This window comes from Pseudarthrobacter sp. MEB009 (assembly GCF_030208875.1).
GTDB lineage: Bacteria > Actinomycetota > Actinomycetes > Actinomycetales > Micrococcaceae > Arthrobacter.
Genome location: NZ_JARVTC010000006.1, coordinates 115344 through 172533 on the forward strand (window position 1 = coordinate 115344; position 57190 = coordinate 172533).

54 protein-coding genes and 2 riboswitches (2 of these 56 only partly in view) are annotated in these 57190 nt (G+C 66.1%); of the genes, 30 read left to right on the forward strand and 24 right to left on the reverse strand.

Going from position 1 to position 57190, the window contains the following annotated elements; translation table 11 throughout:
• A protein-coding gene (locus QRN07_RS05330; protein WP_050686322.1) for a COG4315 family predicted lipoprotein crosses the window boundary here: on the forward strand, window positions 1-217 show its final stretch. The gene continues 338 nt to the left of window position 1, outside the view; only the last 217 of its 555 coding nucleotides appear in the window; its start codon lies beyond the left edge, outside the window; it ends in the stop codon at window positions 215-217.
• A gap of 139 nt (window positions 218-356) precedes the next feature.
• Window positions 357-1766, forward strand: a complete 1410-nt coding sequence (locus QRN07_RS05335) for an aldehyde dehydrogenase family protein (RefSeq protein WP_285240549.1) — start codon at window positions 357-359, stop codon at window positions 1764-1766.
• A gap of 52 nt (window positions 1767-1818) precedes the next feature.
• Here the strand turns inward: QRN07_RS05335 and QRN07_RS05340 are convergent, their stop codons facing one another.
• The 5 genes from QRN07_RS05340 to QRN07_RS05360 form a co-directional block, all read right to left on the reverse strand.
• Window positions 1819-2244, reverse strand: coding sequence for a heat shock protein transcriptional repressor HspR (locus tag QRN07_RS05340; RefSeq protein ID WP_050686319.1), 426 nt, complete (start codon window positions 2242-2244; stop codon window positions 1819-1821).
• 11 nt (window positions 2245-2255) lie between these two features.
• Window positions 2256-3230, reverse strand: a complete 975-nt coding sequence (locus QRN07_RS05345) for a DnaJ C-terminal domain-containing protein (protein ID WP_197273582.1) — start codon at window positions 3228-3230, stop codon at window positions 2256-2258.
• A gap of 203 nt (window positions 3231-3433) precedes the next feature.
• A complete protein-coding gene (locus tag QRN07_RS05350; RefSeq protein WP_050686315.1) occupies window positions 3434-4102 on the reverse strand; it encodes a nucleotide exchange factor GrpE in 669 nt (222 codons plus the stop codon).
• Window positions 4103-4104: 2 nt separating this feature from the next.
• Window positions 4105-5970, reverse strand: coding sequence for a molecular chaperone DnaK (gene dnaK / locus QRN07_RS05355; RefSeq protein WP_050686313.1), 1866 nt, complete (start codon window positions 5968-5970; stop codon window positions 4105-4107).
• Between the two features lie 244 nt (window positions 5971-6214).
• On the reverse strand, window positions 6215-6538 hold the full coding sequence (locus tag QRN07_RS05360; RefSeq protein WP_050686311.1) for an ArsR/SmtB family transcription factor: 324 nt from the start codon (window positions 6536-6538) through the stop codon (window positions 6215-6217).
• A gap of 102 nt (window positions 6539-6640) precedes the next feature.
• On the opposite strand from QRN07_RS05360, the gene QRN07_RS05365 reads away from it, so the two are divergent.
• Window positions 6641-7915 carry an MFS transporter gene (locus QRN07_RS05365; protein ID WP_050686309.1) on the forward strand — a complete coding sequence of 425 codons (1275 nt, stop codon included), beginning with the start codon at window positions 6641-6643 and terminating at the stop codon, window positions 7913-7915.
• Window positions 7916-8014: 99 nt separating this feature from the next.
• Here the strand turns inward: QRN07_RS05365 and QRN07_RS05370 are convergent, their stop codons facing one another.
• The gene (locus tag QRN07_RS05370) at window positions 8015-10231 is read right to left on the reverse strand and encodes an MMPL family transporter (protein ID WP_056595663.1); all 2217 of its coding nucleotides are present in this window, start codon (window positions 10229-10231) and stop codon (window positions 8015-8017) included.
• A 167-nt stretch (window positions 10232-10398) separates the two neighbouring features.
• Here QRN07_RS05370 and QRN07_RS05375 point away from each other — a divergent pair, with 167 nt between their 5' ends.
• The 7 genes from QRN07_RS05375 (at window position 10399) to QRN07_RS05405 (ending at window position 16556) form a co-directional block, all read left to right on the forward strand.
• Complete coding sequence (locus QRN07_RS05375; RefSeq protein ID WP_050686418.1) at window positions 10399-10944, forward strand: MarR family winged helix-turn-helix transcriptional regulator; 546 nt, start codon at window positions 10399-10401, stop codon at window positions 10942-10944.
• Between the two features lie 65 nt (window positions 10945-11009).
• Complete coding sequence (locus tag QRN07_RS05380) at window positions 11010-11828, forward strand: methyltransferase domain-containing protein (RefSeq protein ID WP_056595666.1); 819 nt, start codon at window positions 11010-11012, stop codon at window positions 11826-11828.
• A 60-nt stretch (window positions 11829-11888) separates the two neighbouring features.
• Entirely contained in the window at window positions 11889-12512 is a 624-nt protein-coding gene (locus QRN07_RS05385) for a LysE family transporter (protein WP_050686305.1), read from the forward strand.
• 130 nt (window positions 12513-12642) lie between these two features.
• Entirely contained in the window at window positions 12643-13176 is a 534-nt protein-coding gene (locus QRN07_RS05390) for a low molecular weight protein-tyrosine-phosphatase (RefSeq protein WP_050686304.1), read from the forward strand.
• A 60-nt stretch (window positions 13177-13236) separates the two neighbouring features.
• Window positions 13237-14319, forward strand: coding sequence for a GTP-binding protein (locus QRN07_RS05395; RefSeq protein WP_285240550.1), 1083 nt, complete (start codon window positions 13237-13239; stop codon window positions 14317-14319).
• A gap of 55 nt (window positions 14320-14374) precedes the next feature.
• Window positions 14375-14497, forward strand: coding sequence for a type B 50S ribosomal protein L36 (gene ykgO / locus QRN07_RS05400; RefSeq protein ID WP_011693081.1), 123 nt, complete (start codon window positions 14375-14377; stop codon window positions 14495-14497).
• Window positions 14498-14513: 16 nt separating this feature from the next.
• Window positions 14514-16556, forward strand: a complete 2043-nt coding sequence (locus QRN07_RS05405; RefSeq protein WP_285240551.1) for a chorismate-binding protein — start codon at window positions 14514-14516, stop codon at window positions 16554-16556.
• A gap of 15 nt (window positions 16557-16571) precedes the next feature.
• Here QRN07_RS05405 and cls read toward each other — a convergent pair whose 3' ends face one another.
• Window positions 16572-18044: a cardiolipin synthase gene (cls, locus tag QRN07_RS05410; RefSeq protein ID WP_285240604.1), complete on the reverse strand. Its 1473-nt coding sequence runs from the start codon at window positions 18042-18044 to the stop codon at window positions 16572-16574.
• Window positions 18045-18140: 96 nt separating this feature from the next.
• Between cls and QRN07_RS05415 the strand changes: the two genes are divergently transcribed.
• Window positions 18141-19070 (forward strand): aminodeoxychorismate lyase, encoded by a 930-nt coding sequence (locus QRN07_RS05415; protein ID WP_285240552.1) that lies wholly within the window; start codon window positions 18141-18143, stop codon window positions 19068-19070.
• 12 nt (window positions 19071-19082) lie between these two features.
• On the opposite strand, the gene QRN07_RS05420 is transcribed toward QRN07_RS05415, so the two are convergent.
• Window positions 19083-19796 carry a TetR/AcrR family transcriptional regulator C-terminal domain-containing protein gene (locus QRN07_RS05420; RefSeq protein WP_050686299.1) on the reverse strand — a complete coding sequence of 238 codons (714 nt, stop codon included), beginning with the start codon at window positions 19794-19796 and terminating at the stop codon, window positions 19083-19085.
• A 227-nt stretch (window positions 19797-20023) separates the two neighbouring features.
• Between QRN07_RS05420 and QRN07_RS05425 the strand changes: the two genes are divergently transcribed.
• Complete coding sequence (locus QRN07_RS05425; RefSeq protein WP_285240553.1) at window positions 20024-20278, forward strand: hypothetical protein; 255 nt, start codon at window positions 20024-20026, stop codon at window positions 20276-20278.
• A gap of 21 nt (window positions 20279-20299) precedes the next feature.
• On the forward strand, window positions 20300-20896 hold the full coding sequence (locus QRN07_RS05430; protein WP_285240554.1) for a GNAT family N-acetyltransferase: 597 nt from the start codon (window positions 20300-20302) through the stop codon (window positions 20894-20896).
• On the opposite strand, the gene opgC is transcribed toward QRN07_RS05430, so the two are convergent.
• The gene (gene opgC / locus QRN07_RS05435) at window positions 20883-23270 is read right to left on the reverse strand and encodes an OpgC domain-containing protein (protein WP_285240605.1); all 2388 of its coding nucleotides are present in this window, start codon (window positions 23268-23270) and stop codon (window positions 20883-20885) included. The genes QRN07_RS05430 and opgC overlap by 14 nt on opposite strands.
• Window positions 23271-23517: 247 nt before the next feature.
• Window positions 23518-23632, forward strand: a riboswitch (SAM riboswitch).
• A gap of 13 nt (window positions 23633-23645) precedes the next feature.
• Between opgC and QRN07_RS05440 the strand changes: the two genes are divergently transcribed.
• The 3 genes from QRN07_RS05440 to QRN07_RS05450 are packed head-to-tail and all read left to right on the forward strand — an operon-like array spanning window position 23646 to window position 25519.
• Window positions 23646-23903, forward strand: coding sequence for a DUF1737 domain-containing protein (locus QRN07_RS05440; RefSeq protein WP_285240555.1), 258 nt, complete (start codon window positions 23646-23648; stop codon window positions 23901-23903).
• Complete coding sequence (locus QRN07_RS05445) at window positions 23900-24310, forward strand: rhodanese-like domain-containing protein (RefSeq protein ID WP_050686294.1); 411 nt, start codon at window positions 23900-23902, stop codon at window positions 24308-24310. Before QRN07_RS05440 ends, QRN07_RS05445 begins: the two co-directional genes overlap by 4 nt.
• On the forward strand, window positions 24311-25519 hold the full coding sequence (locus QRN07_RS05450; protein WP_050686293.1) for an O-succinylhomoserine sulfhydrylase: 1209 nt from the start codon (window positions 24311-24313) through the stop codon (window positions 25517-25519).
• Here the strand turns inward: QRN07_RS05450 and QRN07_RS05455 are convergent.
• Entirely contained in the window at window positions 25506-26432 is a 927-nt protein-coding gene (locus tag QRN07_RS05455; protein WP_285240556.1) for a LysR family transcriptional regulator ArgP, read from the reverse strand. The genes QRN07_RS05450 and QRN07_RS05455 overlap by 14 nt on opposite strands.
• Window positions 26433-26501: 69 nt before the next feature.
• On the opposite strand from QRN07_RS05455, the gene QRN07_RS05460 reads away from it, so the two are divergent.
• A complete protein-coding gene (locus tag QRN07_RS05460) occupies window positions 26502-27125 on the forward strand; it encodes a LysE/ArgO family amino acid transporter (RefSeq protein ID WP_285240557.1) in 624 nt (207 codons plus the stop codon).
• Window positions 27126-27133: 8 nt separating this feature from the next.
• Here the strand turns inward: QRN07_RS05460 and QRN07_RS05465 are convergent, their stop codons facing one another.
• A complete protein-coding gene (locus QRN07_RS05465) occupies window positions 27134-28306 on the reverse strand; it encodes a glutamate--cysteine ligase 2 (RefSeq protein ID WP_285240558.1) in 1173 nt (390 codons plus the stop codon).
• Between the two features lie 210 nt (window positions 28307-28516).
• Between QRN07_RS05465 and QRN07_RS05470 the strand changes: the two genes are divergently transcribed.
• Window positions 28517-29338: an endonuclease domain-containing protein gene (locus QRN07_RS05470; protein ID WP_285240559.1), complete on the forward strand. Its 822-nt coding sequence runs from the start codon at window positions 28517-28519 to the stop codon at window positions 29336-29338.
• A 96-nt stretch (window positions 29339-29434) separates the two neighbouring features.
• Here QRN07_RS05470 and QRN07_RS05475 read toward each other — a convergent pair whose 3' ends face one another.
• The 5 genes from QRN07_RS05475 to QRN07_RS05495 form a co-directional block, all read right to left on the reverse strand.
• The gene (locus tag QRN07_RS05475) at window positions 29435-30958 is read right to left on the reverse strand and encodes a UDP-N-acetylglucosamine 1-carboxyvinyltransferase (RefSeq protein WP_050686286.1); all 1524 of its coding nucleotides are present in this window, start codon (window positions 30956-30958) and stop codon (window positions 29435-29437) included.
• Window positions 30959-31064: 106 nt separating this feature from the next.
• Window positions 31065-32366, reverse strand: a complete 1302-nt coding sequence (locus QRN07_RS05480; protein WP_056595699.1) for an ABC transporter substrate-binding protein — start codon at window positions 32364-32366, stop codon at window positions 31065-31067.
• Between the two features lie 88 nt (window positions 32367-32454).
• A complete protein-coding gene (locus QRN07_RS05485) occupies window positions 32455-33255 on the reverse strand; it encodes an energy-coupling factor transporter transmembrane component T family protein (RefSeq protein WP_285240560.1) in 801 nt (266 codons plus the stop codon).
• Window positions 33252-34799, reverse strand: coding sequence for an ABC transporter ATP-binding protein (locus QRN07_RS05490; protein WP_285240561.1), 1548 nt, complete (start codon window positions 34797-34799; stop codon window positions 33252-33254). The genes QRN07_RS05485 and QRN07_RS05490 overlap by 4 nt, the downstream gene beginning before the upstream one ends.
• On the reverse strand, window positions 34799-35422 hold the full coding sequence (locus tag QRN07_RS05495) for an ECF transporter S component (RefSeq protein WP_050686280.1): 624 nt from the start codon (window positions 35420-35422) through the stop codon (window positions 34799-34801). Before QRN07_RS05495 ends, QRN07_RS05490 begins: the two co-directional genes overlap by 1 nt.
• A 68-nt stretch (window positions 35423-35490) precedes the next feature.
• A riboswitch (TPP riboswitch) is annotated at window positions 35491-35632 on the reverse strand.
• 72 nt (window positions 35633-35704) lie between these two features.
• On the opposite strand from QRN07_RS05495, the gene QRN07_RS05500 reads away from it, so the two are divergent.
• On the forward strand, window positions 35705-36247 hold the full coding sequence (locus tag QRN07_RS05500) for a heme-degrading domain-containing protein (protein WP_285240562.1): 543 nt from the start codon (window positions 35705-35707) through the stop codon (window positions 36245-36247).
• A 19-nt stretch (window positions 36248-36266) separates the two neighbouring features.
• Here QRN07_RS05500 and QRN07_RS05505 read toward each other — a convergent pair whose 3' ends face one another.
• A complete protein-coding gene (locus tag QRN07_RS05505) occupies window positions 36267-37076 on the reverse strand; it encodes a response regulator transcription factor (RefSeq protein ID WP_285240563.1) in 810 nt (269 codons plus the stop codon).
• 880 nt (window positions 37077-37956) lie between these two features.
• Here QRN07_RS05505 and QRN07_RS05510 point away from each other — a divergent pair.
• From QRN07_RS05510 to galE, 4 genes are all read left to right on the forward strand, one after another.
• Window positions 37957-39405: a hypothetical protein gene (locus QRN07_RS05510; RefSeq protein WP_285240564.1), complete on the forward strand. Its 1449-nt coding sequence runs from the start codon at window positions 37957-37959 to the stop codon at window positions 39403-39405.
• Window positions 39406-39481: 76 nt separating this feature from the next.
• On the forward strand, window positions 39482-41173 hold the full coding sequence (gene pelF / locus QRN07_RS05515; protein WP_285240565.1) for a GT4 family glycosyltransferase PelF: 1692 nt from the start codon (window positions 39482-39484) through the stop codon (window positions 41171-41173).
• The gene (locus tag QRN07_RS05520; RefSeq protein ID WP_285240566.1) at window positions 41170-42252 is read left to right on the forward strand and encodes a putative glycoside hydrolase; all 1083 of its coding nucleotides are present in this window, start codon (window positions 41170-41172) and stop codon (window positions 42250-42252) included. Before pelF ends, QRN07_RS05520 begins: the two co-directional genes overlap by 4 nt.
• Entirely contained in the window at window positions 42248-43276 is a 1029-nt protein-coding gene (gene galE / locus QRN07_RS05525) for a UDP-glucose 4-epimerase GalE (protein ID WP_285240606.1), read from the forward strand. The genes QRN07_RS05520 and galE overlap by 5 nt, the downstream gene beginning before the upstream one ends.
• A 22-nt stretch (window positions 43277-43298) precedes the next feature.
• Here galE and QRN07_RS05530 read toward each other — a convergent pair whose 3' ends face one another.
• Complete coding sequence (locus tag QRN07_RS05530; RefSeq protein ID WP_285240567.1) at window positions 43299-44753, reverse strand: DUF4832 domain-containing protein; 1455 nt, start codon at window positions 44751-44753, stop codon at window positions 43299-43301.
• A gap of 196 nt (window positions 44754-44949) precedes the next feature.
• Here QRN07_RS05530 and QRN07_RS05535 point away from each other — a divergent pair, with 196 nt between their 5' ends.
• The 6 genes from QRN07_RS05535 (at window position 44950) to QRN07_RS05560 (ending at window position 50380) form a co-directional block, all read left to right on the forward strand.
• A complete protein-coding gene (locus tag QRN07_RS05535) occupies window positions 44950-45396 on the forward strand; it encodes an Hpt domain-containing protein (RefSeq protein ID WP_285240568.1) in 447 nt (148 codons plus the stop codon).
• A gap of 29 nt (window positions 45397-45425) precedes the next feature.
• Window positions 45426-46316: a UTP--glucose-1-phosphate uridylyltransferase GalU gene (galU, locus tag QRN07_RS05540; protein WP_285240569.1), complete on the forward strand. Its 891-nt coding sequence runs from the start codon at window positions 45426-45428 to the stop codon at window positions 46314-46316.
• A gap of 171 nt (window positions 46317-46487) precedes the next feature.
• On the forward strand, window positions 46488-47546 hold the full coding sequence (locus QRN07_RS05545) for an iron-containing redox enzyme family protein (protein WP_285240570.1): 1059 nt from the start codon (window positions 46488-46490) through the stop codon (window positions 47544-47546).
• Window positions 47547-47578: 32 nt separating this feature from the next.
• Window positions 47579-47764 (forward strand): CDGSH iron-sulfur domain-containing protein, encoded by a 186-nt coding sequence (locus tag QRN07_RS05550; protein WP_432246065.1) that lies wholly within the window; start codon window positions 47579-47581, stop codon window positions 47762-47764.
• A 95-nt stretch (window positions 47765-47859) separates the two neighbouring features.
• Window positions 47860-50049: a hypothetical protein gene (locus QRN07_RS05555; RefSeq protein ID WP_285240571.1), complete on the forward strand. Its 2190-nt coding sequence runs from the start codon at window positions 47860-47862 to the stop codon at window positions 50047-50049.
• A gap of 70 nt (window positions 50050-50119) precedes the next feature.
• Entirely contained in the window at window positions 50120-50380 is a 261-nt protein-coding gene (locus tag QRN07_RS05560; RefSeq protein WP_056595725.1) for a DUF4235 domain-containing protein, read from the forward strand.
• 75 nt (window positions 50381-50455) lie between these two features.
• Here QRN07_RS05560 and mnhG read toward each other — a convergent pair whose 3' ends face one another.
• Genes mnhG through QRN07_RS05590 form a run of 6 tightly spaced genes read right to left on the reverse strand, consistent with a single transcriptional unit; the run spans window position 50456 to window position 56911 of the window.
• Complete coding sequence (gene mnhG / locus QRN07_RS05565; protein ID WP_285240572.1) at window positions 50456-50857, reverse strand: monovalent cation/H(+) antiporter subunit G; 402 nt, start codon at window positions 50855-50857, stop codon at window positions 50456-50458.
• Window positions 50847-51128, reverse strand: a complete 282-nt coding sequence (locus tag QRN07_RS05570) for an MrpF/PhaF family protein (RefSeq protein WP_050685258.1) — start codon at window positions 51126-51128, stop codon at window positions 50847-50849. Before QRN07_RS05570 ends, mnhG begins: the two co-directional genes overlap by 11 nt.
• Window positions 51125-51670 (reverse strand): Na+/H+ antiporter subunit E, encoded by a 546-nt coding sequence (locus QRN07_RS05575; RefSeq protein ID WP_285240573.1) that lies wholly within the window; start codon window positions 51668-51670, stop codon window positions 51125-51127. Before QRN07_RS05575 ends, QRN07_RS05570 begins: the two co-directional genes overlap by 4 nt.
• Entirely contained in the window at window positions 51667-53313 is a 1647-nt protein-coding gene (locus QRN07_RS05580) for a Na+/H+ antiporter subunit D (protein ID WP_050685260.1), read from the reverse strand. The genes QRN07_RS05575 and QRN07_RS05580 overlap by 4 nt, the downstream gene beginning before the upstream one ends.
• On the reverse strand, window positions 53310-53897 hold the full coding sequence (locus QRN07_RS05585) for a Na(+)/H(+) antiporter subunit C (RefSeq protein WP_050685261.1): 588 nt from the start codon (window positions 53895-53897) through the stop codon (window positions 53310-53312). The genes QRN07_RS05580 and QRN07_RS05585 overlap by 4 nt, the downstream gene beginning before the upstream one ends.
• Window positions 53894-56911 (reverse strand): Na+/H+ antiporter subunit A, encoded by a 3018-nt coding sequence (locus tag QRN07_RS05590; protein ID WP_056595731.1) that lies wholly within the window; start codon window positions 56909-56911, stop codon window positions 53894-53896. The genes QRN07_RS05585 and QRN07_RS05590 overlap by 4 nt, the downstream gene beginning before the upstream one ends.
• A 191-nt stretch (window positions 56912-57102) precedes the next feature.
• On the opposite strand from QRN07_RS05590, the gene QRN07_RS05595 reads away from it, so the two are divergent.
• Window positions 57103-57190: the start of an MFS transporter gene (locus tag QRN07_RS05595; RefSeq protein ID WP_056595734.1), read on the forward strand. It continues 1316 nt past the right edge of the window; 88 of the gene's 1404 nt are visible here — the first part of the coding sequence; the start codon lies at window positions 57103-57105; its stop codon lies beyond the right edge, outside the window.

A 57190-nucleotide genomic window follows, 5' to 3' on the forward strand; every position in this document is an offset into this window, starting at 1 on the left:
CACCGAAGAGACACCGGCCATGGACGGCGTAACGGGAACGCCGGGCACCATCACCACGCCGGACGGCAAAAAGCAGGTCACCATCAACGGCATGCCCGTCTACTACTTCGCCAAGGACAAGGCCGCGGGGGACATCCTGGGCCAGGGCGTCAACAGCGTCTGGTATCTCGTGGCCCCCTCCGGCGACATGGTCACGTCCGCAGCGGGCAAGTACTGACGGCGGCGCGCCAGGCTGTGCCCTCCATGTCAAGGGTCCTGCGTGAAAAGACAAAGGATCCTGCCGGGCAGCAACGACACTGGAAGCAAGCTGCCAGGCCACCCGGCCGGCGCCCTTCCTACTCGAGGTGGAGTACCCCGTGGAAACCTATGATGCGCTGCTTGCTTCCATCGCCCCCGGCCGCGGGCCCACCCGCACCATCCATGACCCGGCCACGGGGGCTGCCGTGGGAGAGGCGCCCGAGCACACCGTTGAACAGCTGGACGCCGCAGTGGCCGCAGCCCGCGCAGCGCAGCCGGCCTGGGCTGCCCTGGGCCACGACGCCCGGTCCGCGGCGCTCCTGAAAGCAGCCGACGCCGTCGAACGTTCCGCAGGTGAACTGGCCCGGCTGCTGTCCCGCGAACAAGGGAAACCGCTCAACGGACCCAATGCCAGGTTCGAGGTGGGCGCCTGCGCCGCGTGGCTGCGGACAGCAGCCGGAACCCCCCTGCCTGCCGAGACCCTGCTGGACGACGGCGAAACCCGCGCCGAGCTGCAGTACAGGCCCATCGGGGTGGTGGGCGCCATCGGCCCCTGGAACTGGCCCATGATGATCACCGTGTGGCAGATCGCCCCCGCCCTGCGGATGGGCAACGCCGTGGTGGTCAAGCCCTCCGAATACACACCCCTGAGTGTCCTGGCGCTGGTGAAAGTCATCAACGAGGAACTGCCCGAGGGCCTGGTCACCGTAGTCAGCGGCGGCCGCGAGGTGGGGGCGCGGCTGGCCGGACACCCCGATATCGGCAAGATCATGTTCACCGGCTCCACCGCCACCGGAAAAGCCATCATCCGGTCCTCGGCGGACACTGTCAAACGCCTCACGCTGGAACTGGGCGGCAACGACGCCGGCATTGTGCTGCCGGACGCCGACCCCAAGGCCATCGCCCAGGACCTTTTCTGGGGTGCCTTCATCAACACCGGCCAGACCTGCGCCGCGCTGAAGCGGCTGTACGTCCACGAGGACATTTACGACGCCGTCTGCGAGGAACTCACCGCCGTAGCCAAAGCCATGCCGATGGGCAACGGGCTGGATGAGGCGAACGTGCTGGGACCGCTGCAGAACAAGGCACAGTACACCATCGTCGCCGGCCTGGTGGAGGATGCCCGGGCCTCAGGGGCGCGGATCCTGCTGGGCGGCGACCCGGCAGCGGACCAGCCCGGCTATTTCTACCCCACCACGCTGGTGGCGGACATCGACAACAACAACCCGCTGGTGGCGGAGGAACAGTTCGGCCCCGCACTGCCGATCATCAAATACAGCACCGTGGACGAGGCAGTGGCCAAGGCAAACGCCCTGGACGTGGGCCTCGGCGCCTCCGTATGGTCCCGGGACCTGCAGGCGGCCCGGGCCGTCGCCGCCCGGATCCAGGCCGGCACGGTGTGGATCAACAGGCACGGCGCCGTGGACCCGCGCATCCCGTTCGGCGGCGCGAAGCAGTCCGGTTACGGGCTGGAGTTCGGGGTGGAGGGCCTCAAAGCCCTCGGCGTGCCGCAGGTCATCAACGGCTGAGCCGGTGTCCGCGGGCCCCGGCGTGCCGCGGGCCGGCTACGGGCCGGGCGGGCTACTGGCCGATGGCCCGCGGCCGCCACAGCACCATGGCCTGGGTCCGCGGCCTGGGCCGCTGCCCGCGGGCCAGGCTGACCACGTCACCGGCGGCGCCCGCGGCGAAGATGCGCGAGTCGAAGGACTGCGGCCGGCGGGCCAGCTCCCCTGCCAGTTCGGTCACCCGGTGCTGCAGTGCCGCTACCTGGTTCTCCAGCTCCAGAATACGTTTGATGCCCTCCAGGGAGACACCCTCCTGGGAGAGCCGCTGCACCTCCCGCAGCATGTTAATGTCCCGCTGCGAATAGCGCCGGGACTTGCCGGGGGCGCGGCTGGGCGAAACGATGCCCATCCGGTCGTACTGGCGCAGCGTTTGGGGGTGCATGTCCGCCAGTTCGGCCGCCACGGAGATCACAAAGATGGGCTGGTCAGCGCTGATGTCCATGGCACACGCTCCTAGAGCCGGGCCTTCGCGGCCAGGCCTTCCCGGACGTCAGCACCGGCGGTGGCTTCGGCAAACGCCTTGACGGCGGCCTCGGCTTCCTTGCTCAGGTTTTTGGGAACGGCGACGTCGATGGTCACCAGCAGGTCGCCGGCAGCCTTCGCCGTTGCCACACCTTTGCCCTTGACCCGCAGGGTACGGCCCGACGGCGTTCCCGCCGGCACGCGGACGCGCACCTTTTCGCCGTCAACAGTGGGTACTTCGATGTCGGCGCCCAGCGCGGCTTCGGGGAAGGTGACGGGGACGTGGATGCGGAGGTTGTCGCCGTCGCGGGTGTAGAAGTCGTGCGGCTTCACGGACACGGCCACCATAAGGTCGCCGTTGCCTGCCGCGCCGGGCTGGCCCTTGCCGCGGACGCGGATCTTTTGGCCGTCCTTGATGCCGGCGGGGACCCGCACGTCGATGACCTCGCCGTTCGGCTCCCGCAGGCCGATGGTGGTCCCCCGGATGGCGCCGGAGAAGGAAATGCTGGTGGTTGCGGTCCGGTCCGCGCCCTTGGCAGGCGGGCGCTGGAAACCTGCGCCGCCGCCGAAGCCGCCACCAAAAAGGTCAGCGAACTCGGGCGGAATGCCGCCGGATGACGGGTTGAACCCGCCCGCATGCCGGCCGGTGTTGCCGGTGAACAGGCCACCGAACATGTCCTCGAACCCGCCGTTGCCGCCGCCGGTCCCGCCGGGGGCGAAGCGTGCGCCGCCGCCCATGGCCCGGATGGCGTCATACTGCTGGCGCTCATCCGGATCCGACAGCACCGAGTAGGCCTCGGAGATGTCCTTGAACTTCTTCTCCGAAGCAGCGTCCCCCGAGTTCGTATCCGGGTGGTGCTGGCGGGCAAGTTTCCGGTACGCCTTCTTGATGTCGGCGTCGGAAGCGTCCTTGGCGATACCAAGGATCGCGTAAAAGTCCTTGTCCACCCAATCCTGGCTAGCCAATGGCGTTTCCTTTCTCGTACTTCTCAGTTGTACCGACGCTCTACGCGGTCACCTCACCTTAGGCGAGATTGCCGCTTAGGCGCCGGACGGATGAGGGGCCCGGGAGTGGCATCGGGCCTGCCGGAGCGTGGAGGCAAAGTCCGTGAGGACTTTGCCTCCAAGCGAAGGGGCGGGGCCCCTCATCCGTCCGGCGCCGAGGTGAGTCAGGCCGGAACTGCGACGATGACCTGTGCGGCCCGGAGGACGCGTTCGCCAGACTTGTAGCCTGAACGGAGCACCTGGCTGACGGTGTCAACCTCGATGTCTTCGCCGGGCTGCTGGATGAGGGCTTCGTGGATCGTGGGATCGAACTCCACGCCTGTCTCATCGATGCGGACCAGGCCGTAGGTCTTCAGCGCGTTCTCCAGCTTGGTGGCGATCGCGGCGAAGGGGCCGTCGGTCAGGTCACCGTGCTGGCGGGCGGCGTCGACGTCATCCAGGACCGGAAGCAGGGAGTTCAGGACGCCGATGACGGCCATTTCCCCTGCCACGGCGCGGTCGCGTTCAACGCGCTTGCGGTAGTTGACGTACTCGGCCTGCAGGCGGAGGAGGTCGTTCTTCAGCTCGGCCGCCTCAGCGGTGCCTGCGCCCTGGGCCACGGATTCCTCTGCCGGCACTTCAATGCCGTTGAGGATCTCCTCGGCCTGGGACAGGGCGTCGCCTTCTGAGTCCGCTGCTGCGGGCTCAGCGCCGCCGGCCTGTGCACCTTCGGGGTGCCGGGCCTCACCGGTTTCCGGATCAACCTTGCGGTTGTCCCGGATGACCGGCTCGGGTCCCTTGCCTTCGTGTCCCGCGGATGAGTTGTGCTCTTCCTCGTTACCGTGGTGCGGCATGGCTACTTCTTCGCTTCGTCTTCGTCGATGATCTCGGCGTCGACGATGTCCTCGTCGGCAGCCTTGTCACCGGCGGCACCGTCAGCGCCTTCAGCGCCGGGGGCGCCGTCAGCGGCACCGGGCTGGGCGTAGATGGCCTCGCCGAGCTTGCCCTGGGAAGCCTGCAGCTTCTCGAAGGCAGTCTTCACGGCTGCGTCGTCGGTGCCTTCGAGGGCCTTTTTGAGGTCGTCGACGTCGGCCTGGACCTCGGTCTTGACCTCTTCGGGCAGCTTATCGGCGTTGTCCGCGATCAGCTTGTCCACGGAGTAAGCCAGCTGCTCGGCAGTGTTGCGGGTGTCGGTGGCCTCGCGGCGCGCCTTGTCCTCTGCTGCGTGCTCCTCGGCGTCCTTGACCATGCGGTCAATGTCTTCCTTGGAGAGGCTGGAGCCGCCCGTGATGGTCATGGACTGTTCCTTGCCGGTGCCCTTGTCCTTGGCAGACACGTGGACGATGCCGTTGGCGTCGATGTCGAAGGTGACCTCGACCTGCGGGACGCCGCGCGGAGCCGGTGCGATGCCGGTCAGCTCGAACGTGCCCAGCGGCTTGTTGTCCCGGGTGAACTCACGCTCGCCCTGGAAGACCTGGATGGCCACGGACGGCTGGTTGTCGTCGGCCGTGGTGAAGGTCTCGGACCGCTTGGTGGGGATCGCGGTGTTGCGCTCGATCAGGTGCGTCATGACGCCGCCCTTGGTTTCGATGCCCAGCGACAGCGGGGTGACGTCGATGAGGAGGACGTCCTTGCGCTCACCCTTCAGCACACCGGCCTGGAGGGCTGCGCCAACGGCCACAACCTCATCCGGGTTGACGCCCTTATTGGGCTCCTTGCCGCCGGCCAGTTCCTTGACCAGTTCGGAGACGGCGGGCATACGGGTGGAGCCGCCCACCAGGACGATGTGGTCGATGTCGGAAAGCTTGATGCCGGCTTCCTTGATGACGTCGTGGAACGGCTTCTTGGTGCGCTCCAGCAGGTCCTTGGTGAGGTCCTGGAACTTGGCGCGGGTGAGCTGCTCGTCCAGGTGCACGGGGCCGTCTGCGGTGACCGAAAGGTACTGCAGGGAGACGTTGGTGCTGGAGGAGGAGGAGAGTTCCTTCTTGGCCTGCTCGGCAGCTTCGCGGAGGCGCTGGAGGGCGATCTTGTCCTTGGACAGGTCGATGCCCTTGACCTTGAGCTGGTTCAACAGGTAGTCAACAACGCGCTGGTCCCAGTCGTCGCCGCCGAGGCGGTTGTCGCCGGCCGTGGAGCGGACCTGGATGGTGGAGAAGTTGTCTTCGTCCTTGCCGACTTCGAGGAGGGAGACGTCGAACGTTCCGCCGCCGAGGTCGAAGACCAGGATGAGTTCGTCTTCCTTGCCCTTGTCCAGGCCGTACGCCAGGGCTGCTGCGGTGGGCTCGTTGACGATGCGCAGGACGTTCAGGCCCGCGATCTCGCCGGCTTCCTTGGTGGCCTGGCGCTCGGCGTCGTTGAAGTAGGCCGGGACGGTGATGACGGCGTCGGTGACCTTTTCGCCCAGGTAGGACTCGGCGTCGTTCTTCAGCTTCATCAGCGTGCGCGCGGAGATTTCCTGAGGGGTGTACTTCTTGTCATCGATGGCAACGGTCCAGTCGGTGCCCATGTGGCGCTTGACGGAGGCGATGGTGCGGTCGATGTTGTTGACGGCCTGGCGCTTGGCGATCTCGCCGACCAGGACTTCGCCGGACTTGGAGAATGCAACGACGGACGGCGTGGTGCGGCCACCCTCGGCGTTGGCAATAACGGTGGGCTCGCCACCTTCGAGAACGGAGACGACGGAGTTGGTTGTTCCGAGGTCGATACCTACTGCACGTGACATGTGTTGCTTCCTTCTTTCTTGGAAACTGGATGGCGCCCGATCATTGAGCGTTCTGCACTCAACTTTACTCATGGACGGAAAGTTGTCAATCGAAAGTTGAGTGAGGTGCACTCAACCTTGGCGAGGAAGGTGCCATTCGACGCCGGCAGGGGTCCGGAAATCCGCAGTTTCCAGGCAGCCGGAACGGACGACGGCGGCCCTTCCGTTCGCTATCGGAGAACGTTGCGCCGGGCTGCCCCGGCGGTCAACCGGCGGCGGGGGCGTCCAGGACGGCGGCCAAGAGGCCGGGAAAGCGGGCCTCCAGGTCCTCGGACCGCAGGGTCAAACGGCGGCCGCGGCCGTTGGCCTCGTTGCGGATGACGCCGGCCTCGCGGAGCACCTTCATCAGATGCGACTTGGTGGACTTGGGCATGTCCGGATTACTCAGCGAGCAGTCGGCCATGTCCAGCGGGCCGGAGCGGAGCTGGCGGACGATGTCCAGGCGATCGGGATCGCTCAGGGCAAACAGCACTCCCGGCAGCAGGAGGCCTGCCCGGTCGGGGTGCGGAAGGTTCGCCGTTGTCGCCACGGTTCGATATTAGTTGAACCTTCGCGGTGATGCCAGTACGCTGACACTTCGAGTCTTTTCGAACCAACGCTCCTTTGAGGGCAAACAGGAAGGTGGCCGGTTGTGAGTCCCGTCCCCGGAAACGGTCGTCCCCAGGCACGCAGGCGGCTGGGCTTCGGCCTGGTCGCCGCTGCCACGGCAGCCATGATGGCGGGCGCCAGTGCACCCTCGCCGTTCTACCCCACGCTCCAGGAGCAGCTGCACCTGCTGCCGGTTGCCACCACAGGCGTTTTCGCCGTGTATGCCGTTGCCCTGCTGGCCGCCCTGCTGGTGTTTGGGTCCATCTCGGACCACCTGGGCCGGCGCCCGGTCATCAGTGTTGCCTTCATCCTGCTGGCTGCCAGTGTCACCGCATTCCTCCTGGCGGATTCGCTGGCCATGCTGCTGGTGGCGAGGGTGCTGCAGGGCATCGCCAGCGGGGTGCTGCTGACCACCCTCTCGGCGGCCATTGCCGACCTGGAGCCGGAGGACAAACCCGGCGCCGGTGCAGCGTGGAACACGGTGGCGCCCCTGGGCGGCCTCGCCCTGGGCGCCCTCGCATCGGGTCTGCTCCTGGACCTGCTGGCCGAACCCCGTGCCCTGGTGTTCATTTCGCTGTCAGGCCTCTACGTTGTGTTTGCAGCCCTGGTCTGGGCAGTCCCGGAGACCTCGCCGCGTACATCCGGCTGGGCAGCCTCGCTCAGGCCGCACATCACCATTCCGGCCGCAGCCCGGGGCGCCTTTGTCAGCGGCACTCCCGCCGTCTTCGCCGGCTGGGCCACCGGCGGACTCTACCTCTCGCTGGGCGCCGCGATTGTGCACACCACCTTCGGGATCCAGGAACACGTGTGGCAGGGCATTGTTATCACCACCCTCGCCGGCACCGGCTCCATCGCAGCGGCCGTCCTGCACCATTTCCCCGCACGCACCATCACCATTTTCGGCACCACGGCTTTGGCGGCAGGCACTGCCCTGAGCATGGTTGCCCTGGGCTTGAACTCGTTTCCTATCTTCCTCGCCACCGTTGTGGTGGCCGGCGCGGGCTTCGGCACGGCCTTTATGGGCGTCATCCGTTCCATCAGCCCGCTGGTGGAGGACCACGAACGGGCCGGCACGTTCGCGTCCCTGTTTGTGGTGGCCTACACGGCGTTCGGCATTCCCGCCGTCCTGGCCGGCCTGCTGGCACCCGTCCTGTCACTGCCCACCACCACCTACCTCTACGGCGGGATCGTCACGATCCTGGCGGCGTTCGCGGCCATCAGCCGCGCACGCGCCGGCGATCCGGACCGGCAGGACAGCAGCGCCGACGGAACAGCCGGCCGGGCCGCCGTCACGGTTGGGGCCGACGCCGGCCGGTAAACGGGTCGCCTTCAGGCCAGCCCGGGCTCGCGCGGGAAACGACGCTGCCGCCACCGGTGACCGGTGGCGGCAGCAACTTTTGGAACGAAGCCCGGGAACTCAGCGGGCCGCCTCGGCGGCGGGCTCCTCCTCAGCGGAATGCTTCGGAATGTGCTGGGCCTGCTGGGCGGGGCCGGCGGGAAGGCCGCGGCCCAGCTTGCTGGGCCACCAGATCTTTGCGCCAAGGTCGTAGGCCAGGGCCGGGACCAGCAGCGAGCGCACCAGCACCGTGTCCAGCAGGACACCGAATGCCACGATGAAGGCAAGCTGCACCAGGAACATGATGGGAATGACACCCAGAGCCGCAAACGTTGCGGCCAGGACCACACCCGCGGATGTGATGACGCCGCCGGTGACGCCCAGGCCACGCAGGATTCCCGGACGGGTGCCGTGCTTGAGGGACTCCTCGCGGACCCGGCTCATCAGGAAGATGTTGTAGTCAACACCCAGGGCCACCAGGAACACAAAGCCGAACAGCGGCACGGTGGCGTCGGCTCCGGAGAACCCGAAGATGTTGTTGAAAACAAGCGCCGAAACGCCCATGGCCGCGGCGTAGGACAGCACCACCGAAAGCACCAGCAGGACCGGCGCCACCACGGATCGCAGCAGCAGCATCAGAATGAAGAGGATCACCACCAGGACCACGGGGATGATGATCACCAGGTCGCGCTGGGCGGTGGTGTTGGTGTCCAGTGCAGTGGCCGTGACACCACCCACCAGCGCACCCGGGTCCACGTCCCTGACATCGGTGCGGAGCTCCTTGACTGCTTCCTCTGCCTCCAGCGAGTCCGCCGCGGAGTTCAGCGTTGCGTTGATCAGCACCTTGCCGTCGCGGACGTCCGGGTCCGCGGGAGTCCCCGGGGCGCCGGTGATGGGCACACTGCCGGGAGCCAGCAGATAGGCCTCCCCTACGCCGTCGGCCGATTTTACGGTGTCGAGGACGTCCGCGGCCTTGCTTTCGTCCGCCACCACGACGGCGGGGCTGCCGCTGCCTGCGTCGAAGTGCCGAGCCAGCGCGTCCTGGCCGTCAACGGCATTGGATGCGGTGAGGATAACGTCCGTTTGCGGCACGCCGTTGGCCTTGAGCTGCAGCAGGCCACCTGCGGCCAGCACCAGCAGGAGCACCGAACCTACCCAGATGATGCGTGGCCGCCGGGAAACCAGGGAGCCTGTGGCGCGCCAGAGGCCCTTTTGGCCTTCCAATCCGGTCACAAGCTCCGGCTCGCGCTCTCCTGCGGGGACCAGCTTGGGGCGGAAGGGCCAGAAGGCGGCCCGGCCAAACAGCGCCATCAGCGCCGGCAGCAGGGTGAGCGCCGCAAAGAGCGAGCAGAGGATGCCGGCTGCGGCCACGGGACCCAGCGCCTTGTTGGAGTTCAGGTCCGAGAACAACAGGCACAGCAGGGCAATGATCACCGTGGCGCCGGAGGCGAGGATGGGCTCGAAGGATGCCTTCCAGGCCTTGAGGACTGCCGCCGTCCGGTTGGTGGTGTGGGTCAGCGCCTCACGGAACCGCGCCACAAACAGCAGCGCGTAGTCCGTGGCGGCGCCGATGACCAGGATGGACAGGATGCCCTGGCTTTGCCCGTTCAGCTGGATCCAACCGGCCTTTGCCATGCCGAAGACCAGCAGGATGGCGGCGCACAATGCGAAGACCGAGGTCAGCAGCACCACGATGGGCAGCAGCAGGGACCGGTAGACGATCAGGAGGATCACAAACACGGCGCCCAGGGCCACCAGCAGGAGGATGCCGTCAATTCCGGCGAAGGCGGCGGTGAGGTCCGCCGCCAGGCCTGCCGGGCCCGTGACGTAGGTCTGCATGCCGTCCGGGGCGGCTTCAGCCACGGTGTCCCGGAGCTCCTTCACTGCCTCCTTGAGCTCACCGGAGGAATCGATGGGTGCCACAAACTGCACCGCCCGGCCGTCTTCGGAGGGGATCGGGCCGATGACGGCGCTGCCCAGCTTGAGCTCAGCCAGCCGGGTCTTCAGTTCCGCCATTTCACCCAGCTGGGCCGGGGTCATGGGATCTGCGTTTTCGATCACGATGATGCCGGGGACCTCATCCGAGTCCCGGAATTTTGACTGCCACTCCTGGGCGGCGGTGGCCTCGGCGCTGGCGGGGAGGAAAGAGGCCTGGTCATTGGAGGAGACCTCATCCAGCCGGCCGAACGTGGGCCCGCCGACGCCGGCCACCGCGAGCCAGGTCAGCACCAGGAGGACGGGGACCAGCCAGCGAAGCCAGAACGGGACGCGTTCCGTTCCTGGGATGTGATTTTTCATGATGCCTTCCGGGCTTGGGCGTACTATTGATTCCAGAATAGACTATCTCCATGATGGAGATAAGTGCCAGTCAAGCTTTTCTGCACGTGAGCGGGGCTCCCGGCTTGGTGAAGTAATATCCGTCAGTATGGCTGGCGCAATCCGACACCGGAAAGGAGATGGTGGACATGGACGGCAACACTCCCTCCGCAGACCCTGCGCCACTGCCCGGCCCTGCCTCCGGCTCGGGCCAGGGCCAGGGCGGCGGACCGCACCCGCTGATCCGGCTCCTGCAGGAGTTCACCCTTGAAGCCAACCGGTACGTGGATGCTGCCGGCGGACGCCAGGACATGCACCGCACGGACCTGAACGCGCTGGCGGTGATCATGCGCCACACCGCGAAGGGCAATACCGTCACGCCCGGGCTGCTGCGGAAGGAGCTGCACCTGAGCTCACCGGCCACCACCGCCCTGATCGACCGGCTGGACCACTCCGGCCACGTGGTCCGGGAGCGGCACAGCGCGGACCGCCGGCAGGTTCAACTCAAAATGACCCCCAAGGCCTTCGAGGACGGCGGGGCCATCTTCGCGCCCCTGTCCCGCTTTATGAACGGCGCCATGGCAGGGTTTTCGCCAGCCGAACTGGACACCGTGACCCGGTTCATGACGGCCATGGTGGAGGCCACCATCTCGGCCCGGGAAGTGCATTCCGCCGACGCCCGCCGGCCTGGCTGAGCCGCGGACCCTTGCACCGGCACGTTTGCGGCACGGATCCCTGCCCCTGGGGGTAGCGTTTGGCTATGAGTGCGGAACAGCCCCAGGAAGATATCTACTCGCATGGCCACCACGAATCGGTGGTCCGCGCCCACGCCGCCAGGACGGCCGAGAATTCCGCGGCGTTTGTCCTGCCCCACCTTCCGCCGGGGACCACGCTGCTGGACGTGGGCTGCGGGCCGGGCAGCATCACCTGCGACTTCGCCGCCCTGGTGGCTCCGGGCGCAGTGACGGGGCTGGACCGCTCGCCGGACATCATCCGCCAGGCGCAGTCCCTGGCCGTGGAGCGCGGCGTGGAGAACGTGGATTTTGTGGCCGGTAATATCTACGACCTCGAGTTCGAGGATGGCGTGTTCGACGTCGTCCACGCGCACCAGGTCCTGCAGCACCTGACGGACCCGGTCGAAGCACTGCGGGAAATGCGCCGCGTGGCCAAGCCCGGCGGCATCGTCGCTGTGCGCGACGCCGACTTCCACGGCATGAGCTGGTACCCCGCCATCCCCGAACTGGACGAATGGATGGAGCTGTACCAGCGCATCGCCCGGCGCAACGGCGCCGAGCCCGATGCCGGCCGGCGCCTGGTCTCGTGGGCGCAGTCCGCCGGGTTCACCGACGTTGCACCCACCAGCAGCAACTGGCTGTACGCCACCGGGCAGCAGCGCCGGTGGCAGGCGCGGGTCTGGGGCGAACGCGTCCTGCATTCGGCCTTCGCTGAGCAGGCCCTGGAGTACGACTTCGCCAACCCCGCCGACCTGGCCCGGATCTCCGCCGGCTGGCACCGCTGGGGTTCCACCGACGACGGCTGGTTCCTGATCCCCAACGGCGAGGTCATCGCCCGGGCCTGATCCGGCCCCAAGCCCCCACCCGCCTCAGCAGCGGCGCCCTGGGGGCACTAGTATTGTCTGGTGCAATTCTCCCTTTGGCTGGCCCTGGCCGGCGCCGGCGTCCTGATCAGCTTCACGCCGGGAGCAGGCGCCATCAATACGATGAGCAATTCCCTGAGCGCCGGCTTTGTGCGATCAATCTGGGGCATCCTGGGACAGCAGCTGGCACTGGTGATCCACGTGGCGATTGTTGCGCTGGGAGTGGGGGTCCTGGTCTCCAGTTCGCCCGTCGCCTTCAACGTGATCCGCTACGCCGGTGCCGCATATCTGGTGTACCTGGGGATCCGGCAGTTCCTCAGCAAGCCGGACCCTGCAAAGCAGGAGGCGGCCGCGCTGCGCAACGAGCCGGCGTGGTCGATTTTCCGCCGCGGCCTCTGGGTCAACCTGTTGAACCCCAAGGCCATCGTCTTTTTCCTCGCGTTTATGCCCCAGTTCATCCGCACGGACGAACCCCTGCTTGTGCAGTACGCGGTCCTGACGGCCACCGTGGTGGTCATCGACATCCTGGTGATGTGGTTCTTCTTTGCGGCCGCCGCACGGTCTTTCCAGCGGTTCACCCAAACGCCGCGGGGCCAGTTGGTGCTGAGCAAGGTCTTTGGCACCCTGTTCATTGCCGTGGGAATCCTGCTGGCCCTGATCCACTGACCTTCGCGCCCGCACTGTCCGCGTTGCCCGCAACGACGGATATGACGGAAATTCACAGGAGTTTACAAGCCCGTAAACCTTTATGAACGCACCTCTGGCCAACTGGCGTGCCAGCGCGCATGCTAGAGCAATGAACTCACCGTCGAGCCCATACCGCGTCATCGCCGTCTGCACTGGCAATATCTGCCGGTCGCCCATGGCCCAGATCATGCTGGGCGCAGCGTTGGAACGCGAAGGGCTCGAGGGGCTGGTGGAGGTGGATTCCGCGGGAACCACCGGCTACGAAGCCGGCCGGCCCATCGACCCCCGCGCCGCCCGCCGCCTGGCGGATACCCAACTCAGCTCAGGCCAGCACGTTGCCCGCGCGTGGGACCAGGCATGGTTCCGCGAACGCGATCTCATCCTGGCGCTGGACATCGACCACTACGCCTGGCTGAGCGAGGCCGCCCCGGACGGTGATGCGTTGCGGAAGATCCGGATGCTCCGGAGCTTCGATCCCGCAATGGCGGGACACGACCTGCTGGACCAGGGCATCGAGGACCCCTGGTACGGCGGTCGCGCGGATTTTGATGCGGTGTGGCATCAGATCCACACAGCCCTTCCGGGACTCCTGAGGCACCTCAAAAACGCCGTGGCTAGGGACCCGCAGCTCAGCAACCACTGAGGGGACTCCCCTCCCCCTTCGTATTTGCAAATGAGAATGATTCTCATCTAAACTGTGGGCATGGACATTCTCGTCATCAGCTCTCTCGACGCCCTCTGCCGGCAGCAGGCATGCGAGGCCGCGGCAGCAGCACATCCCGGCAGCGTGGTGGTGGTCCAGGACCTGCTGGACGAGGGCCTGGTGATCCGCAGGACCGTCGACGCCGCAGGGCGCCAGGACCGCACGGAAACCATACTGGAACACAGTTGCCTCAGCTGCGCCGTGCGGCTGGACCTGGTACCCGCGGTGGAGGAACTGCTTGCCGCCAACGCACGGCCCATCATCATCGGGCTGCCCCCGGCCCTGCCGGCAGCGACTGCAATCGCCGCCCTTAACCGGGGCCTGGGCCAGCCTGCCCTGGTGGGGTCCGTCATTCTGGCCTGCGCTCCGGATGCCATGGAGGACCACCTCTGGGATGCCCACACGCTCTTCGAATCGGGCTTCACCCCCGCGCCGGGAGATGAACGCACACCCGGCGAGTTTATGGTGGGGGAACTGGACTTTGCCGACACCATCCTCCCTGCCCAGCCGGACATCATGCCCGCACATCCGGCCGGCCAGGAGCGCGGCCTGCACCTGGTCCAGGCGCTGGCGCCGCACGCACACATCGCGGCGGCCGGCGCGGACCTAAGGCATGGCCGGTTCCACTACGGGGCGTCCGCGGCCCGGTGCGAACCGGGCACCGCCCCGGCACAGGCCGGGCGGGCCCGGCCTGGCGCCGCGTCCCCGTTCACCACTGTCGTCCACCGCCTGGACAGGGAACTGCATCCGGGCAGGTTCCGCCTGGCCCTGGGAACCCTGGCGGCGGGCTGCTGCGTCCTCCGGGGCCAGTTCAACGTGGCATCGGCGCCGGGCTGCCGGATCACCCTCCAGGGCATCGGACCCCGGGTCTGGCTGGAAAACGCCGGCGCCTGGCCCTCGGACAGCCCCGGAGCGGCTGCGGGCGTCCCGGCCACAGCGCCGGACTCGTTCATCGCCGCGACAGGCGAGGACCTGGACCCCGCCGAAATCTCGCGGCTCCTGAAGGACTGCGAGCTCACCGACAGGGAACTGGCAGCAGGGCACCGCCTGCCGGACCCATTCGGGCTGACGCCGGCCACGTAAGGCGCCGGCAGCGTCGCCCCCAACGCCACCCACCCAACGGAACAAGGAGAACACCATGAAAGTACGGAATTCGCTGCGGGCTTTGAAGAAGATCCCGGGCGCCCAGATTGTCCGGCGCCGCGGCAGGACGTTTGTGATCAATAAAAAGAACCCCCGGATGAAAGCCCGCCAGGGTTAGCGGTACGCTTCAGTCCATGAGCCCAGCCCCCGTCATCATCGCCATCGACGGGCGCTCCGGCGCAGGGAAGACAACGCTGGCCGTGGAACTGGCGGCCAGGCTGCGGGCCCACCACAGGGTTTCCCTGTTCCACCTGGAGGACATATACCCAGGGTGGAACGGGCTCGCGGCGGGAATCGAACGGTACGTGGCCACAGTGCTCACTCCCCTGGCCCGCGGCGAGGCAGCAACGTGGACCAGCTGGGACTGGGAAAACCATTACGACGGCGGAACCCAGGTAACGCTTCCGGCGGAAATCGTGATTGTGGAAGGGGTAGGTGCGGCAGCTGCCGCTGCCCGGCCCTTCCTGAGCGCCGCCATCTGGGCGGAAGCACCTCCCGGGCTTCGCAAATCCCGCGCCATGGACCGCGATGGCGCCACGTATGAACCCTTCTGGGACCAGTGGGCTGCCCAGGAGGAAGAGTGGCTTGCCACGGACGATGCGCCGCACCAGGCGGGCATTCGGGTCAACAATTCCGCAGGCACGTCGGCCCCGGAGCACGTGCTGCAGCTCCTGCCCTACCTCCCAGCCCTTGCCCCGGTGCTGGCCCCCGAACTTTCGGCGCGGCGGGGCCTGCAGCTGCTCACGGAACGGCTTGAGGGCCTGCCGGACGCGCCCGCCCTTTTCCGCGCCCTGTATTCCGAATCACCCAACGCTGTTTGGCTCGACTCCTCGAATTCAGCCGCCGCTGTTCCGGAACGCAACCGCTTCAGCATCATGGCGGACGACGGCGGGACGTTCGGCCAATTCGTCACGCACCAATCCGGCACCAGCCTGATCAGCACCGGCTCAGCGGCAGCCACCGTACCCGGGCCGTTTTTCCGCTGGCTGCACACCGTGTGGGGGCGCCGGGCGGTACGGACACCGGACGGCTATCCGGCCCAGTTTGCCCTGGGCTGGCTGGGCTGCCTGGGCTTTGAGCTGAAACGCGAAACCGGCGGTTCAGACCTGTCCGCGGCCACCCCCGATGCTGCCCTGATTTTTGCCGGTCGCGCAGTGGTCATTGACCACGAAGAAGGCACGGTCTGGCTGCTGGCACTGGAGGCCCCGGACGCCCGGGACTGGCTGCACACGGCAAGGACCACCGTGGCTGCCGTGCCGGCGGCGGACGGCGGCAGCACCGCCGTCGGACGCCCCACTGCCGGCAGCCGCCCTGCGCCGTCCTTCCGGAGCCGCGATTCGGCTGCCGCATACCGGGGCAAGGTCGATGCCGCCAAGGACCAGATCGCGGACGGCAACTCCTACGAGGTCTGCCTGACCACGGCGCTGGAAGCCTCGGTGCCGGCCGGGACACTGGACCCGTGGTCCACCTACCTGGACCTGCGGCACCGCAACCCGGCACCGTTTGCCAGCTACCTGCGGTTCGGCGGCCTGACGGTGGCCAGCACCTCGCCCGAGCGTTTCCTGAAAATCGCGGCCGACGGCGGGATGCGCGCCGAACCGATCAAGGGCACCCGCCGCCGGGGTGCCGACGCCGCCGAGGACGGGGCGCTGCAGGCGGACCTGGCGTCCTCGCCCAAGGACCGGGCGGAAAACATCATGATTGTTGACCTCTTGCGGAACGACCTGAGCCACTTTGCCGTCCCCGGTTCCGTCACCGTCAGCCGACTGTGCGCCATCGAAAGCTACGCCACCGTCCACCAGATGGTGAGTACCATCGACGCCCGGCTGCTGCCCGGTTCCTCCCGCGCCGAAGCAGTGGCGGCCTGCTTTCCGGCCGGTTCCATGACGGGCGCCCCGAAAATCAGTACCATGGCCATCCTCGACCGGCTCGAGACCGGGCCCCGGGGGCTGTACTCCGGCGCCATCGGCTATTTTTCGCTCAACGGGGCCACTGACCTGGCCGTGACCATCCGGACCCTGGTGATCAGCGCCGGCCCCGGCGGCGCCATGGAACTGGGCCTGGGCATCGGCGGCGCTATCACGTCGGATTCCGATCCTGAGGACGAGTACCAGGAAATCCGGACCAAAGCCTACGGCGTCCTGTCCACGCTGGGCGCGCACTTTCCGGACCCCTAGGCGGACGGACCGCTGCTATTGGACTGTCGCCGTCAGCCTGGCCACGTTATCCACGTAGCGGGCGGCCAGCGGCCGGTTGAGCCAGTCGGCAAGCTTCAGCTCGTGGGAAATGCCGCGGTAGGTGTTTTCCACTGCCCGCATCTTGGTGACGATGTCGGCGCCCATCAGCATGACCGAGACTTCAAGGTTCAGCGAGAAGGACCTCATGTCCATGTTGCTGGAGCCCAGCACCGCCACTTCGTCGTCGATCGTGAAGTGCTTTGCGTGCAGGACAAAAGGCGCCTTGTACAGGTAGATGCGCACTCCTGCCTCCAGCAGCGCCTCATAGTAGGACCGCTGGGCATGATGGACCAGGAACTGGTCGCCCTTCTCGGAGACAAAAAGTTCCACCTCCACGCCCCGCTGCGCTGCGGTGGTGATGGCATAGAGCAGGGAATCGTCGGGAACAAAGTACGGACTGCAGATGGAAATCCGCTGCTGGGCCGAGTAGATAAGGGTGTTGAAGAGCCGCAGGTTGTTCTCGGTGATGAACCCGGGACCGCTGGGAACAACCTGTGCCGTGACGTTGCCCGGTGCGGTGTTGGCCGGCAACTGCAGCTGGTCCTCCAGCGACTCGTCCGTCTCGCTGAGCCAGTCCGTGGCGAAAACGACGTTCAGGGTGGTCACGATGGGGCCCTGCAGGCACGCCATCAGCTCCACCCACTCGCGTCCGGCCCGGCGGTGCCGCGCGTTGTTGTAGGAGGGCTCGATCAGGTTCTGCGACCCGGAGAAGGCGATTTCGCCGTCGATCACCATGATCTTGCGGTGGTTCCGGAGGTCCGGCCGGCGCCACTGGCCGTGGATGGGCAGCAACGGAAGCATCCGCTTCCATTGGATTTTGCCCGCCCTCAGCCGCTTCAGCAGGTTGCGGTAGCCGGGAACCCGGAGGGTGCCGATGTGGTCGAACAGGACCCTGACCTCGACGCCGCGCTCTGCGGCCTCCTCGAGGGCCGTGAGGAGGTCGTTGGTGATGTGGTCCGAACTCATGATGTAGAACTCGGCGTTGACGAACTTCCTCGCTTTCCGCACGGCTTCGGTCATGGCCAGGATCGAGTCCGGGTAGCCGGGGATAAGCTCCACGGAGTTGCCGTCCACCATGGGCAGCGAACCCAGCCTGTGGTTCAGTTCACCGGCGGACTTCACCCACTCGGGGCCGTGGTATTCGCTTTCGGCGGCTGCCAGGGAGGATATCCCGGACCGGACCCTGTCGTTGACCTGCTGCTGCTGTTCGCGGCGGCGGCTGGAGAGCCGGAAATTGCCGAACAGCAGGAATAGGACAATGCCGAGGAACGGCACAAAGAAGATGCCCAGCAGCCAGGCCATGGCGGTGGTGGGCCGCCTGTTGCCGGGAATGATGCCGATGGCCAGCACCCTGATCAAAAGGTCCGCCACGGCCAGGAGGGTCACCACCCACCCCGGAGCGGTACCGGCAAGCGAAAACGGCCACAACACGAGCAGACCCCCGGAGAATGAGCGCCCGGCGGACGGATTCCGGCCACGGCGTCAGCCCAGCTTATCCGGGCAACGCCGCACTAAGCTGGAGCCATGACCTCTCCTTCGCCCGTGGTTCTCGTTTTTCTCGACCCTGATGCTCCTGACGGCCGCCTGGCAGACGCGTCGCAGCCCCAGCTGATGGTCACCGATCAGGGCGCCACCCGCGGCGACGGGATCTTCGAGACCATGCTGGCCGTGGATGGCAAGGTCCGCAAGATCCAGGCCCACCTGGACCGGCTGGCCGGCTCCGCCGAAGCGCTGGACCTGGACGTGCCGGACGAGGACCAGTGGCGGCGCGCGATCGCGGCCGGGCTGGGCCAACATCACGTCCAGCATCCGCCGGCCGCGCCGGCAGCAGACGAACTGGCGGTCAAGCTGGTGGTGACCCGCGGTGTGGACGGGGCAGTGGCGCCCACCGCTTGGGTCCAGGTATCACCGGTAGGTGAGCTGGGCCGGCGGCAACGGGAAACCGGCATCGACGTGATCCTCCTGGACAGGGGTTACGACAGTGAAGTGGGGGAAAGGGCGCCCTGGCTGCTGTTGGGCGCCAAAACGCTCTCCTACGCCGTCAACATGGCCGCCCTGCGCCACGCGCACAAGCAGGGTGCCGACGACGTTATTTTCCACTCCTCCGATGGTCGCGTCCTGGAGGGACCCACGTCCACGGTGCTGTTGGCGCATGTGGAAAAGTCCGCGGACGGAACCACCGTCAAACGCCTGATCACACCTCAACTGGACAGCGGCATCCTGCCGGGCACCTCGCAGGGCGCCCTCTTTATCGCCGCGGAAGCCGCCGGCTGGGAGCTCGGCTACGGCCCGCTGGAGCCGCGCGACCTGTTGGATGCGGACGCGGTGTGGTTGATTTCCAGCGTGCGCCTGCTCGCCCCGGTCAACCGCATCGATGGCCAGGAAATCGGCACTCCTGCGCTGCGGAAGGAACTGTCGGACGAACTGAACCTGCTGTTTGCCGGCATCGAATAGGACCGGCGGGCCTTAAACGGGCGTCGGCGCCGCTTCCTGCTTCAACAGCTGGGACTCCAGGCCCGAGAGCAGGATGGTCAGGCCCTGGTCCAGTTCGGCGTACCCGTCGTAGTCAGCGAGGGCAGGGGCCAGCGCCCGGAGGCGGGGGAAGTCCTTGGCCGGGAGCCGGTGCAGGCCCAGCCGCAGGAGGGCCTCATTCTCCTCCGGATCCACCACAAACTCCTGGAGCTCATTGAGGATGTGGCCATACAGGAAGCCGTAATAGGCGCGGTACACGTGCAGCGCATCCGGTGGCTGGAACCCGGCCTCAATGAGAAGTGCCAGGATCTGTTCCAGGGGGCGAAGGGTCCCCAACGGCCGGAGACCCAGCGGGGTGGACAGAGGCCGCGTGACCAGGAGCGGGACCACGTTGGGATGCTCCAACGCAATGAGGCGCAAGCTGTGGGCGATCAGCCTCAGCTGGCCTTTCCAGTTCGGGTCATCGGCATGGACCGGCAGCTCGTTCAGCACCAGTTCCGATACCCCGTCAAGCAGTGCGGCCCGGTTTTCGGCGTAGCGGTAAAGGCTCATCGGGTCCCGCCCCAGCTCCTGTCCCAGGCGCCGCATGGTGAGCGATTCGAGGCCGTCGGCGTCCACCAGTTCAAGGGCCTTGGCGAGCACCACCTCTTTGCTCAGCCTTGCCTTGCGGGACCGGCCGCCTTCGGTGGTTGCGCTCGGGGAAGTCATGGATTCCGTTCCGGACCGGAGCTGTGCTGCCTCCCGGCAAATTGCCGGGCGCTTGCCCGATTCCTGGTCTACAGGTAAAGTCTACATTGTAGATGGAGCATTAGCGCCGCTCAGGGCCGCAACAACCGAAGTTGCCCGCATCAACCCTCCGGCGCCCCGTGCATGGCGCCGGTCATGGCTGCTGTAGCCGAACGGCGGCGCCACGCACTGAGCGAAGGGACGCCATCATGGCACATTCGCAGTTTGACCTTTTTCTCCACGAAGCCACCCACGTCGACCCAGTCAACGAAACCAGCCTCGACCGGGACCGCCTGTACGGGCTGTACACCAGCTGGTGCTTCATCAACCAGCAGGCACCAGGCCCCGAATCCAATTTCTGGACTGCCATGAAGGCCAGGGTGGGCTCTGGCCGGAACGGCCTGCGCATGAAGGGCCCCGCCGCGACGGACTACATCATGGCCAGCTACCCGGGCCTGGTCTAGGAGCACCCACTGGACGGTTCAATGACTGGGATTGCCCCCGGCGTCGGGATCCGGCTGATTGCTGCCACCGACGCCGGGGCAATGTCAGCTGCCTATCTCCGCAACCGGGGGCACCTCGCACCCTGGGAACCGGAACGGCTCGACCCGTTCTTCACTGCCTCCCACCAGTTGGACATCATCCACGCCAAACGGGCGCACCTGTCCGCGGGAACCGAGGTGCCGTGGGTCCTGGTCGACACCGACCAGCCGGGCTCAGAACTTCACGGGGACCGGATAGTCGGCGCCATCACCCTGACAGGGATCGTCCGGGGGCCGTTCCTGAGCGCCAATCTCGGGTACTGGGTGGACCGCGACCTCACCGGCCGGGGCATTGCCACGGCCGGTGTGCGTTACACGCTCGGTTATGCCGGCGCGGAACTGGGACTGCACCGCGTCCAGGCCGCCACGCTGGTCCACAATGCAGCATCCCGTCGCGTCCTGGACCGCACCGGATTCCAGGAGATCGGGCTGGCTCCCAACTACCTCAAGATCGCGGGCAAATGGCAGGACCACCTGCTGCATCAGGTAATTCTGCCCCAGGCGGTCAGCGGCCTGCGGACCGGGCCTACGTGGGAATGATCCGGTAAAGGAACCTGGTCCTGACCATGACCCACAGCAGCCCCAGGAGCACGGCGTAGGCCGCTGTATTCAGCAGGACGTTCTCCTGCAGCAGGGCCGGAATGTTGGCCACCACGGCAATCAGCACCACATGCATGATGAACACATACAGGGTTGCCTGGCCCAACGGAATCAGGAACCACCCCAGTGTCCGCTGCACCGGCTTCCAATACGCCGTCAGGAACGCGTAGGCCGCCACCACCAGGACCAGCACGTTCAGCAACCTGCCGGGTGCCAGGTAGGTGCGGCCGAAAAACAGGTCGTACATGATGCGGTAGGTGGCGTCCGGGATCACGGCGAGCCGGACGTCGAAGCCATTGGCCAGGTACGGGTTGCCCCAGGACAGGAACGCGAAGACAACGGCCAGGACGGTACAGGCAGCCACCACCCAAACCCGGGCCGAGAACCAGGCAATGATGCGGTGCCGGTGGTACCCCGCCACCAGCCCGATCACAAACAACACCTGCCACACCAGCAGGGGGAATGAATCCTCGAACTGCGAGGGGAGCAGCCGGAAACGGGTGGTTGCGCCGGCGGCGTAGGCAGCAATCGATGCACCCAGCACATACAGCCCTTTGCCCCGGCCCAGCGCGGCAAGGATCAGGGGGCTGGCGAGCAGCAGCACCACGTAGAGGCCCATCACGTTGAACTGCCACGGCCCGAACTGCAGCAGCAGGATCGCGGGCAGGATCCCCGGCGGTACGGGGAACTGCAGCAGGGAGCCCATGCCGGCGTAAAGGTCGTAGGTGCGGCCCGCACCGCCATGGCCGGCTCCACCCGTTCCCTGGTCCACGAACGTGGTCAGCACCTCGGAACGGAAAACCGGCAGCAGCGAAAGCAGGAAGACACCGATCAGCACCACAAGTGCCGTCACGTACAGCTTGCCTGCGCGGCGCGACGTCAACTCCAGCACGCGGCCGAAGTCGTCCTTGACGCGCGGCCCGTAGACCATGCCCACCACCAGGCCGGAGAACAGGACAAACAATTCGGCTCCCGAGACGAATCCCACCGCTTCCTGGGTAAACAGTTGGAAGAGGGATGTCATGCCCAGGTGGTTGACCACAACAAAGACGATCGCCATGCCGCGCAGCAGATCCACGCGGGAGTCGCGCTTGGACGGATCGGCATAGGCCCAGGAGGAAGCGTTGTTGATCCGTCCGGGAATCTGCCACAGCGCGGCAAGGAGGATCAGCAAAGCCGCTCCAACACTCCACGCGGCAACGCCGGACAACGTGTTGGGATGCGAATAACTGCCGTCCGTGGACACCTCCGTCACCGGCCCGGTCACCACAGGGGATTTTTTGAGCCGCTCCGAGGCAGCTGCAGCAATGTCCGGTTTCCCCGTCAGCAGCCAGTTAATGCTGGCGACCCCGGTGTCCCTGGTACTGGTCCGCTCATCCCACACAACGGCGGCGGTCCGGGCGAATTCCGCCGACGTCATGGTGCCCACTACCTGGTCCCACCAGTTCACTTTGATGTCGGCCTCTGCGGCACCTCCCGACGCCGGGCTGTAGAAGGCGGCGGTCTGGAGCAGGAACGGCTTGTCCTTGCCGGCTGCATACGTGCCGTAGAAGTCCTCACCGCCGGCCGATGTCAGCATTTCCCGCAACTCACCAGCGCGGGGCAGGGAGTTGACGGCGGCCCCGCCCGAGGTGTCGTCATGGTAGGCACTCAGGCCCACCCAATCAACGGAATCATCGCCCGGATAATACGGCCCGTAGGGGCTGTCGGCACCGTTCCAACTGCCGTCCCCGTTGCTGTCCAGCAGGCTGAACCCGTCGCTTCCCGGACCGGGGGCTGCCCTGCTCCGCTCGAACGGGTAGTCCTTGCCAAGGAAAGGGGCCCACACCATCAGGGCGCCGCCGTCGGACGCCCGGAATTTGCCGGCGAGCGTCCGGAACGCCTCCCGGTACGCTGCCGGTTGCTGGCCCCACTCCACCCAGCTGGAATTCATGTCGGGGGCGAACCGGATCAGGAGCTTGCCCTTGAACCCGCCGGCGAGCGTGCGCACCTCCGCCGCGAAGGCGGCAGCAGAGCCTGAATCCACCTGGTCCAGCGGGACGGTGGGCCGGACGGTGAGCATGGCATGCGCGCCCTGGGCGGACGCCTGGTACAGGAAGCCCTTGAGGTCGTTACGCTCCGCATCCCGGTACGGAAAGTCAATGTCGTGACCCAGGACTGCGGGCCGTGCACCCAGCCGGTCCGCGAAACCTGCGGCGGTATCTTCGCCCCATTCCAGGACGGCGCCAAGGAGGGGCCCGCGGTCGTCCGGAACCGGCGCAGCAGCGTGTGCCGCCCCGGCCGGCAGCCCGATGGCCAGCACTGTCATCATCATCGCTGCCAGCAGGGCAGCACAGGCGCGGAAAATCCGGGTGCCGGGCACGGCAGTGCCGCCACTCCGCGCGGCTGATCGATTGCTGATGGGAACCCCCCGGTCTGAAGCCAGCTGTCGGGGCGGCGCCCCCATGCAAACCTTATCGGTCCGGCCGCCGCGCCAGGACCCCGTGCCCGGCGCGGCTCGGTTACGGAACATGACGACGGCGGCCGTGCGGCACCGGGCAGCAAGTGTTACGTTTTTGGGTAGTAATGAGTACCGGCACTAAGCCCTGACTGGCCGGTCGGCAACCCTCCCTTCCGCGGCGGGGTGCCTCAGGTGAATACTCGGCATATCGACCATTCGAGCTGCAAGCGTGAGAGAAGGAGATCCGTCGTGTCCGACGCACCTGCCCCTGAAGAGAGACTGTCCTACCGCCTCATCAGCGGCCCGGACAACCGCGAGTTCTGCGAGCGGATCTCGGCCGCACTGGCGGAGGGCTACGTGCTGCACGGAAGCCCCGCCGCCACGTACAACGGCGGAGGTGTGATTGTGGCCCAGGCAGTTGTCCTGCCGGCCGCCATCGCCACGGCCGACGCCGCCGCGGCAACCGCAGTGGACAGCCTCGAATTCGACGGCGAGGGGCACGCATGAGCTACGCCGGAGACCTGACCCCGCAGGAGGCATGGGCCAAGCTGGAGCAGGGCGCCATCCTGGTGGACGTCCGGACCGAAGCTGAATGGGCCCATATCGGCATTCCTGACACCAAGGCCACGGACAACGATCCCCTGTTTATTCAGTGGACCTTCCCCGGCGGCGTCCCGAACCCCGCCTTCATCAGCGACCTCAGCCAGCAGGCTCCGGAGGATTCAGCCGCGGAACTGCTGTTCCTGTGCCGTTCCGGGCAGCGCTCCATCGCGGCTGCCACCGCTGCGACGCAGGCCGGTTTCACCTCATACAACGTGCTGGAGGGCTTCGAGGGCGAGCCTGACCGGTATGGCGAACGGACCGTCAACGGCTGGAAGAACCGCGGCCTGCCTACCAACCTGGGAACCAACTAAATGGCTTTTAATGACGACGCTGCCGGTTGGAACGCCGATACGCAGGCGGTCCGCGGTGGCCTGGACCGCACCAACTTCCAGGAGACCAGCGAGGCGCTGTTCCTGAACTCAGGGTTTGTCTATGAATCCGCTGCCGCCGCCGAGCGGGCGTTCACCGGCGAGGACCAGCGTTTTGTCTACTCCCGCTACGGCAACCCCTCGGTAGCCACTTTCCAGGAGCGGCTGCGGCTGCTGGAGGGCACCGAAGCGTGCTTCGCCACGGCCTCCGGAATGTCAGCGGTCTTTACCGCCCTGGGCGCCCTCCTCGCTGCCGGCGACCGCGTGGTTGCCGCCCGGTCGCTGTTCGGTTCCTGCTTTGTGATCCTGAACGAGATCCTGCCGCGGTGGGGCGTGGAAACGGTGTTTGTTGACGGGCCGGACCTGGACCAGTGGCGCGAAGCCCTGTCCCAGCCCACCACTGCCGTGTTTTTCGAGTCGCCATCCAACCCCATGCAGGAGATTGTGGACATCGCCGCCGTCAGCGACCTGGCCCACGCCGCCGGCGCAACAGTCGTCGTCGACAATGTATTTGCCACTCCCCTGCTCCAGCGGTGCGGCCAGTTCGGCGCCGACGTTATTGTCTACTCCGGCACCAAGCACATCGACGGCCAGGGCCGCGTCCTGGGCGGGGCGATCCTGGGCACCAGGGAGTTCATTGACGGTCCCGTGAAGCAGCTCATGCGCCACACCGGGCCTTCGCTTTCCCCGTTTAATGCCTGGGTCCTCAACAAGGGACTGGAGACGATGGCACTGCGGGTCAACCACTCGTCGGCCACGGCCCTGCGGTTGGCCGAGTGGCTGGAGCAGCAGCCGGCGGTCAGCTGGGTGAAATACCCGCTGCTTAAATCGCACCCCCAGTACGGGCTTGCCGCGAAGCAGATGAAGGCAGGCGGCACCGTCCTTACGCTGGACCTGGCTTCGGCTCCCGGGCGGTCGGCCAAGGACGCCGCCTTTGCCCTGCTGGACGGCCTGCGCATCATCGATATCTCAAACAACCTGGGTGACTCAAAGTCCCTCATCACCCATCCTGCCACCACCACGCACCGGGCCATGGGGCCGGAAGGCCGCGCAGCGATCGGGCTGGGCGACGGTGTGGTGCGGCTGTCCGTGGGGCTCGAGGACGCCGATGACCTGATCGGCGACCTGGAGCAAGCGCTCAAGCAGATCTGACGGAACCCGGTCCCGGGGCGGGCTGCCGGAGCTCGTGGGCAGCCGTCGCCCGGACGGCCGCCGTGAGCTGGTTCAGCGCCGGCGAGTCAATTTTCCAGCGCTGCCAGTAGAGGGCCACGTCCACCGGGTGCCCGGGCGCGAGTTCCACCAGCTCGCCGCTGCCAAGCAAGGGCAGGCATTCCGCTTCGGGCAGCAGCCCCCAGCCCATCCCCAGCCGGATGGCCTGGGCAAACTCTGCCGATGACGGGACGTAGTGCCGCGGGGCACCGAGGGCCGTCCCGGTCATCCTGCGGAAGAACCCACCCTGAAGGTCGTCCTTCCGGTCGAAGTCCACCACCGGGGCGGTGCTGCCCGCAACGAGCTCCGGCCCGCCGGGCAACCAGTGCCGGACGTACCCGGGACTGGCTACGGCACGGTATCTCAGCGCCCCGAGTGGCTCGACGCTGCAGCCTTGAACCGGTTCCGGGTTCGCTGTGACGGCGGCGATCACCGCTCCCGTCCGGAGGAATTGCGTGGAATGCTGCTCGTCCTCGCGGCGCAGCTCAAAGGTGACACCCGGCTCCGGGGGGAGGCTTGCCAGCGCCGCCATGAACCAGGTGGCAAGCGAATCGGCATTCACCACCAGCGGGATGGGCGTGCTGGGGCTACCGGCGGCGCCACCGAGTTCGCGTTGCGCGTCCCCTTCCAGTTGCCGGAGCTGGCGGGCGTAGCGCAGCACGGCCTCGCCCGCCGTGGTGGGGCGGGCCGGGTTGGTTCGCTGCAGCAGGATCTGGCCGGCTGCGTCCTCCATCGCCTTGAGCCGCTGCGACACCGCAGACGGCGTGACGTGCAGGGTGCGGGCGGCAGCCTCCAGCGTCCCCTCATCCAGCACTGCGGCAAAGGTCTTCAACTGGTCGAGCTGGAACATCTTCATTAGCTCAGCTTAATAGTCCTAAACATCTTTAGCTGGAGTAATGTCGGGCCCGACCGTAGCTTTGGTTTTATGGACATACTTGTTGGGTTTGGTGCGGCGACGCTTGGTTTCGGCACCGGGCTGGCGCTGATTGTAGCCATCGGCAGCCAGAATGCCTTTGTGCTCCGGCAAGGCATCCGGGGCGAGCACGTGGCCGCCGTTGTCATCGTCTGCAGCGTCTCCGACGCGCTGCTGATTGCCGGGGGCATCGCGGGCCTCGGTGTCCTGATCCGAACCAGCCCGGTGGTGGTGGACGTGGCCCGTTATGCCGGGGCCGCGTTCCTGGTCACCTACGGCGTGCTGGCTGCCCGGCGCGCCATCCGGCCAGGGGTGCTGACGGCGTCAGGTTCCCGGAAGGCACTCAGCGCCGGTGCCGCCCTGTCCACAGTGCTGGCCCTGACCTGGCTCAACCCGCACGTCTACCTGGACACGGTGCTGCTGCTCGGGTCGGTGGCCAACCAGCAGGAGCAGGACCTGCGCTGGTGGTTCGGTGCGGGGGCGATCGCCGCCAGCGGAGCCTGGTTCAGCGCCTTGGGCTTCGGCGCCCGCGTCCTGCGTCCATTCTTTGCCCGGCCATCGTCGTGGCGCTTCCTCGACGGCCTCATCGCCCTGGTGATGCTCACGCTCGGCCTGCGCCTGGCGGCGGGTCTCTGACAGGTGCTTCAGGACTGGCGTACGCGGAGCAGTTCCGGCGTCCCCGCCACGTCAGCCAGCCCTGAAGTGCCGTGCATCGTGACGCCCACGGCATGGATGACCACGGCCCCCAGCCCGCCGTCGTCGGCCGCTGCTTCCTGCACCCGGCGCTGCTCAGCCGAGCCGGTGCCGCGCGCAATGATGTCCTCCGTACCCTGCCGGGCCAGGGCCAGTTCGCCCTGTTCCTGCAGGACCGGTGCCAGGTAGTCCACCAGGGACCGCACCACCGTGACGGCGGGAGCAGGGCGGAAGGTCCCAAAATCGAGGAGTTCCCCGCGCAGCCCGCTGCTGCTGGCCTGCCAGGCCGCCATCCGGAGCAGCACCGTGGGCACCGGGACAGGGTCAATGCCGTCCCGCCACTCCCTGCTGGCCGTTTCCACCAGGGCCCGCACCAGCACCGCAATCAGCGCAGCATCCTCTGCGCGGAGGCAGACGTCCGCCACCCGCACCTCAACCGTGGGGTGGTTCCGGGACAGCCTGGCATCAAAATACAGCATGCCTTCATCCAGCATCACACCGCTGTCCAGCAGCCGGGTCACCACCCGCCGGTAGGCAGGGTACGTCCCGTAAATGCCGGCCGGGCCGGATGTCGGCCAGCGGTTCCAGGCCTGCGTGCGGTAGCTTTCGAACCCGGTGGGCATCCCGTTCCAGAAGGGCGAATTGGCACTCAGCGCCGTGAGGACAGCCAGTTTGTCCCTGATCCGGTCCAGGACGGCGATGCCTTCCTCCGGCGAGGCCACGAAGCTGTGGACATGGAAGCCGCAGGTCAGCTGCTCCTGCGCGGTGAGGCCGAACCGCTCCTGCATCAGCGCGTACCGCGGGTCAGGAGTGGTGTGGGTGGTTGAGGCCAGCGGAGACGTGGCCAGCGCAGCCACCCGGGCGTTGTTCCTGCGGGCGGCCTGGTCTGCCAGCAGCCGCCCGGCCTTGATCTGGGGGAGCAGCCCGGCATGGTCGCCGCACGGACGGGTCTGGGTCTCGATCTGCTCCAGCTTGAGCTCGGCACTGAGCCCCATGCCCTGGCCGGCCGGCGAATCATCGGCGGCCAGGTGCCGGCCGGAGAGGAGCGCATCCGCGAGCGCCAGCGGTTCGCCCGACTCCGGGTCAACGATCAGGAGCTCTTCCTCAACGCCGAATGTTCGCATGCTTACATTGTGCGGCACTTCCCTGCCGGTAACCGGTTCCGGATTGCGGCGGATTCTGCCCAATCAATGCGGTGGGCGGGCGCGGCGTGCGGGCCAGTGGGCGGCGGGGCCCGGGTTTGTCGCGGTTGAGTGGGCAGAACCCGCCGCCCGTTCTCCACATAGGGCACGACGGCGGTGCCCAACCGGCCCAAAAGATGGCTGGCTCGTTCCATGGACCCCCTGGACTACCTGAAATCCGTCGGCGGCGTGGCACGGGTTGGCCTGCTCCGCCGCCAAGGCTACTCGGAGCGCGCGGTGCGGAATCTCGCCATAGCCGGAGCAGCCCAGCCGCGCAAGGGTGTCTGGGCCTTGCCGGACGCCGATCCCGCTTTCCTGCAGGCAATCGTCAGCGATTCGTTGTTGACCTGCGCTTCCGGGGCCATCCGGTACGGGCTGTGGATCAAGGACAGGCCGGTCCGGCTCCATCTGGCGGCCAAACACCGGCGCGGAACGCATCGCCCCAGGCACGGCGGGCTGCGTTTCGAGCCGCATCACCAACTGCCCATCGCCGGCATCGAGGACATTGTGGTCCACGCCCTGACCTGCCTGCCGGAAGTCGATGCGATAGCGATCGCCCAGTCCGCAATGCGCTTCCAGGGTGTGTCCCGGGCTGCGCTGGAAGCCCAGCTGGGCGCCAGGTACTACGGTGTGGCCCGGCGGCGCCTGGCAAAGGCGGACGGCTTGTCCGAATCCGTGCCGGAGATCAGTGCCAGGCTGTTGTTCGACGCGGCGGGGCTTGAGTTCCGCCGACAGGTCCAAGTACCCGGAGTGGGGCGGGTGGACTTTATGCTTGGGGGCTGGCTCATCGTGGAAGTCAACGGCTACCAGTTCCACAGCTCGCGGGACGCCTGGCGCAAGGACATGGCCCGCCTGAACGCCGCGCAGGCCCTGGGTTACGCAACCCTCAGCTTCGCGCCCGAGCAGGTCTGGAACGCCCCCGATGTGGTGCTCCGGGACATCCGGGCTGTGCTGCGGCGGGGCCGTCCTGCCTGATTCTGCACCATCATCCGCCGCTGGCCGGGCCGGAAGCCCGGACTGGCGGGGCCCACCCGGGCCTGGGCGCGGATGATCGTGCAGAATCCGCCGGAACTAGTCCTGGAAGTACTCCACCTTGGCCCCGATGGTGTTCAAGCGCTCCGCGAGGTCCTCGTAGCCGCGCTCAATCACGTAGATGTTCCGCAGCTCGGACACTCCCCGGGCGGCAAGCATGGCCAGCAGCAGGCACGCGGCCGGGCGCAGGGCGGGCGGGCAGCCGACCTCTGCTGCGCGCCACTTGGTGGGCCCGTTGACGTAGATCCGGTGCGGATCCAGGAGCTGCACCTGGGCGCCCAGCCGGTTCAGCTCCGTGAGGTAGATGGCCCGGTTTTCGTAGACCCAGTCGTGGATCATGGTCTGGCCGTGGGCGTTGGCGGCGATCACGGCGAAAAAGGGCAGGTTGTCGATGTTCAGGCCGGGGAACGGCATCGGGTGGATCTTGTCCTCAGGGGCGCGCAGCGCGGAAGGCTTGGTGGTTACGTCCACCAGCCTGGTCCGTCCGTTGCGGGCCACGTATTCGCCGGAAATCTCCAGCTGCTGGCCCATCTGGCCCAGGGTGGCAAGCTCGATCTCCATAAACTCGATGGGAACCCGGCGGACCGTCACCTCGGAGTTGGTCACGATGCCTGCGGTAATAAGGCTCATCGCCTCGATGGGGTCCTCGGAGGGGAAGTACTCGATGTCGGCATCGATGTGCGGCCGGCCTACGATCCGAAGCGTGGTGGTGCCGACGCCCTCGATGCTGACGCCGAGCATCTGCAGGTAGAAGCAGAGGTCCTGGACCATGTAGTTGGGGCTGGCGTTGCGGATCACGGTGGTGCCTTCGCGGTGGGCGGCGGCCATGATCGCGTTCTCCGTGACCGTGTCCCCGCGCTCGCTCAGCACAAAGGAGCGGTCGCGGGTATCGGCGGATGGCGCCTGGACGCTGTAGAAGCCTGCCGTGGCCTCCACCGACAGACCGTACTGACGCAGAGCCTGCATGTGCGGTTCAACGGTCCGCGTGCCCAGGTCGCAGCCGCCGGCATAGGGCAGCCGGTACTCGGCGGTCTCGTCCAGGAGCGGCCCCAGCAGCATAATGACGCTGCGGGTCCGGCGGGCGGCGTCAACGTCCATTGCAGCCAGGTCCAGCACGGCGGGGCGGCGGAGGCGCAGGTCAGTGGCGTTCAGCCAGGTGCACTCAACACCAATGCTGCTGAGCACCTCAACGATGCGGTTGACCTCCTCGATCCGGGCAAGCCGGCGGAGGACGGTGGTCCCCCGGTTGATGAGGCTGGCGCACAGCAGGGCAACGCCGGCGTTTTTGCTGCTGTTGACGTCCACCGAGCCGGACAGGGTGCGGCCGCCTTCAACACGAAGGTGCGTCATCCGCGGTTTACCAACGTTAACGATGCTGCGGTCGAAGATGGTTTCCAGGCGCTGGATCATCTTCAGGCTCAGGTTCTGCTTGCCCTGCTCCATCCGGGCCACTGCGCTTTGGCTGGTGCCAAGCTCGGAAGCCAGCTGTCCCTGGGTCCAGCCCTTCTCGCTCCTGGCGTTCCTCAACATGGCGGCAACGTGTTCGGTAGTCTCCTGGCTCATGCCGCGAATATATCATGAATGAGTTACGGGGTGCCGCTTGGGCCACCCGAGGGCCCAGCGGCGCGCCGTATACCCGTTACGTGCGATACCAGGCAATCGCTGGCACCTATTTTCCGATGGCAGCCTTGCTCTCGCTCAGCCACTGGCCTGCCGCCTTTTCGGGTGTCAGCCGCTCGAAAAGCACCTCGGTGTTGATACGTGCCGTAATTTCAGCCACGGCTGTGGAGCCGGTGGGTCCGATGAAGGTGGGGGCAAAATCCTGCTTTCCGATCTCGTCCACGTAGGCCGCCTCCGCCTTGCCCTGGGGGGTCAACAGGTCACCGATGGCGGTACGCATGTCGGCATTGCTGGGCACACCACGGTCACTTTGGACCACCCGCGCCGATTCCTCATTGTTGACCAGGAAATCGATCAGCTTGGCCGCCGCCTCCGTATGCTTGCTCCGCGCCGAGACCGTGTAGAACTGGGAGGACTGCAGCCAGATGCCGTGGGTGGGGATTTCGCCGGGCAGCTTAAGCAGCTCCAGCGGGGCACCGGAGGCCTTGCTCAGGGCCGTCAGCGAGTTTGACCAGGTCAGCATCATGGCGGCCTGGCCGGTCCCCATCAGGGTCTGCTCGGTACTGACGTTGAGCTTTTCCACCGTTTCGGACGCACCGGGCGCGGCCCCCGATTGGCTCAGTTCCAGGGAGTAGTCGAAGTAGTCCCGGACCGTGCCCTCCTCGAGGCCCAGCGCGCCGTCCTTGGTGTACAGCGATTGGCCGCGCTGCCGTGCGAAGGCGTCCAGCGAGTCGTGGGTCAGGACAGTGGCAGTCCCGTAGGTGCCCTTGGGGCTTTTGGCGGTCACGCCTGCGGCAATCCGGGCGAAATCCTCCCAGGTCCACGTCCCGTCGTCGGGCATGGGGACGCCGGCGGCCTCGAAGACGGCCGGGTTGGCCACGATGGCCAGCGCGTTGGCGCCGGTGGAGATGCCGTACTGCTTGCCATCCACCTGCCCGTTCTGCAGGGCGCCCTGGTCGATGCCGGACAGGTCCAGGGCGTCGCCCACCGTGGACAGGTCAAGCAGGGCCCCGCGGTTGGCGTACTCGGCGGGGTAGGCGCCGCCCATGGTGATCACATCCGGGGCGTCATTGGCCGCGACCTGGGTGGCGAGCTTGTCGAAGTAGCCCGAAATGTCGCCGTACTCGGGCTTGACCTTGATATCGGGGTTTTGTGCTTCGAAGGCGGCGATGGCCTTGCTGGTCAGGTCCGCGCGGGTGGCGTTTCCCCACCAGGCGAACCGGATCTCCTGCTGCCCTGAGCCTGATTCGCCGGACGAATCATTGGAGCAGGCAACGGTGAAGCCCAAAAGGCTTAGGGCTGTTGCCACTGCAATGATCTTCCGGGTTCCACGGATGTTTTTACGCGCCATTGGGTATCCACCTTTGTCGAGAAACCGATTTCCCGAAACTATCAGTGTGTTTCGGGAAGATCAATGGTTTTGCCAACAGGATAAGGACCTATTGCCCCAGCCACACCATGTTCCACGTTCCGGCCGACACGGCAGCAGTGACGGCAAGGCCGGAGATCAGGGCACCACCGGCAACCACCCACACATCGAGCGCGCTAAAGGTGGACTCACGGGCCCAGGTCCGTTCGCCGCCGCCGAAACCCCTCGCTTCCATGGTCACGGCGAGCCTGGAGGCCCGCCGGATCGCCTGCACCAGGAGGCCGAAGCTTTGTCCCAGCGTGGCCTTGATCCGCTGGCCCACGCTGCCGCGCGAACCCACGCCGCGGGCCCGGCGCGCCATCCCGATGGTCTGCCATTCCTCCGCCATCAGCCCCACCAGCCGCATTGCCGCGAGGGTCCCCAGGACAAACCGGTGCGGCAGCCGGGCCTTCTGGGCCAGCGCGTCGGCCAGGTCAGTGGGATCGGTACAGCTCATCAGCAGCACAGCGGGAAGGGCGATGGCCAGGCCGCGGAGCAGGAATCCGGCGCCGGTTTCCAGCGAACCCTCGCTCATGGTCCAGATCCCGACGTCGATCAGCGTCCTTCCGCTGTCCGCTGCCAGGATGGAGGTACTCCAGCCGCCGACGGCCGCCGCCAGGATCAACGGCCAGCCACGCTGCCACAGCAGCGTCAGCGTGAGCCCCGCCAGGGGGAACAGCAGCAGTTCGCAGGCGAGCGCAACGGACGCGGAAACCCAGTCGATGGACAGCGCCAGAACCAGCGTGACCAGGAAAACGGCGGCAAATTTGCTCAGCGGGTTGGCGCGGGCCAGCACGGCGGTTCCGCCGGGAAGGTTCAGCTCCTGCCTCATGGCGCCACCCGCTCCGGAGCTGACAGTCGCAGCTCGGCCCCGCCCAGGGCGGCGGTGAATTCGGCATCATGCGTCACCGAGACCACGGCGGTGCCGGTGTCCAGGAGTTCGGTGAGGAACGATGCCAGCTCGGCCCAGGTGTTGGCGTCCTGCCCGAAGGTGGGCTCGTCCAGGATCAGGACCCTGGGACTTGCGGCCAGGACGGTGGCTACGGAAAGCCGCCGTTTTTCGCCACCTGAGAGCGTGTAGGGATTCGCGTCCACCAAACCGGTCAGCCGCAGCCTTTCCAGCAGCTCATCCACCCGTTCCGCGCCATGGCCCAGGTGCCTGGGACCGAACTGCAGTTCGTCCAGCACCCGGCCGGTGACGAACTGGTGTTCAGGCTCCTGGAACACCGTGCCGATCCGCTCGATTAACTGCTCGGCCTTCCAGCGGTAGGGATCCGGTCCGGCGCCTTGGCCAAGAGTGGCAGCGGCCTCGACGGTCCCGGCAACAGGAGCCAGTAATCCGCCCAGCGTCAGGGCGAAGGTGGATTTTCCGGCGCCGTTGGGACCCGTGATGGCCAGCGCCTGCCCGGAAATTACCTGCGCGTCGATTCCTTCCTGGACGGGAACCGGCGGAATTTTGCGGAACCTGCTGCGGCGGGGCCGTTCACGGGACACCGCCAGATTGTCCGCGGCAAGAAGCAGGTCGCCGTCGGCCGGGGATCCCGCCGTGCGGTGGCGCGTGGCAGGGGCATACCCCGGGACCCAGACACCGGCGGTTTTCAGCATCTCCCTGGCGCCTTCCAGCACGGTATCCGGCGGCCCGTCCAGGAGCACGGCCGGGTCCGACGCTGATCCCGGTTGGAGCACCACGATCCGGTCCACCAGGTCCTTCCACACGCCCACGCGGTGCTCCACCACCACCAGGGTGGCCCCCGTTTTGTCGAGGCACCTGGCCACGGCGTCGCGGACCTCCAGCACCCCGGCCGGGTCCAGGTTCGCCGTTGGCTCATCCAGCAGGATCAGGCCGGGCCGCATGGCAAGGATTCCCGCCAGCGCCAGGCGCTGCTTCTGCCCGCCGGAGATGGCCGACGTCGGGTGGTCCAGCGAAAGGTGGGAAAGCCCGACGTCGGCCAGCGCCTCGTGCACACGGGTCCAGATGTCGTCGCGGGGCACCGCAAGGTTTTCGGCGCCGAAAGCAACGTCGTCGCCCACCCGGGAAAGGACCACCTGCGTTTCCGGGTCCTGCTGCATCAGGCCGGCGCGCCCGCGCCGGGACCTGGGCGGGGCGCCGTCCACCAGCAGCGAACCGGACTCGTCCGACTCCGCCGCTTCGCCGTCGTCGTCCGCATCCCCCAGCACCCCTGCGAGGGCGTGAAGCAGCGTGGACTTACCGGCTCCGGAGGGGCCCAAAAGGAGGACCCGCTCGCCGGGCCGGATATCCAGGTCAAGGGCGCGGACGGCGGGCCTGGTACGGCCGGCATGGCGCCAGCCCCACCCGTGGGCACTGACCGCTGCGGGCCGGACCGCCGGGCTGCCGTGCTGGGAAGGTGCAGGCATCAGGAGAAGGCAGGCTCCGATGCGGCCTTCCGAGAGGCGAAGGAAGCCAGCACGCCGGTCCTGGCCAGGCCGCGGGTGGCGATCCAGGAGAGGGCGCCGGCGATGACTGCGCCGGAGATGGCGGTGAAGACGATGTAGGCGAGTTTGTCGCCGCCCGAATAGGCAATGTTCCAGCCCCACGGCGCGAACGAATCGTTCAGGCCGCAGAAGAGTCCGGCACCCGCGCCGGCCAGCAGGGAGACAGGAAGGTTGAACTTCCGGTAGACGAAGATGGCGAAAATGATCTCGGCGCCCAGGCCCTGGACGAACCCGGAAAACAGCACCGACGCGCCGTACTGCGAGCCCATAAACAGCTCACCCGTCGCGGCGATGGTTTCGCAGAAAAGCGCGGCACCTGGTTTCCGGATGATCAGCATGCCCAGGACGGCCGGGATCATCCAGCCGCCGGCCAGGAGGCCGGTCAGGGGCGGATAGACGGCGTTCATCGGCGCGGAAACGGCCGCGGCACCCTGGGACCAGGCCCAGAAAATGATGCCGCCGGCAATCGCGATCAGGGCCGCGACGACGATGTCCACGACGCGCCAGGACCTGCTGGTGGTCTTCTTGATTGCTGCAGTGCTCATGGTGGTCCTCCTGGGTAACAGGAGGGGAAAGTGGACACGGGTGGCGGTTGCTGCCGCCATTTTCCGCGCACTTCGAGAACTCGACTCCCTTGCGCCGGTACTAACCGGATCAGGTTCGAGGGTCTGCGGCTGTCCGCACTCTCAGCGCCCACCTGCGGATCCTGGCAAATGCCAGTGATGCCCGACGGCTGCGCTCCCCTGTCGTTGAATGTTTCAGTGGTTGGTTAAAGCTGCCCTGTTGGGCCTGCCCAGTTTACACCTGGGCGGGGTAGATTGTGGGCCATGACCGCCAATTCACCGCTTGTGACCGACTTCGATCCGGACTCCGCCGATGCCCAGCCTGAGGGTTCGCTGGAGGCCTTCATTGCCAGGATCGAAGCCGAGACCAGGGAACTGCAGTTTCCCGGCTTTTCGCTGGATGACGCCCTGAACCTCGGATTGCTGTTGGTGGAGCTGGGAAAGGAGCGGAGCCTGCCCATTGCCATTGATATTTCCAGGAGTGAGCAGGTGCTCTTCCACGTGGCGCTTCCCGGCGCCACTCCGGACAACGAGCAGTGGATCCGGGCGAAGAAGGCCACAGCGGCCCGCTACGAGGTGCCGTCCCTGCTGGTGGGCCTTCGGGGCCGGCGGAACGGCGGCCGGATCGAGGACAACGCCTGGTTCGACCAGTCCCGCTACGCAGCCCACGGCGGGTCATTCCCGTTGTACGTGGCCGGCGTCGGGTCCGTCGCCACCGTCACGGTGTCCGGCCTCCCGCAGGTCCAGGACCACAACCTGGTGGTCGAAGCCCTGCGCGAAATCCTCACCCCGGCCCAGGGCAGCTGAAAAGCAGCGGGTTCAGCATTCAGTCCTGTTGCCTGCCCTGCCGGCGCGGCACCGGCGGCGTGAGGCGGTAGCCCACACCGTGCACCGTCTCCACCCACCGCGGCTTCCTGGGGTTTTCCCCGAGACGTTTACGGAGGTTGCTGACGTGGACCTCCACCGCGCGCTCCTCCGTGGCGCCCACAAAGGAGCCATCGTAGCTGTCATGGCGAAGGTAGCGCACCAGGTCGGCCTTCGCCTGGATGGTCCGCCGCTTTTTCATCAGCACCAGGAGGATGTCGAACTGGCTCCGCGTCAGGGCGACGGGTACGCCGTCCACGGCAGCCTGCCGGGTTCCCTCGTGCAAAGCCAGGCCCTTGTGGACGTAGTCGAAACTGTCATACGTCGCCTCCCGCGTGAAAGTCCCGTCACCGGAACCCGCAGCGGCGTCCCCTTGGCTGCTGCCCGCCCCACCCGGGCTGGAGGCCCGCGGCCTGCGGAGCATCGCCTTGATGCGGGCCCGAAGTTCCCGGGCACGGAAGGGTTTGACGATGTAATCGTCAGCGCCCGCCTCAAAGCCAAGCAACGCATCCGCCTCGTCTGCACGCCCGCTGATGATCACCACGTAAGCGTCACTGAAGGTCCTGATGCGCCGGGACGCTTCAAGCCCGTCAAAGTCCGGCAGGCCGATGTCGAGGGTCACGATGTCAGGGTTGTGCGTCCGTACCTGGTCCAGTCCTTCAGCACCCGATGACGCCTGGTGCACGGCGAACCCTGCCTGCCGGAAGATCGCAGCAAGCGCAGCCCGTACGTCGTTGTCGTCCTCGATCACTACTGCTACACCGCGCTCCACAACTGCTTCCTTCCATGTAGTAACTGTCCCGGCACGCACAGCCGGCCCGGGCTTTATGCATTACCTGTGGATTCGGCACCGCCAACCCCGCGGATGGCTCAGTGGGAAATTCAGGCAAACACCAGCCTTGGGATCAGGTCCCTTTTTGATGCGGACTCCAGGGGTATCTTCGATGATATTCTCCGTCAATTTCCAGGCCCGGCAGGGTGCCGGCATTTGATCCGGACAAAAGCTTACGACGTGCGATCCGCATCACATTACCCAGGGTTGTGAATGGGGTCGACGATAATGCGCGTCGGCCGTTTGTGAACAGCGTCACGGCGCGGCAAAACAGCAGGCCATCGGCTACTGACGTGGGCGAACAGGTCCTCAGCAACTGGCCTTGGCTAATACTGAGGAATTCCTGAGAATCTTTTCGAGCATTGATCAGATCTTGATCTTTCTCAAAGTAGTTTCTGAGGAGTGGTTGATTGAATGTTTCTTGTTGCCTGAACCGGACGCAATGGTTTACCAGCGGAGGCCGCTGGGTTGGGTCATTCCAGCGGCGCTACCAAGAAACCAAGTAGTGCATTGGAAAAAAATAGAGTACTGCCTACTCGGGTTTTTCCGTGAAGTTTTGCGTGGAATTAGATTTGTAGATTTCCGGCCTTCCAAGTGGGGCCGGTACCAGCCGGAGTCGGCGGCGGAAGCCTGCCTCTGAGACCGGGCCGGCCCCCCAGTCCGCCGTCGACTCCCCTTCTCCTGCACAACCGACCCAACACCAACATGAGTACCCATCGCGCCTGCCGCGCCTCAATCGCTGACGAGAGAGACCGGTGGGCTTTTCCATGCCCGCAGCTCGAGGGCAGGGGCTTGATCCAGAGGAAAGAACCAGATCATCTTGAAGTCCTTATTTCACGATTCCTACACCCGCCAGATGTCGTTGATCGTTGTGGTGGGACTGGCGCTGTCCGCACTTGTGCCGGCAACCGTGCAGCTTTTTCCCGGCTCCGCCGGTTTTTCCGTTCTTGCCGCAGCAGCGGTCCCGTTCCTGCTGGCTCTCGCCCTGATCATCAAGCCAGGCATTGCCGGTCCCAACAGCGGGGCAGTTGCCTCGACTGAAAGGTTGGGCTCTGCGCTCCTGCTGTACCTTTCACCCGTTCTTTTGCTCAACGTTGTCTACCCGTTGGTCAGCCCCACAATGGCTGCCGTTGACGTGGATGGGGTGCCCCTGACGCTCGTGGTGCTGGCATCCTCCATCACCGTGCCCTGGATGGCCCAGGCGGCATGCCTTCCCATCTACCGGGTCCTCGGCGATCTGATGGCCGAGCGGAACCTCGAAGCCATCACCCGGAAATTCTGCCGTTACTGGCCCATGATGTTCGTCCAGTCACTGCCGCTGGTTGCCGTATTCGCCGTTCCCATGTGGTTGGCCTCAGGGTGGTCCGCCACCGTGATGCTCGACTATGTGGTGCTCTGCGTCCTGCACCTTCTCTTTGTGCAGTCCCTGGTACTGGCCAACGTGGCAAACCGCCGGGGCCTGTGGGCAGCGGCGTGGTCCGGTTACGCCGCCGCGCTTTTTATCGCCCCCACAGTGTGGTGGCTTCCGCCCCTGGTGGGCACGGCAACGCAGCTCCTGGCCATGCGCTCCGGCCTGCGGCACCTGGGATTTACCCAGCGGCTCGGCACGCGGGTGTTCGGCCTCGACCTTGTCCGCGGACTCCTCATGGGAGCCGTGCTTTGGGCTGACAAGTTTGCACTCTTCCTGGTCACCAAAGGCGACTTCAACGTCGTCGCCGTGTTCGCAGCGATGCTGCCCGCTGTCGTTGCCTACAACTACTACTTTGTCCACCTTGCGCCTGGCGTGGACAGGGCCCTCAACGGCCTGCACCGGGACATTGCAGCGGCTCCCATCAGCGCTTTGAAGGGGAGCTCGCGCCGGTTGAGCCGTGTCGTTGACCGCTCCGTGTTGCTCACGGGCGCCATCGCAGCGCTGCTGGCACTTTCAGTGTCCCTGGTGATGTCCGGGGTTGATCCGCAGCAGTCCCTGCTGGCGGTGGCCGCCACCCTGGCTTCCTGGGCCTTTATGGTCCTGACACTGCTCAGCTACGAACTGGACTTCATCGGCGAGAAGACCACCCCCCAGATCATTGGAGCCGTCCACCTGGCGGTCTGCGTCCTTGCCTTCGCCGCCGGCGGACTGCTGGGCCCACTCACCGGTGCGGCCGGCGGCTACCTGCTGTTGGGCGCTGTGGACTTTGTCCTCATCGGCATCGCCTGGACGCTCTACAAGCGTCACTGGAGCCAACCGGAATACACACTTTTCTGGCGCCACGCCACTACCTGGTAACCAGCCCATCACCCGGCAAGGACCCGTTTTACCCAGCAACGCCACGACTGACTTCCAAAATGCTAAGGGGAACACCATGTACTCGATCGCGAGAAGCGGCAAGAAGAAGCCACGGACCTTGTCTCCGGCGGCGGCCATCGAGCCGGCAACAGCCGCCAAGCCCGTTTATGAGGACGTGGATGTTGCCATCGTGATGGAGTCCACCTATCCCTTCCTCAAAGGCGGGGTCTCCGCCGTGGTTCACGACATCGTGACCCACAACCCCGATCTCAGCTACGGCATCATCCACATCACGTGGGACTCGGACGCGCCGCTGACGGACCTCTACGGCATGCCGTCGAACGTCCGGTGGGTACGCACCGTGTTCCTCAGCATGGATGAGCACCGGCAGGACTTCCAGGGCGTCGCATCGAGGGATCTGGGAATGACGGCACCGGAACGCGAAGCGCTCTCGCACAGGTTCTTTGATGCCCTGTACGCACTTTCGGAACACGGCGACGTCGAGGGCCTGTGGGAGCTGATTGACGAGGGGATGAACGAACGCACCCGGCAGTACCCCCTCTGGGCCCTTCTCGGTTCCAGGGAATTCATGCAGACCCTGCAGGATCGTATGCCCCAGTTGAACCTGTCGCTGGCAAACTCTTTCTGGACCCTGCGCAACTTCTTTTCCCTGGCCTACGCGGTGCTGGGCGAAACGATGCCCCGGGCCAGTGTCTACCACGCCCATACCACCGGCTACGCCTCGCTGCTCGGCGCGGCCGCGGCCAGGGACCACAACACGTCATTCCTGCTGACCGAGCACAACCTCTACGTCCGCGACACGGTCAACACCCTGCTGGACCGGAACATGGCCTTGTCCATCACGGCGGAGGATTACCGGACTTTCGACGTGACCGCAGAGCAGCGCGCGTGGATGGCGTGGTGGACCGAGATGGGCCGTTTCTGCTACCCCAGCGCACGACTCATCACGTACCTTTACCCGAGTGCCATCACCGAAGCTGCCCGGCTCGGCGCCGACATGGACAAGTCGGTGGTTGTGCCCAACGGCATGGTCATTGCCGAGTTCGACGAGAAGTTCCGGGCGCGTCAGGACGCACTGACAAAGATGGAAGCGGAAGGCCCCGACTACGTTTGGCACCTTGTCTATATCGCCCGCGTTGTGCCCATCAAGGGACTGCTGGATCTGCTGTCCAGCATGGAGATCCTGCGCGACCGCGGGTATCCGAACCTGCACCTGGACGTTCTGGGGCCAACCGAACACGTGCCGGAGTACTACGAGGCCTGCCTCGCGAAGATCGATGCCCTGGGACTCAACGACCACGTCACCATCCACGGCACTGTCCATGTTCGGGACATGCTGGACCAGTTCGACCTCCTGGTCCTCCCCAGCTACAACGAGGGACAGCCTATTGTCATTCTTGAGGCCATGGCGGCGGGAATTCCTACCGTCGGCTCCGATGTGGGCGGCGTCGCACAGCAGATCTCCGACAACCTCACCACCGCGGACGGACGGGTCATCGGTCCCTGCGGCGAAACGGTCACGCCCGGCAACGTGCAACAGATGGCCGACGGCATCCAGGCCGTCATCGGCAACCTGGCCAACTACGCCTCATACGCGGCAAATGCCCGCACCCGCGTCCAGGAGCTGTTCCAGATGCACGAGGTTATGTCCTCCTACAACCAGATTTACCGCGCCCTCGGCGACCTCCCGGTCATCGGGGAAGCGGCCCCGGTCCGGGGCGAAGAGCTGGCTCCGGTGGACCTGTGAGCGGCGTGGGCGCGTGGATCCGCTACGGCGATCCCATCCCTGCGGACCAGGTGGCCTTCGCTGCAAAGCACTACCGCGCAGCCATCCTCCAACCCTGGGAGACGGACGCGGCGGCAGAACTCAAGCGGCTCCGGCCGGACATGACGGTCCTTTGTTACAAGTGCTTCTCATCAACCCGTGACTACGAACCCGGGCCGGTCTACAGTTCGGGCGTTGCGTACCGCGAAGCCGAGGAGGAGGGCGGGGCGTGGTTCGCTACCCGGCTGGACGGCACCCGCATCGAGTGGAACGGGTACGGCGGGCATTGGCAGATGAACGTTCGCGACGCCGGGTACCGTGCGCGCTGGGTTCAAAATGTCACCGCAGAACTCCTGGAGTCGCCGTTCGACGGCGTGATGGCTGACAACGATGTTTTTGACGACTACTACCAGCTGAACCTGCCCATTAGATCGGCTTCCTCGATGGCGGATCTTCGGGACGGGCTCGATCACCTTGTCCACGCAGCGGGCCAATCCCTGAACAGCATCGGGAAAATCCTGGTGCCCAACATCGCCGAGTCGCGCCGGGTGCCGGGCAGGTGGGCTTCCCACGCCGCGTACGGCGGCGGGTTCGAAGAAGTCTGGCTTGGCTACGGCCCCCGGGACCTCTTTGACCCGGCTACGGCAGAAGCACAGCTCCAGCAGGCTGATGGCCCAGGCCTGTCAATTCTGCGCGTCCCGACAAACGGGGATGACAACCACCCGAATTTCACGTACGGGCTGGCAGCATTCTGGATTTTCGGCCATGGCCGGGGCTCCTTCACTGCGACAGCACACGATGACTACAGCCGGACCCAACACATCCCCGAGCTGGACTGGTCCCTGGGAACACCCAGGGAAAAGCCGAAAGGCCGCCACCACGTCTGGTCGCGCGAATTCAACGGCGGGTGGGCTGCAGTGAACTTCAACAAGGATGGCCGCCGGAAACGCCGGATCAGCGTTCCCCCGGGACTGGCGGACGCCGCAGGGAACCCTGCCCCGACGTCGCTGGTTCTGCCCGCGCAACGCGGGGTCATCTACCAGCGGAGGCAGAGCCATTAACATCCTCATCACCGGCGGTTGCGGATACATCGGTTCGCACACCATCCTTCATCTGCTCGAGGCCGGGCACAACATCACTGTCATCGACAACCTCAGCAACTCCCTCTCTGAATCCCTGCTTCGGGTACAGAAAATCACGGGCCGGGACATCTCTTTCGTTGAGGGGGACATTGCGGACAAGTCCTGCCTTCGGGAGATTTTCTCCTGCGCCGATATTGGTGCCGTCATCCACTTCGCAGGTTTCAAGGCCGTCGGGGAATCCGTCAGCCAACCACTGCGCTACTACGGCAACAACGTCAGCGGGACGCTGAGCCTCCTGGAGGCCATGGACGCCCACGGCGTCCGCCACCTTGTCTTCAGCTCCTCGGCCACTGTCTACGGTGCCAACCCCGACATGCCGCTCAGGGAGGACTTCCCGCTGCGCGCGACCAACCCGTACGGCAGGACCAAGCAGCATATCGAGGACATCCTCACGGATCTCCAGGCCGCCGATCCCCGGTGGCGGATTGCGCTCCTGCGCTACTTCAATCCCGTGGGCGCCCACACCTCCGGGCTGATCGGGGAGGACCCGCAGGGGCCGCCGAACAACCTGTTTCCGTACGTGACGCAGGTGGCAGTGGGCCGCAGGGACAAAGTGAGAGTTTTCGGCAGCGACTACCCCACCCCCGATGGGACCGGCATCAGGGATTACATCCACGTTATGGACCTGGCATCAGGCCACGCAGCAGCACTGGACTACCTCGCAAGGCACGAGGGACTGCATACCTGGAACCTCGGCACCGGTGAAGGCTACTCCGTCCTGGAAGTAATCAAAGCGTTTGAAGCCGCATCCGGTACCACCATTCCCTACGCCCTGGTGGACCGCAGACCGGGAGACGCGCCAGTGAGTCTTGCCGATCCGTCGAAGGCCGACCTCGAGCTGGGGTGGACGGCGTCGCTGACCCTTGACCGCATGTGTGCCGATGCCTGGCGGTGGCAGCAGGGAAACCCGGACGGATACAGGGCAACAAACCCGGCACCGTGAGCAGGACGAGGCCCCGGCCTGCTCACGGCGCCGGGAGGTACTTGCGCCCCAGCGTGAGCCAACCAGCCAGGGTTTTGTCCTGGGATGCGTTGGCGAACCGTAGCGGGACGCCCGTCGCAAGCGGGTTAACCGGCCTCATCAGCAGCGTGTAATACCCCGGCGGCACACCGCCGACAGTTGTTTTCCACTGCACCGGAGTTCCCGGCTTCACCCCGGAGAGCTTCCACGAGGTAGTCCATGTCCGAACTATTTTTCCACCCGAATCGGCCGCAGCAACCTGGATCGGCCAGTCGTAATAGAAAGGTGCAACCCCAGCATTGTTAACCTTTACAGTGAGATCGCTCTGCCCGCTGACGGCTCCCCGGGTCAGTGCGAAAGCTGTCGCTTGGAACCGGTAGCCCAGCGACTGGGAGGCAGCTTTTGCGTTCGCCAGGGTCTGACCGGTGTATCCCGGACTGAAGGCACGGTGGTTAAGCAGCCACGAGGCATGGGTGGCTGCGACACTTCCGGAAAAGTCATTGTCCGCGCCGGGCTCGATGACGGGGCAGCGCATCGGCGTTTCAAAGATGCAGTCCTGGATCTCCACCCGCAGTTCCCCGCCCACGGGTTGCGTGAGCCACTTGCCCGTCGTCCCGGATTGACGCAGTTTGTCCACAAAGTGCCAACCAATTCCCGGCAAGGTCTGCACGGCAAAAGAATCATCGTGATAGCCGACGTTCAGGCTTTTGTTGGCTGCGTCGGGGTACCTGACCTGAAGCTTCGTTTTCCTGAACGCTTTGGTGTAGCTCGCGAGCACGCGACCCTGGGTGGCCGTTGATGCAAACCAGTTCTCCGGAGAGCCCCAACCGTCATGGGGGAAGGTGTGCCATTCACCCCAGAAGCCCAGAAGGCCCATCTGGATGAACCCGATTCGTGGATCACCGTCATAACGGGCCCCAAAGGCTGCAACGAATCCCTCAAGTGCTGACACGAGGCGCGGATCCTCATAGTCCGGGGAGACGCTCACGCCACGGTTTTGATGGTCTGCATAGCGGTGGGTGGACAGCCCGGACTGCAGCAGATATGCGGGGATGCCGGTGGCCTTACCCGGGTAGTCAAGATAAAAGCGAAAAACCGCCTGGTGGCCGCGTCCCGCAATGGCGTTCAACTGGGTTTCCAGGCTTGCCCAATTAAACGTTCCGGGTCCGGTAACAACCGCATTAACGGGAAGGTAGAACCATTCCATGGAGTGAGGCATCGAACTGTAAGCACCGGCGAACGGGACAAAACCAGCCAAGGGACTGCTCGCCGGTGCCGGCCCCGCGGCCAGGGGAACCCAATCGCCGGACGTGGCCGCTGCCTCAGCAGCAGGCACCGTTGAGGCTGATGGCACCACCAACAGCATAAACGCGACGAAACCAGAGACGACGGCGCCAACAGAGAGCCGCCGTCGAGGCAGCTTCAGCCAACGCTGGTTTTTCTGAGTATTCAATTGCACTTCCCCTGACAGACGGCGCACAGCACCGACGAGACCGAGCGGCGCGGAGCACCTATGAGACCAGGACCTGCGGACGCCACCACCCAAGCGGCGTTTCACACTCACTTCGGACTGATCCTAAGGCAATTCCGGGGATCTTCACCCAAGTACAGCCAACAGAAATTGCGGGAGCCGCAACTGACCAAGAGAAGGACATATGATTCACAGCTCCACCCGGCATGATGAACGGCCGGACAAATCGATTAACGGACGCCGGCCCCCTGATTCCAGTGATATTCCGCCGTTACTGGACCGGTCCGTTCTTGACCAGTTCACGGAGGAACTTGAGGAACTTGCCTACACGAAGGCCTTCTTTGATTCCTTCATCGATTTAATGCCGCACCGCATCGAAAGACTTCGCTTGGCCCTGGTGGCGGGAAGCTTCGAACGTGCGCTCGATGCGGTGTTGAGCCTGAAATCATCAAGCCAAATGATCGGCGCCCGCCGGCTGGCCGGCCTGGCCGCAGCACTTGAGTCCGGTATCCGCGACGAAACCACTGCCTCGAATGCTGCAATGCTCCTGCCGCGGCACGCTGCCGGGTTCATCAACGACATCACACAATGCGGCGACCTGACCTGCAACAGCCTCCGCGCCCACTGCTGACACGTCCCACAACAGAAAAGAAAACACACATGACTGCATCACAAACCATCACCAAGGCCGTTATTCCTGCTGCCGGATTGGGGACCCGATTCCTGCCCGCCACCAAGGCAATGCCGAAGGAAATGCTGCCGGTTGTTGACCGGCCGGCCATCCAGTACGTGGTGGAGGAGGCCGTGAATTCGGGCCTGACTGACCTGCTGATGATCACGGGACGGAACAAGCGTGCCCTGGAGGACCACTTTGACCGGGAACCCGGCCTGGAAGGTGCCTTGGAGCGGAAGGGTGACACGGACAAGCTTGCCGCCGTGGAGCACGCCTCCAACCTGGGGCCCATCCACTACGTGCGCCAGGGTGAGGCCAAGGGCCTGGGCCATGCGGTGCTGTGCGCCAGCCAGCACGTGGGCAACGAGCCGTTCGCGGTGCTCCTGGGGGATGACCTCATCGATGAGGCCGAGTCCCTGCTGAGCACCATGATGGAGGTCCAGCAGAAGACCGGTGGATCGGTGATCGCCCTGATCGAGGTTGACCCCTCGCAGATCAGCGCCTATGGCTGTGCCGACATTTCCGTGGTGGCGGGCGAGGACTACGTCCGCGTGAACTCCCTGGTGGAGAAGCCCGCTGTGGGTGAGGCGCCGTCCAACCTGGCCGTGATCGGCCGGTACGTGCTGCACCCGGCCGTGTTCGGTGTCCTGGAGAACACGAATCCCGGCCGCGGTAACGAAATCCAGCTGACCGATGCGCTGCAGACCCTTGCCGCCGGCGAGGGCAACGGCTCCGGCGTGTACGGGGTGGTCTTCAAGGGCCGCCGGTACGACACCGGCGACAAGCTCAGCTACCTCAAGGCCGTCATCACCCTGGCCTCCGAGCGCGTGGAATTCGGCGAAGACCTCAAAACCTGGATGAAGGCCTTCGTCAGCTAACAGGCGGCCGGGCCTGCCGCGGAATCCGGGCCCGGCACTTCGCTTTAATATAGTAATCATGCTTACTATTAAGGTGATCGACTGGAGAGGCTGGCGTAACCGGCCGCACCTGGGCGTGGGTCTGGCGAACGGACCAGACGGGGCGCCAGGTCATCACGTCAAAGGAGCACCATGAAGATTCCAGAAGCCAGAGGGCCCATCAGCCACGAGCTGTTCCGCGTCCTTGCCCGCGGTCCGGAGCCAACACGGACCGCTTCAGGACTGGCCGGACTCCGGCAGGAGATCCACGCCCGCCTGGCCGCAGCGGGGGACCTGGTGGTGGACGATGACATCCAGCTCACGCTCTTCTGCCTCTACGAGCTGCACTATTCCGGCCTGGACGGGGTGGACGACGCCTGGGAATGGGAGCCGGACCTGATTGGGGCACGCCAGCTCCTGGAGCAGCCCTTCGAAGATTCCGTGCGCAACGAGGCCGCCCCGCTGGTCCACGGGCTTCCCCATCATGGGGAACCGATGACCAGCGACGGCGTCGCGGACATCCTCTTCAGCCTGGCTGGCCGCGACGCCGGCCCCAGCGTCTCGCGTTTCGTCGCGAAGAAGGCCAGCCTGGCCCAGCTGAGGGAATTCCTGATCCACAAGTCCGTTTACCAGCTCAAGGAAGCCGACCCCCACACCTGGGCGATTCCCCGCCTGAGCGGCCGGCCAAAAGCCGCCCTGGTGGAGATCCAGGCGGATGAATACGGCGGCGGCCGGCCTGAGCGGATGCACGCCGCCTTGTTCGCCCGGACCATGCGGGGCCTTGACCTGGACGACACCTACGGCGGATATCTGGACACCGTACCGGCCGTATCCCTGGCGGCGGTGAACTTCATGTCCCTGTGCGGCTTGAACCGCCGGCTGCGCGGGGCGATCGCCGGGCACCTGGCCATGTATGAGATGACCTCCTCACAGCCCAACCGCCTCTACAGCCAGGGATTCCGCAGGCATGGCTACAACAAAGCCGTAACCCATTACTTCGACGAGCATGTGGAAGCCGATGCAGTCCACGAGCAAATTGCCGGCCGTGACCTGGCGGGTGGCCTGGTGGAGGCGGAGCCCAGGTTGCTGGGCGACGTCCTCTTCGGTGCAACAGCTGCCCTTGCCCTGGACCTCCGGCAGTCCAGCCACCTGCTTTCCTGCTGGGAAAACGGTGGAACGTCCCTCCGGCCAACCGTGGCGGTTGCGGCGTGAACCCTGATGGGGGGCCGGCCGAAAGCTCAATCGTGGTTTGCCCGGATGGGCCTCTGATTATCCGCGGCAGCTTCGAGATTGTCACGCCGTCAGGGGATGCAGTCCCCCGCGACCGGCAAACCGTGGCATTGTGCCGCTGCGGCGCATCCGCCATCAAGCCTTATTGCGACGGCTCGCACAAGATGGTCAGGTTCCGCAGCGGACCACCTGCCGCCTGAACGGACCACCCCCTGGGCGGTCCGTGGTTGACAGACGCCGGGCCACGGGAAAGGATGCTTAGAAAGCGTTTTCTCACCGGAGGAGGGCGTGCGCCTTGCGCAGCCAGCACACTGCCATTGACCGTCAATCCCTGGTGCGCCGCCATAACGTGCACCAGCAAAGCCTGGACCCGCGGAGCCCTGTTTCGGTGGGGAACGGGGAGTTCTGCTTCACCCTGGACCTGACCGGAATGCAAAGCATGCCTGGCAGTTACCCGGTGGGTGCCCGCAGTGAACTCCCACCGGGCACGCTGCTGGGCACCCAGTCCCAGTGGGGCTGGCACGCCATTCCGGCCGACGGCGAGTACTCCTTGGCCGGTTCCACCGTCACGTACGATTCGCCGCGCGGCCCGGTGCCCTATGTTGACATGGTGGGTGACATTGTTGACGGCCGCGAGACGGACACGTCCCGCGCCGAAACCTGGCTGCGGGCCAACCCGCACCGGCTTGACCTGGGCCGAATCGGCTTCAGCCTTCCGGACAGGGACAACCCGGACATCCAGGCCGCGGACATCGTGGACCCCCGGCAGATACTGGACCTCTGGACCGGGACAGCAACCAGCACCTTCGCACTGAGCGGGCACCCCGTCCATGTCACCACTGCGTGCCACCCCGAACAAGACCAGCTGGGGTTCCGCATCGAATCGGCGGCGCTGGACCAGGGCCTGGCCGTCACACTGGCCTTCCCGTACGGCTCCGAAGCCTGGCATAACGCCGCGGACTGGGACCAGCCGGCAGCCCACTCCACCCGGGTGGCGGAAGCCGAACCACAGCGCTGGGTGATTCAGCGGGACCTTGACGGTTCCGGCTACCAGGTGGCCATCACCGGCACCGGCCTGGTGGTTGAGCAGACGGGCAGGCACGAGGTGCTGATCCGCGCCGAACCCGGGCAGGAAGTCCTGGACTTCGCGGTCCACTTCGTCAGCGCCGGGCAAGGCGACTGCCTGCCCCGCGGAACGGGCGGCATCAGCGGCATCGGCAAACCCGCCACACCGGAACCCGCCGCTGCCCCGGTGGCGGCGGCGGCAACCGCAGCGGAAGCCGGCACCGCCGTGATCGATGCGTCCCGCCAAGGCTGGGCTACCTTCTGGAAGTCCGGCGCCGCCGTCGACCTTTCCGGGACGGCGGATCCCCGCGCCCTGGAACTGGAGCGCCGCACCGTCCTCTCGCAGTACCTCACCGCCATCAACTGCTCCGGATCGTTGCCGCCCCAGGAAACCGGGTTGGTGTGCAACTCCTGGCGCGGCCGCTTCCACCTGGAGATGCACTGGTGGCACGCGGCTCATTTCGCCACCTGGAACCGGACGGCCCTGCTGCTGCCGGCGCTGCGCTGGTACGCCACGGTGATGGACAGCGGGCGGCAAACGGCCAAGGACCAGGGGTTCGACGGCGTCCGCTGGCCCAAGCAAGTGGGTCCGGACGGGCGGGAAAGCCCCAGCCCGATCGGCACCTTCCTGATCTGGCAGCAGCCGCACCCGATCCACCTGGCCGAACTGGCCTACCGCGCCGAGCCGTCCCGTGAGCTCCTGGCCGAGTTCGCGGAGGTGGTGTTCGCCACCGCCGACTTCATGGCGTCCTTCGCCCACCCCACTGCCCGCGGCTTCGAACTGGGCCCGCCCCTGGTTCCGGCCCAGGAAAGCTACGAATCCGTCCGGGGGACGGCCAGCAATCCCACCTTCGAACTCGCGTACTGGCAGTGGGCCCTCAGGCTGGCCTCGGCATGGCGCGAACGGCTCGGCCTGCCGCCCCGGGAGGTCTGGGAAGCCGTAGCGGCCGGCATGGTGCCCCCCAAGGTTATGGACGGCACGTACGCGGCGATCGACGTCGAACCCTTCACCATCCGCACCGACCACCCGTCAATGCTGTGCGCCCTGGGCGTCCTGCCGCAGACCGGGCTGGTGGACCCGGCGATCATGCGGGCAACGCTGCGGGAGGTCCTCGCGGACTGGGACTGGGACAGCACGTGGGGCTGGGACTATCCCGTCCTGGCCATGACCGCCGCCCGGCTGGACGATCCGGAAGCTGCGGTGGACGCCCTGCTGCTCGATGCCGGCAAGAACCTCATCCTTCCCAACGGGCACAACCGGCAAACAGATTCGCTGCCGCTGTACCTGCCGGGCAACGGCGGGCTGCTGGCTGCGGTGGCGCTGATGGCAGCCGGCTGGGACGACGGGCCGGAGCGGTCCGCCCCCGGGTTCCCCGCCGACTGGAACGTTGCCTGGGAGGGCCTGGTCCGGTCGCCGTAGGGAACTCGTGCGCAGCTGCTTGCCGCTAGGCTGGGGGGAGTATGTTTTCCGTCCGCAAGGAGTATAAGGAATGAACCTCTTCATTAAGCTGCTCGGCACCGGCATCAGCCTCGGCGCCGGCCTGGTCGGCACCAAGCTGGTCAACGCCGTCTGGGAAAAGTCCACCGGCAAGCAGGCCCCCACCGGCAAGGACGACACGCCCACCAGCCTTCGCTCGGCGCTGACCTTCGCGCTGATCTCGGCTTCCGTCAGCACCGTCATCCAGGTGCTCACCAACCGTGGCACGCAGCGTGCGATCGCCAGGTTCGCCAAGAGCGCCGACGTCGTCTGACAGGCACAGGCAGCACCGCTTAAGCGACTGACGGCGGGCCCGGATCATCCGGACCCGCCGTCAGTGTTTTAAGGCTCAGTCGTCGTCGCGGGTTTCGTCGGCGGCGGCCTTGGCGGCAGCTTTCTGCACCACTTCCTCGAGGTCGTCGGAGGTGAGGAGCTCCCGGTGCAGGTGCTTGGTGCGGTAGCCGGCGCGGCCCACCATGTGGGCCGAGACGGGAACCGTCAGCAGCTGGAAGATCCAGGCCACCACCAGCACGGGCCATACCCACCAGGTGCGCATCTGCAGGCCGATGGCCGCCAGGAGGAGGAAGAGGCCCAGCACCTGCGGTTTGGTGGCGGCGTGCATGCGGCTGAGCAGGTCCGGGAAACGGAGCAGCCCGATCGCTGCGCCCAGGGACATGATGGCGCCCACGATCATAACCACAGCCGAGGCCAGGTCCACCCAGGCGTCCACTCCGGTGAAATCAGGATTCATGAGGCTGTTGTTCCCTTCGGTCAGCCACGAACCGGGCCACGGTGACGGACCCGATGAAGCCGATGATGGAAATGGCAACCACCAGCATCAGGTTGTTCAGGTGCCGGTTCACGGCCATGTCCACACACAGCGCACCACCCAGGATGGCCAGCAGCACGTCCGCCGCCAGCACGCGGTCCAGCAGCGACGGTCCGCGGGCGATCCGGAGGATGGCGCCGGCGGCGGCCAGAGAGAAGATGATGGCGGTAGCCACCAGGACTGCCTGCATCATGCGGCCGCCTCCGTCCGGACAAGTTCAAGCTCTTCAGGGGTGCCCATGATCCGGATCAGTGCCGCTTCGATGCCGCGCACCTCGTTTTTCAGGTTCTCCACGGCTTCCGGGGAGCTGATGTTGATGGCGTGCAGGTACAGCGTGGAGGTTGACCGGTCCACCTCCACCACCAGGGAACCGGGAATCAGCGAAATCACGTGCCCCACGGCGGTGACCATCAGGTCCTGGCGGCTCCGCAGGGTCACCGCCACCACGGCGTTGGTGACCTTGGGGCCTCGGACCAGCGCCAGGTAGAGGATCTGTCCGCTGGCCACCACCACCTTGCCCAGGAAGGACAACGCAAACGGGATAGCCTGCAGGACGTTGAACCGGCCGCTGAGTTCAACCGGCGGAAGGTAGAACAACCGGGCGACGGCGATGGCCAGCAAGGCGCCGAAGAGCAGGTTTCCGGGGCTGAAGTCCTGCCACAGCGCGCCCCACACAATCACCAGCCACACCAGCAGAGGCAGTTCCTGGCGCAGCGAAATCCGGCGGCGGCTCATTTTCCTCCTCCAAGGGCGGGTGCCGGCGGAACCACCGTGTCATCGCCCAGGACTGCCTGGATGTACGGCGCCCGGTCCAGCATGTCCTGCGCGGCCCGGTCCGAGAGTTCAAACAGCGGCCCGGCAAAGACGGTCAGGGCCACGCCCAGCACCACCAGCCCCAGGGTGGAGCCCACCATGGTCCGGGGCATCAGCATGGCGCGCCGTGCCGTTCCCGTGCGGTTGGAGACCATCATGCCGGTCCGGCCGGCTCCAGCGGGCTGCAGGGCCTCCGGGTCTTCGGGGTCTGCCAGCAGAACGGGGTCCGGATGTTCGGCATCCGTGGGCCGGCGCCAGAAGGCACGGTTCCAGACCCTGGCGACGGCCAGGAGCGTGAGCAGGCTGGTCACGACGCCGCCAATCACCAGGGCGTACGCCAGCGGGGTGCCAAGTTCCACGCCTGCCTGCAGGAGCCCCACTTTCCCCAGGAACCCGGAGAACGGCGGGATGCCGGCCAGGTTCATGCCGGGGATGAAAAACAGCAGCGCCAGCAGCGGCGAGAGCTTGGCCAGTCCGCCCAGGCGGTCCACGGAGGAACTGCCGCCACGGCGTTCGATCAGGCCCGTAACCAGGAACAGGCTGGTCTGGATGGTGATGTGGTGTGCCACGTAGAACACAGCGGCACCCAACCCGGCTTTGGAGGACATGGCCAGCCCGAACACCATGTAGCCGATGTGGCTGACCAGGGTGAAGGACAGCAGACGCTTGATGTCGCTTTGCGCCAGCGCACCGAGGATTCCCACCACCATCGTCAGCAGGGCCGCCACCATCAGCGGCGTGTTCAGCGAGTCACCGGGGAACAGCAGCGTTTCGGTGCGGACAATCGCGTACACACCCACCTTGGTGAGCAGGCCGGCGAAAACGGCGGTGACCGGTGCGGGCGCTGTGGGATACGAGTCGGGAAGCCAGAAGGACAGCGGGAACACCGCGGCCTTGATCCCGAACGCCACCAGCAGCATCACGTGCAGGAGGGTCTGCGTGCCCTGGTCCAGCTCACCCAGCTTGATGGCCAGGTCCGCCATGTTCACGGTGCCCGTGGCCCCGTAGATCATGGCGATGGAGATCAGGAACAGCACCGAAGACACCACCGACACCACCACATAGGTGACGCCGGCCCGGATCCGCGGGCCGGTTCCGCCCAGGGTCATCAGCACGTAGCTGGCGGTCAGCAGGATTTCGAAACCTACGTACAGGTTGAACAGGTCACCGGAGAGGAAGGCGTTGGAGACCCCTGCCACCAGGATCAGGTAGGTGGGGTGGAAGATCGAGACGGGTGCGTCGTGGTCCCCGTCCGCCATGCCCTGCCCGGTGGCGTAGACCAGAACGGCAAGGCTCACGGCGGAGGAAACCACCAGCATGAGCGAGGAGAACTGGTCCACCACCATAACGATGCCGAAGGGCGGGATCCAGCCGCCAAGGGTCACGGCGAACGTTCCGCCGTCCCACACGCTGGCCAGCAGGAAGCACTCGAGCAGCAGCGTCACGGACAGCAGGGCGATGCTGACGGCCCGCTGCGCCCGCGAGTGCCGGATCAGCAGGAAGGTGAGCGCGGCGCCCAGGATGGGAAGGACGACGGCGAGTGGAGCCAGGCTTGCGATGTTCACTTAGCGTCTCCTTCCGGGGTGGGGGCAACGTTTTGGGAGCCGGGTTTTTCTTCCGCCGCGGCGTCCTCTGCGGGCATTTCCTTGCCGCCGGCCACCACCTTGGCCCTGTCCGCGGGGTCTCCGGGGCTGCCGTGATCCGACACGTCGCCGCCGTCGGTGCCAACCATGGTGAGCGGGAATTCGGAGGTTTCGATGGGGATCTCGGCGTCGTCTTCGGCGTCGAAGCTGGGGGTCTCGGCGACGCGGAGGTCCTCCACGTCGTCCTGGATCTCGTCCCGGCGTGCCAGTACCCAGGTCCGGTAGATGATGCCGAGCATAAAGGCCGTCACCGCGAAGGAGATGACGATCGAGGTGAGGATCAGCGCCTGCGGCAGCGGATCGTTGTAGTCCCCGGCTGCGGTGTCCTTCGAATACAACGGCGCCAGGCCTGCGTAACCGCCGGTGGCGAGGATCAGGAGGTTGGTGGCGTTGGCCAGCAGCATCAGCCCCAGCAGCACCCGGGTCAGGCTGCGTTCCAGGATCAGGTAGATCCCACAGGCGTACAGCGCTCCCATGATGATCAGGAGGGTCAGGTTAACGCTCATGCTTTGGCCTCTACGGTGGTCCCGGCAGGAATGCTGCCGGTTTCTTCTTCGTCTTCGGCGGCCGCCATGGACCGTTCATCGAAGTGCTCGTCGATTTCGGCTCCGAGGCTGCGCAGCACGTCCAGGACCAGGCCCACCACCACGATGTAGACCCCGATGTCGAACAGCGTGGAGGTGACGAACTTGATGTCCCCGAAGACGGGCAGCCAGAACTCGACGATGGCGCTCTGGAAGACCTGGCCGCCGAGAAGCAGCGGGGCGATCCCCGACAGCGCGGCCACGGCAAGCCCGATTCCCAGCAGCCCGCCCGCGCTGACCGGGGTGGCTTCGCGGAGTTCGAAGCGGCCACCGGCGAGGTAGCGGATGGTCAGCGCCAGGCCGGCCATCAGGCCGCCGGCGAATCCGCCGCCTGGAAGGTTGTGGCCTGCGAGCAGGAGGTAGAGGGAGAAGATGATCATCGAGTGGAAGACCAGCCGGGTGACCACCTCGAAGATGATGGAGCGGCGTTCCGGGGCGAGGGTCCGGCCGGCCACGATCCAGGCATCCCGCGTAGCCGACGCAAACTTGCGGCTGATGGCCAGCGCGGCGGCTTCACGCGAACCCGGATCCACTCCGTGCCGCCGGCCCACGGTGCCTTCGGCCACGGAGGCGGACATCTGGATCTTGTCGCCGCGGCCGCGGACGAAGATCAGGCTGGCGACTCCGGTGGCTGCCAGCGCCAGGACGGTGATTTCGCCGAACGTGTCCCAGGCCCGGATGTCCACGAGTGTGACGTTGACGATGTTCAACCCGCCGCCGCCTTCATAGGCCAGCTGCGGGAACTGCAGCGAGACCGGTGTGGCGACGCGGGCGCCCATGGCGTAGATCGCGGCAAAGACCATTGTTGTGCCGAATGCCAGGCCGATGATGACGCGCGCCACCCGGTACTTGCCGCCCGTGCGGTCCCGCAGCTCGGCCGGCAGGCTGCGCATGGCCAGCACAAACGCGACCAGCACAATGGTTTCCACCAGCATCTGCGTCAGCGCCAGGTCCGGGGCGCTCTGCAGTGCGAACATCAGGGCGATGCCGTAGCCGGTCACGGACACCATCAGCACCGCCAGGAAGCGCTTGTTGGCCTTGACGGCGGCCAGGGCGCCGATAACGATCACCGCGCCCACCACGATCTGGAGCGGGGAGCCCGGATCCACCAGGTACAGGTTGTCCGGGAGGGCCTTGCCGGAGAGAAGCATCACCGTCAGGGGCAGTGCGAAGGCCACGCTGAGGATCACGGCAAGGTAGAAGTACAGCGAACCGCGCTGGGTCCGGCCGGTGATCCACACAGCGACGTCGTCCAGCGCACCGATGGTCAGCTGGTAGCCCCGGTCCCCGTCCACCCAGGCCGGGACCAGGGACTGCAGCCGGGCCACAGCGTTGCGGCCGAAGTGCATGGCCAGGCCCAGCACGAAGGTGAGCGCCGTCAGGCCCAGTGCCGGGGTGAGTCCATGCCACAGCGCAAGGTGCCCTGCCTGCTCGGCGGGAGTGCCGGCGTCGGCCGCTGGTGAAGCGAAAAGGGCCGCGTACGGCTGGATCCACGCGTCCACCGGGACGGGCCACAGCCCGTACCCGATGGTCAGGAGGCTGAGGATGGCCGGCGCCGCGAGGAACGCGGGGCTGATGGCCTTGAACGGGGTGGGTTCCACGCCGGGTTTGTTGGCGAAGGCGCCCCACATAAACCGGGCGCTGTAGGCGAAGGTCAGGACCGATCCCAGGACCAGCCCGGCCAGGACCACCATGCCCCACGGGCCTGCTTCGGGGTCGGCTGCGTGGTGCACAAAGGCTTCGAGGACCGACTCTTTGGCCACAAAGCCGGCCAGCAGCGGCACGCCGGCCATGGAGGCGGCGCCGATGCCGGCCACCACGGCCAGGGCCCGGGAGGACCGGAAGACGCCGGAGAGTTTGCGCACGTCGCGGGTGCCGGACTGGTGGTCGATGATGCCCACCACCAGGAAGAGTGTCGCTTTGAACAGGCCATGCGCCAGCAGCATCGCCAGTCCGGCGAGGGCAGCGTCCGGCGTGCCGAGGCCCACCACCATGGTGAGGAAGCCGAGCTGGCTGACGGTTCCGTAGGCCAGGATGAGTTTGATGTCGGTTTGGCGCAGGGCGCGGTAGCCGCCCACCAGCATGGTGGCCAGGCCCAGGCCCAGCACCACCGGCTGCCAGTACGCGGTCTCGGAGAAGCCGGGGGCCAACCGCGCCACGAGGTAGATGCCTGCCTTCACCATCGCCGCGGCGTGCAGGTACGCACTGACCGGGGTGGGCGCGGCCATGGCGCCGGGGAGCCAGAAGTGGAAGGGGACCAGCGCTGATTTGGTGATCGCACCTACCAGGACCAGGACGACGGCGGCGCTCACCAGGGTGCCGGAGCTGCCGGCGACGAGCTGGGGGGCCATGTCCATGATGGCCGAGATGCGGTAGGTCCCGGCCGTGTGGCCCAGCATGATCAGGCCCACCAGCATGGCGAGGCCGCCGGCTGTGGTGATCATCAGCGCCTGCAACGCCGACCTGCGGGCGGCGAGCCGGGTGCGGGCGAAACCGATCAGCAGGTAGGAAAGGATGGTGGTGAGTTCCCAGAAGATGAAGAGCAGGAGCAGGTCATCGGCCACCACCAGGCCGAACATGGCGCCGGCAAACGCGAGCAGCTGGGCGCCGAAGCCACCCAGGTCCTGGTCGTTTTTCCCGAAGTATTTGGCGCAGTACACCAGCACCAGGGCTCCCACGCCGAGGACCAGCAGCGACAGGATCCAGGCCAGCGGGTCCATCCGGAAGGCGAATTCGAGGTGCAGGCCCGGGATCCAGGGGTTCACCTCGGCGATGGCCCCGGCGTCCGAGTAGACGGGACCGTGCTGGAGCAGCAGCCAGACAAAGGAACCGGCGGGAACGGCCGCGAGTGCGTAGAACGCGTTCCGGCCCCAGGCCCTGAACATAAGCGGCGCCAGGACAGCCACCGTAAAGTGCACGGCAAGGACTGTAATCACTGGTATCTCCGCAACGTCAGGAATTCGATTGTCAATGGTTGGAGCAGACGGCAAAAGTAAGGTTTGGGAGTGGCCAGTTTATCAAGGCCTGCGGGTTAGTCCTTAACATTGCGCCGTTGCGGGCGCATAATGCCCCGGCATCGCGGGGCTGCGTCCACCTGGTGTTCGCCACGGGCGGATACGATGCAGCTATGAACAGCGCCAGCGTGTCCGGGGCACCGCACCCGTCCTCGGAACTTGAAACCGGCAGCCAGGCTTCCAGCAGGGGCCGGATTGTGG

Coding starts and splice junctions, on each gene's coding strand:
- QRN07_RS05340 (WP_050686319.1), bottom strand. CDS start 2,244: ATGGACATCAGCGCTGACCAGCCCATCTTTGTGATCTCCGTGGCGGCC.
- QRN07_RS05350 (WP_050686315.1), bottom strand. CDS start 4,102: ATGCCGCACCACGGTAACGAGGAAGAGCACAACTCATCCGCGGGACAC.
- dnaK (WP_050686313.1), bottom strand. CDS start 5,970: ATGTCACGTGCAGTAGGTATCGACCTCGGAACAACCAACTCCGTCGTC.
- QRN07_RS05370 (WP_056595663.1), bottom strand. CDS start 10,231: ATGAAAAATCACATCCCAGGAACGGAACGCGTCCCGTTCTGGCTTCGC.
- QRN07_RS05375 (WP_050686418.1), top strand. CDS start 10,399: ATGGACGGCAACACTCCCTCCGCAGACCCTGCGCCACTGCCCGGCCCT.
- QRN07_RS05380 (WP_056595666.1), top strand. CDS start 11,010: ATGAGTGCGGAACAGCCCCAGGAAGATATCTACTCGCATGGCCACCAC.
- QRN07_RS05390 (WP_050686304.1), top strand. CDS start 12,643: ATGAACTCACCGTCGAGCCCATACCGCGTCATCGCCGTCTGCACTGGC.
- QRN07_RS05395 (WP_285240550.1), top strand. CDS start 13,237: ATGGACATTCTCGTCATCAGCTCTCTCGACGCCCTCTGCCGGCAGCAG.
- ykgO (WP_011693081.1), top strand. CDS start 14,375: ATGAAAGTACGGAATTCGCTGCGGGCTTTGAAGAAGATCCCGGGCGCC.
- QRN07_RS05405 (WP_285240551.1), top strand. CDS start 14,514: ATGAGCCCAGCCCCCGTCATCATCGCCATCGACGGGCGCTCCGGCGCA.
- QRN07_RS05415 (WP_285240552.1), top strand. CDS start 18,141: ATGACCTCTCCTTCGCCCGTGGTTCTCGTTTTTCTCGACCCTGATGCT.
- QRN07_RS05420 (WP_050686299.1), bottom strand. CDS start 19,796: ATGACTTCCCCGAGCGCAACCACCGAAGGCGGCCGGTCCCGCAAGGCA.
- QRN07_RS05425 (WP_285240553.1), top strand. CDS start 20,024: ATGGCACATTCGCAGTTTGACCTTTTTCTCCACGAAGCCACCCACGTC.
- QRN07_RS05430 (WP_285240554.1), top strand. CDS start 20,300: ATGACTGGGATTGCCCCCGGCGTCGGGATCCGGCTGATTGCTGCCACC.
- opgC (WP_285240605.1), bottom strand. CDS start 23,270: ATGATGATGACAGTGCTGGCCATCGGGCTGCCGGCCGGGGCGGCACAC.
- QRN07_RS05445 (WP_050686294.1), top strand. CDS start 23,900: ATGAGCTACGCCGGAGACCTGACCCCGCAGGAGGCATGGGCCAAGCTG.
- QRN07_RS05450 (WP_050686293.1), top strand. CDS start 24,311: ATGGCTTTTAATGACGACGCTGCCGGTTGGAACGCCGATACGCAGGCG.
- QRN07_RS05455 (WP_285240556.1), bottom strand. CDS start 26,432: ATGAAGATGTTCCAGCTCGACCAGTTGAAGACCTTTGCCGCAGTGCTG.
- QRN07_RS05460 (WP_285240557.1), top strand. CDS start 26,502: ATGGACATACTTGTTGGGTTTGGTGCGGCGACGCTTGGTTTCGGCACC.
- QRN07_RS05465 (WP_285240558.1), bottom strand. CDS start 28,306: ATGCGAACATTCGGCGTTGAGGAAGAGCTCCTGATCGTTGACCCGGAG.
- QRN07_RS05470 (WP_285240559.1), top strand. CDS start 28,517: ATGGACCCCCTGGACTACCTGAAATCCGTCGGCGGCGTGGCACGGGTT.
- QRN07_RS05475 (WP_050686286.1), bottom strand. CDS start 30,958: ATGAGCCAGGAGACTACCGAACACGTTGCCGCCATGTTGAGGAACGCC.
- QRN07_RS05480 (WP_056595699.1), bottom strand. CDS start 32,366: ATGGCGCGTAAAAACATCCGTGGAACCCGGAAGATCATTGCAGTGGCA.
- QRN07_RS05485 (WP_285240560.1), bottom strand. CDS start 33,255: ATGAGGCAGGAGCTGAACCTTCCCGGCGGAACCGCCGTGCTGGCCCGC.
- QRN07_RS05490 (WP_285240561.1), bottom strand. CDS start 34,799: ATGCCTGCACCTTCCCAGCACGGCAGCCCGGCGGTCCGGCCCGCAGCG.
- QRN07_RS05495 (WP_050686280.1), bottom strand. CDS start 35,422: ATGAGCACTGCAGCAATCAAGAAGACCACCAGCAGGTCCTGGCGCGTC.
- QRN07_RS05500 (WP_285240562.1), top strand. CDS start 35,705: ATGACCGCCAATTCACCGCTTGTGACCGACTTCGATCCGGACTCCGCC.
- pelF (WP_285240565.1), top strand. CDS start 39,482: ATGTACTCGATCGCGAGAAGCGGCAAGAAGAAGCCACGGACCTTGTCT.
- QRN07_RS05535 (WP_285240568.1), top strand. CDS start 44,950: ATGATTCACAGCTCCACCCGGCATGATGAACGGCCGGACAAATCGATT.
- galU (WP_285240569.1), top strand. CDS start 45,426: ATGACTGCATCACAAACCATCACCAAGGCCGTTATTCCTGCTGCCGGA.
- QRN07_RS05545 (WP_285240570.1), top strand. CDS start 46,488: ATGAAGATTCCAGAAGCCAGAGGGCCCATCAGCCACGAGCTGTTCCGC.
- QRN07_RS05560 (WP_056595725.1), top strand. CDS start 50,120: ATGAACCTCTTCATTAAGCTGCTCGGCACCGGCATCAGCCTCGGCGCC.
- mnhG (WP_285240572.1), bottom strand. CDS start 50,857: ATGAATCCTGATTTCACCGGAGTGGACGCCTGGGTGGACCTGGCCTCG.
- QRN07_RS05570 (WP_050685258.1), bottom strand. CDS start 51,128: ATGATGCAGGCAGTCCTGGTGGCTACCGCCATCATCTTCTCTCTGGCC.
- QRN07_RS05575 (WP_285240573.1), bottom strand. CDS start 51,670: ATGAGCCGCCGCCGGATTTCGCTGCGCCAGGAACTGCCTCTGCTGGTG.
- QRN07_RS05585 (WP_050685261.1), bottom strand. CDS start 53,897: ATGAGCGTTAACCTGACCCTCCTGATCATCATGGGAGCGCTGTACGCC.